This is a genomic window from Novilysobacter longmucuonensis, assembly GCF_046600735.1.
GTDB classification, from domain to species: Bacteria; Pseudomonadota; Gammaproteobacteria; order Xanthomonadales; family Xanthomonadaceae; genus Novilysobacter_A; species Novilysobacter_A longmucuonensis.
In genome coordinates, this window is record NZ_JBJMAW010000002.1 from 230,687 (window position 1) to 286,106 (window position 55,420).

54 protein-coding genes (2 of these 54 cut by a window edge) are annotated in these 55,420 nt (G+C 66.6%); 26 read left to right on the forward strand and 28 right to left on the reverse strand.

The genetic code is table 11. From position 1 onward, the window contains the following. The 4 genes from xth to ACJQWM_RS03060 form a co-directional block, all read left to right on the forward strand. Positions 1-202, forward strand: the 3' portion of a protein-coding gene (gene xth / locus ACJQWM_RS03045; RefSeq protein ID WP_332702046.1) for an exodeoxyribonuclease III. Its footprint begins 635 nt before the window's first position; only the last 202 of its 837 coding nucleotides appear in the window; its start codon lies beyond the left edge, outside the window; its stop codon occupies positions 200-202. Between the two features lie 533 nt (positions 203-735). Next, positions 736-1,401, forward strand: coding sequence for a hypothetical protein (locus ACJQWM_RS03050; RefSeq protein WP_332702044.1), 666 nt, complete (start codon positions 736-738; stop codon positions 1,399-1,401). Next, a complete protein-coding gene (locus tag ACJQWM_RS03055; RefSeq protein WP_332702042.1) occupies positions 1,401-1,889 on the forward strand; it encodes a phage holin family protein in 489 nt (162 codons plus the stop codon). The genes ACJQWM_RS03050 and ACJQWM_RS03055 overlap by 1 nt, the downstream gene beginning before the upstream one ends. Beyond that, complete coding sequence (locus tag ACJQWM_RS03060) at positions 1,886-2,662, forward strand: DUF3618 domain-containing protein (RefSeq protein WP_332702040.1); 777 nt, start codon at positions 1,886-1,888, stop codon at positions 2,660-2,662. Before ACJQWM_RS03055 ends, ACJQWM_RS03060 begins: the two co-directional genes overlap by 4 nt. 89 nt (positions 2,663-2,751) lie before the next feature. Here ACJQWM_RS03060 and ACJQWM_RS03065 read toward each other — a convergent pair whose 3' ends face one another. Continuing rightward, complete coding sequence (locus ACJQWM_RS03065) at positions 2,752-3,591, reverse strand: exopolysaccharide biosynthesis protein (RefSeq protein ID WP_411306663.1); 840 nt, start codon at positions 3,589-3,591, stop codon at positions 2,752-2,754. Between the two features lie 179 nt (positions 3,592-3,770). Here ACJQWM_RS03065 and ACJQWM_RS03070 point away from each other — a divergent pair, with 179 nt between their 5' ends. Continuing rightward, positions 3,771-5,057 (forward strand): DUF2254 domain-containing protein, encoded by a 1,287-nt coding sequence (locus ACJQWM_RS03070; RefSeq protein ID WP_332702036.1) that lies wholly within the window; start codon positions 3,771-3,773, stop codon positions 5,055-5,057. Between the two features lie 271 nt (positions 5,058-5,328). On the opposite strand, the gene ACJQWM_RS03075 is transcribed toward ACJQWM_RS03070, so the two are convergent. The 3 genes from ACJQWM_RS03075 to ACJQWM_RS03085 form a co-directional block, all read right to left on the reverse strand. Next, positions 5,329-6,186, reverse strand: a complete 858-nt coding sequence (locus tag ACJQWM_RS03075) for a PA4780 family RIO1-like protein kinase (protein WP_332702033.1) — start codon at positions 6,184-6,186, stop codon at positions 5,329-5,331. 109 nt (positions 6,187-6,295) lie between these two features. Then, complete coding sequence (locus ACJQWM_RS03080; protein ID WP_332702031.1) at positions 6,296-7,510, reverse strand: GGDEF domain-containing protein; 1,215 nt, start codon at positions 7,508-7,510, stop codon at positions 6,296-6,298. Between the two features lie 163 nt (positions 7,511-7,673). Continuing rightward, positions 7,674-7,817, reverse strand: a complete 144-nt coding sequence (locus ACJQWM_RS03085; RefSeq protein WP_332702029.1) for a hypothetical protein — start codon at positions 7,815-7,817, stop codon at positions 7,674-7,676. A 393-nt stretch (positions 7,818-8,210) separates the two neighbouring features. Here ACJQWM_RS03085 and ACJQWM_RS03090 point away from each other — a divergent pair, with 393 nt between their 5' ends. The 3 genes from ACJQWM_RS03090 (at position 8,211) to ACJQWM_RS03100 (ending at position 12,567) form a co-directional block, all read left to right on the forward strand. Further along, on the forward strand, positions 8,211-9,119 hold the full coding sequence (locus tag ACJQWM_RS03090) for a glutaminase (RefSeq protein WP_332702027.1): 909 nt from the start codon (positions 8,211-8,213) through the stop codon (positions 9,117-9,119). Between the two features lie 388 nt (positions 9,120-9,507). After that, entirely contained in the window at positions 9,508-10,404 is an 897-nt protein-coding gene (locus ACJQWM_RS03095) for an SDR family NAD(P)-dependent oxidoreductase (protein WP_332702025.1), read from the forward strand. Positions 10,405-10,689: 285 nt separating this feature from the next. Then, positions 10,690-12,567, forward strand: a complete 1,878-nt coding sequence (locus ACJQWM_RS03100; RefSeq protein ID WP_332702023.1) for a diguanylate cyclase — start codon at positions 10,690-10,692, stop codon at positions 12,565-12,567. A gap of 184 nt (positions 12,568-12,751) precedes the next feature. Here the strand turns inward: ACJQWM_RS03100 and ACJQWM_RS03105 are convergent, their stop codons facing one another. The 5 genes from ACJQWM_RS03105 to ACJQWM_RS03125 all read right to left on the reverse strand — a co-directional run bounded on the left by ACJQWM_RS03105 (position 12,752) and on the right by ACJQWM_RS03125 (position 18,936). Beyond that, on the reverse strand, positions 12,752-13,129 hold the full coding sequence (locus tag ACJQWM_RS03105; RefSeq protein WP_332702021.1) for a YajD family HNH nuclease: 378 nt from the start codon (positions 13,127-13,129) through the stop codon (positions 12,752-12,754). Positions 13,130-13,250: 121 nt separating this feature from the next. Further along, a complete protein-coding gene (locus ACJQWM_RS03110; RefSeq protein ID WP_332702019.1) occupies positions 13,251-14,321 on the reverse strand; it encodes a serine hydrolase domain-containing protein in 1,071 nt (356 codons plus the stop codon). Between the two features lie 415 nt (positions 14,322-14,736). Beyond that, on the reverse strand, positions 14,737-16,047 hold the full coding sequence (locus tag ACJQWM_RS03115; RefSeq protein WP_332702017.1) for a DUF4142 domain-containing protein: 1,311 nt from the start codon (positions 16,045-16,047) through the stop codon (positions 14,737-14,739). Positions 16,048-16,132: 85 nt separating this feature from the next. Next, positions 16,133-16,399, reverse strand: a complete 267-nt coding sequence (locus ACJQWM_RS03120) for a DksA/TraR family C4-type zinc finger protein (protein ID WP_330970453.1) — start codon at positions 16,397-16,399, stop codon at positions 16,133-16,135. A gap of 215 nt (positions 16,400-16,614) precedes the next feature. Then, the gene (locus ACJQWM_RS03125) at positions 16,615-18,936 is read right to left on the reverse strand and encodes an FdhF/YdeP family oxidoreductase (RefSeq protein WP_332702013.1); all 2,322 of its coding nucleotides are present in this window, start codon (positions 18,934-18,936) and stop codon (positions 16,615-16,617) included. A gap of 239 nt (positions 18,937-19,175) precedes the next feature. Between ACJQWM_RS03125 and ACJQWM_RS03130 the strand changes: the two genes are divergently transcribed. Beyond that, positions 19,176-21,239 (forward strand): TonB-dependent receptor plug domain-containing protein, encoded by a 2,064-nt coding sequence (locus tag ACJQWM_RS03130; protein WP_332702011.1) that lies wholly within the window; start codon positions 19,176-19,178, stop codon positions 21,237-21,239. A 223-nt stretch (positions 21,240-21,462) separates the two neighbouring features. Continuing rightward, positions 21,463-21,777 carry a hypothetical protein gene (locus ACJQWM_RS03135; protein ID WP_332702009.1) on the forward strand — a complete coding sequence of 105 codons (315 nt, stop codon included), beginning with the start codon at positions 21,463-21,465 and terminating at the stop codon, positions 21,775-21,777. Positions 21,778-22,042: 265 nt separating this feature from the next. Here ACJQWM_RS03135 and ACJQWM_RS03140 read toward each other — a convergent pair whose 3' ends face one another. After that, complete coding sequence (locus tag ACJQWM_RS03140; protein WP_332702007.1) at positions 22,043-23,359, reverse strand: aminotransferase class V-fold PLP-dependent enzyme; 1,317 nt, start codon at positions 23,357-23,359, stop codon at positions 22,043-22,045. Between the two features lie 756 nt (positions 23,360-24,115). On the opposite strand from ACJQWM_RS03140, the gene ACJQWM_RS03145 reads away from it, so the two are divergent. From ACJQWM_RS03145 to ACJQWM_RS03155, 3 genes are all read left to right on the forward strand, one after another. After that, positions 24,116-24,937, forward strand: coding sequence for an SgcJ/EcaC family oxidoreductase (locus tag ACJQWM_RS03145; protein ID WP_332702005.1), 822 nt, complete (start codon positions 24,116-24,118; stop codon positions 24,935-24,937). Positions 24,938-25,013: 76 nt separating this feature from the next. Continuing rightward, positions 25,014-25,538, forward strand: a complete 525-nt coding sequence (locus tag ACJQWM_RS03150; RefSeq protein ID WP_332702003.1) for a hemerythrin domain-containing protein — start codon at positions 25,014-25,016, stop codon at positions 25,536-25,538. A 61-nt stretch (positions 25,539-25,599) separates the two neighbouring features. Continuing rightward, entirely contained in the window at positions 25,600-25,872 is a 273-nt protein-coding gene (locus ACJQWM_RS03155; RefSeq protein WP_332702001.1) for a DUF4242 domain-containing protein, read from the forward strand. Between the two features lie 53 nt (positions 25,873-25,925). Here the strand turns inward: ACJQWM_RS03155 and ACJQWM_RS03160 are convergent, their stop codons facing one another. After that, positions 25,926-26,396: a YehS family protein gene (locus ACJQWM_RS03160; RefSeq protein ID WP_332701999.1), complete on the reverse strand. Its 471-nt coding sequence runs from the start codon at positions 26,394-26,396 to the stop codon at positions 25,926-25,928. Between the two features lie 741 nt (positions 26,397-27,137). Continuing rightward, the gene (locus ACJQWM_RS03165) at positions 27,138-27,605 is read right to left on the reverse strand and encodes a PA2169 family four-helix-bundle protein (RefSeq protein WP_332701998.1); all 468 of its coding nucleotides are present in this window, start codon (positions 27,603-27,605) and stop codon (positions 27,138-27,140) included. A 256-nt stretch (positions 27,606-27,861) separates the two neighbouring features. Here ACJQWM_RS03165 and ACJQWM_RS03170 point away from each other — a divergent pair, with 256 nt between their 5' ends. Continuing rightward, positions 27,862-29,001, forward strand: a complete 1,140-nt coding sequence (locus tag ACJQWM_RS03170; protein ID WP_332701996.1) for a serine hydrolase domain-containing protein — start codon at positions 27,862-27,864, stop codon at positions 28,999-29,001. A 125-nt stretch (positions 29,002-29,126) separates the two neighbouring features. Here the strand turns inward: ACJQWM_RS03170 and ACJQWM_RS03175 are convergent, their stop codons facing one another. Both ACJQWM_RS03175 and ACJQWM_RS03180 read right to left on the reverse strand, forming a co-directional pair. Further along, entirely contained in the window at positions 29,127-30,500 is a 1,374-nt protein-coding gene (locus ACJQWM_RS03175) for a S8 family peptidase (RefSeq protein WP_332701994.1), read from the reverse strand. A gap of 365 nt (positions 30,501-30,865) precedes the next feature. Further along, entirely contained in the window at positions 30,866-31,222 is a 357-nt protein-coding gene (locus tag ACJQWM_RS03180; protein ID WP_330970068.1) for an EF-hand domain-containing protein, read from the reverse strand. Positions 31,223-31,484: 262 nt separating this feature from the next. On the opposite strand from ACJQWM_RS03180, the gene ACJQWM_RS03185 reads away from it, so the two are divergent. Both ACJQWM_RS03185 and ACJQWM_RS03190 read left to right on the forward strand, forming a co-directional pair. Continuing rightward, the gene (locus ACJQWM_RS03185; protein WP_330970067.1) at positions 31,485-31,964 is read left to right on the forward strand and encodes a tellurite resistance TerB family protein; all 480 of its coding nucleotides are present in this window, start codon (positions 31,485-31,487) and stop codon (positions 31,962-31,964) included. Between the two features lie 139 nt (positions 31,965-32,103). Then, positions 32,104-32,301 carry a hypothetical protein gene (locus ACJQWM_RS03190; RefSeq protein WP_332701990.1) on the forward strand — a complete coding sequence of 66 codons (198 nt, stop codon included), beginning with the start codon at positions 32,104-32,106 and terminating at the stop codon, positions 32,299-32,301. 138 nt (positions 32,302-32,439) lie between these two features. On the opposite strand, the gene ACJQWM_RS03195 is transcribed toward ACJQWM_RS03190, so the two are convergent. The 3 genes from ACJQWM_RS03195 to msrB form a co-directional block, all read right to left on the reverse strand. Then, positions 32,440-33,963, reverse strand: a complete 1,524-nt coding sequence (locus ACJQWM_RS03195; RefSeq protein WP_332701988.1) for a DUF4331 domain-containing protein — start codon at positions 33,961-33,963, stop codon at positions 32,440-32,442. Between the two features lie 373 nt (positions 33,964-34,336). Beyond that, positions 34,337-35,269 carry a M14 family metallopeptidase gene (locus ACJQWM_RS03200; RefSeq protein ID WP_332701986.1) on the reverse strand — a complete coding sequence of 311 codons (933 nt, stop codon included), beginning with the start codon at positions 35,267-35,269 and terminating at the stop codon, positions 34,337-34,339. Positions 35,270-35,372: 103 nt separating this feature from the next. Next, positions 35,373-35,822, reverse strand: coding sequence for a peptide-methionine (R)-S-oxide reductase MsrB (gene msrB, locus ACJQWM_RS03205; RefSeq protein ID WP_332701984.1), 450 nt, complete (start codon positions 35,820-35,822; stop codon positions 35,373-35,375). A 218-nt stretch (positions 35,823-36,040) separates the two neighbouring features. On the opposite strand from msrB, the gene ACJQWM_RS03210 reads away from it, so the two are divergent. After that, the gene (locus ACJQWM_RS03210) at positions 36,041-36,637 is read left to right on the forward strand and encodes a DUF1579 domain-containing protein (protein WP_332701982.1); all 597 of its coding nucleotides are present in this window, start codon (positions 36,041-36,043) and stop codon (positions 36,635-36,637) included. Between the two features lie 80 nt (positions 36,638-36,717). Here ACJQWM_RS03210 and ACJQWM_RS03215 read toward each other — a convergent pair whose 3' ends face one another. Together ACJQWM_RS03215 and yedA are read right to left on the reverse strand one after the other, a co-directional pair. Beyond that, entirely contained in the window at positions 36,718-37,821 is a 1,104-nt protein-coding gene (locus tag ACJQWM_RS03215) for a DUF1615 domain-containing protein (protein ID WP_332702108.1), read from the reverse strand. 154 nt (positions 37,822-37,975) lie between these two features. Further along, positions 37,976-38,902, reverse strand: coding sequence for a drug/metabolite exporter YedA (gene yedA / locus ACJQWM_RS03220; protein ID WP_332701980.1), 927 nt, complete (start codon positions 38,900-38,902; stop codon positions 37,976-37,978). Between the two features lie 106 nt (positions 38,903-39,008). On the opposite strand from yedA, the gene ACJQWM_RS03225 reads away from it, so the two are divergent. Beyond that, complete coding sequence (locus ACJQWM_RS03225; RefSeq protein WP_332701978.1) at positions 39,009-39,278, forward strand: hypothetical protein; 270 nt, start codon at positions 39,009-39,011, stop codon at positions 39,276-39,278. 105 nt (positions 39,279-39,383) lie between these two features. Here ACJQWM_RS03225 and ACJQWM_RS03230 read toward each other — a convergent pair whose 3' ends face one another. Then, complete coding sequence (locus tag ACJQWM_RS03230) at positions 39,384-39,833, reverse strand: SRPBCC family protein (RefSeq protein ID WP_332701976.1); 450 nt, start codon at positions 39,831-39,833, stop codon at positions 39,384-39,386. Positions 39,834-40,090: 257 nt separating this feature from the next. Here ACJQWM_RS03230 and ACJQWM_RS03235 point away from each other — a divergent pair, with 257 nt between their 5' ends. The 4 genes from ACJQWM_RS03235 to ACJQWM_RS03250 all read left to right on the forward strand — a co-directional run bounded on the left by ACJQWM_RS03235 (position 40,091) and on the right by ACJQWM_RS03250 (position 47,251). After that, on the forward strand, positions 40,091-41,161 hold the full coding sequence (locus ACJQWM_RS03235; RefSeq protein ID WP_332701974.1) for an alpha/beta fold hydrolase: 1,071 nt from the start codon (positions 40,091-40,093) through the stop codon (positions 41,159-41,161). Between the two features lie 165 nt (positions 41,162-41,326). Continuing rightward, a complete protein-coding gene (mddA, locus tag ACJQWM_RS03240) occupies positions 41,327-42,064 on the forward strand; it encodes a methanethiol S-methyltransferase (RefSeq protein ID WP_332701972.1) in 738 nt (245 codons plus the stop codon). A gap of 113 nt (positions 42,065-42,177) precedes the next feature. Next, positions 42,178-43,887, forward strand: a complete 1,710-nt coding sequence (locus tag ACJQWM_RS03245) for a fibronectin type III domain-containing protein (protein WP_332701969.1) — start codon at positions 42,178-42,180, stop codon at positions 43,885-43,887. A gap of 100 nt (positions 43,888-43,987) precedes the next feature. Beyond that, entirely contained in the window at positions 43,988-47,251 is a 3,264-nt protein-coding gene (locus ACJQWM_RS03250) for a hypothetical protein (RefSeq protein WP_332701967.1), read from the forward strand. Between the two features lie 309 nt (positions 47,252-47,560). Here the strand turns inward: ACJQWM_RS03250 and ACJQWM_RS03255 are convergent, their stop codons facing one another. The 4 genes from ACJQWM_RS03255 to ACJQWM_RS03270 all read right to left on the reverse strand — a co-directional run bounded on the left by ACJQWM_RS03255 (position 47,561) and on the right by ACJQWM_RS03270 (position 49,468). After that, positions 47,561-47,734 (reverse strand): hypothetical protein, encoded by a 174-nt coding sequence (locus tag ACJQWM_RS03255; RefSeq protein ID WP_332701965.1) that lies wholly within the window; start codon positions 47,732-47,734, stop codon positions 47,561-47,563. Positions 47,735-47,916: 182 nt separating this feature from the next. After that, positions 47,917-48,234, reverse strand: coding sequence for a hypothetical protein (locus tag ACJQWM_RS03260; RefSeq protein WP_411306664.1), 318 nt, complete (start codon positions 48,232-48,234; stop codon positions 47,917-47,919). Between the two features lie 176 nt (positions 48,235-48,410). Next, entirely contained in the window at positions 48,411-48,875 is a 465-nt protein-coding gene (locus tag ACJQWM_RS03265; RefSeq protein ID WP_332701961.1) for a cupin domain-containing protein, read from the reverse strand. A gap of 104 nt (positions 48,876-48,979) precedes the next feature. Further along, the gene (locus ACJQWM_RS03270; protein WP_332701959.1) at positions 48,980-49,468 is read right to left on the reverse strand and encodes a hypothetical protein; all 489 of its coding nucleotides are present in this window, start codon (positions 49,466-49,468) and stop codon (positions 48,980-48,982) included. Positions 49,469-49,728: 260 nt separating this feature from the next. Here ACJQWM_RS03270 and ACJQWM_RS03275 point away from each other — a divergent pair, with 260 nt between their 5' ends. After that, the gene (locus ACJQWM_RS03275) at positions 49,729-50,829 is read left to right on the forward strand and encodes an NAD(P)/FAD-dependent oxidoreductase (protein WP_332701957.1); all 1,101 of its coding nucleotides are present in this window, start codon (positions 49,729-49,731) and stop codon (positions 50,827-50,829) included. A gap of 143 nt (positions 50,830-50,972) precedes the next feature. Further along, a complete protein-coding gene (locus tag ACJQWM_RS03280; RefSeq protein ID WP_332701955.1) occupies positions 50,973-51,479 on the forward strand; it encodes a hypothetical protein in 507 nt (168 codons plus the stop codon). 127 nt (positions 51,480-51,606) lie between these two features. On the opposite strand, the gene ACJQWM_RS03285 is transcribed toward ACJQWM_RS03280, so the two are convergent. From ACJQWM_RS03285 to ACJQWM_RS03295, 3 genes are all read right to left on the reverse strand, one after another. Continuing rightward, positions 51,607-52,239 (reverse strand): peroxiredoxin-like family protein, encoded by a 633-nt coding sequence (locus ACJQWM_RS03285; protein WP_332701953.1) that lies wholly within the window; start codon positions 52,237-52,239, stop codon positions 51,607-51,609. Positions 52,240-52,530: 291 nt separating this feature from the next. Continuing rightward, positions 52,531-52,710 (reverse strand): hypothetical protein, encoded by a 180-nt coding sequence (locus ACJQWM_RS03290; RefSeq protein WP_332701951.1) that lies wholly within the window; start codon positions 52,708-52,710, stop codon positions 52,531-52,533. Then, positions 52,694-53,224, reverse strand: a complete 531-nt coding sequence (locus ACJQWM_RS03295) for a hypothetical protein (RefSeq protein ID WP_332701949.1) — start codon at positions 53,222-53,224, stop codon at positions 52,694-52,696. The genes ACJQWM_RS03290 and ACJQWM_RS03295 overlap by 17 nt, the downstream gene beginning before the upstream one ends. Positions 53,225-53,275: 51 nt before the next feature. Here ACJQWM_RS03295 and ACJQWM_RS03300 point away from each other — a divergent pair, with 51 nt between their 5' ends. After that, positions 53,276-53,425 carry a hypothetical protein gene (locus ACJQWM_RS03300; protein ID WP_411306678.1) on the forward strand — a complete coding sequence of 50 codons (150 nt, stop codon included), beginning with the start codon at positions 53,276-53,278 and terminating at the stop codon, positions 53,423-53,425. Between the two features lie 325 nt (positions 53,426-53,750). Then, entirely contained in the window at positions 53,751-55,226 is a 1,476-nt protein-coding gene (locus ACJQWM_RS03305; RefSeq protein ID WP_411306665.1) for a tetratricopeptide repeat protein, read from the forward strand. 135 nt (positions 55,227-55,361) lie between these two features. Here ACJQWM_RS03305 and ACJQWM_RS03310 read toward each other — a convergent pair whose 3' ends face one another. Next, positions 55,362-55,420 carry the 3' end of a TonB-dependent receptor plug domain-containing protein gene (locus tag ACJQWM_RS03310; RefSeq protein WP_332701945.1) on the reverse strand. Its footprint extends 2,554 nt past the window's final position, so the window shows 59 of its 2,613 coding nt (coding positions 2,555-2,613); the start codon falls outside the window, past its right edge; its stop codon occupies positions 55,362-55,364.

Genomic DNA, 55,420 nt, shown 5'->3' on the forward strand with positions numbered 1-55,420 from the left:
TTGGGAGCGCGATGCCGGCCTGCGCATCGACCACCTGCTGCTGAGCGCCGAGCTCGCGCCGCGGCACAAGGACGCCGGCGTCGACCGCTGGGTACGCGCGAAGACCAAGCCGAGCGACCACGCGCCGACCTGGGTGACGCTGGACATGAGCGGCCGCAAGCGGCGCCCGGCGGGCAGGCGACCGGTGCGGCCGGCGCGATAGCCAGCGCTTCGCCGCGCGTCCCCCAGCCGCAGCGGAGCAAGCTCCGCTCTACGCGCGCCCGTAGTGCCGAGCTTGCTCGGCAGCCAGGCAGAGAACCAGCCGCGCGTGCACCGCCAACGCATCCCCGGTGCTGCTTAACCCGCCGCGAGGGTGCCCCCCTGCCGGAAATTGTTTCCGCCGATGGCAACAAATCACCACAGGCTTTTTACGGCCTTGTCACTGCGCTGCGTGGATCATCGGCGACGGATCGAACGAACTCGAGCAGGTCGGCCTCCCCAGGATCCAGGCACCCTGCCCCACCGCGGTCGCGAGGCATCAACACCTCTTCGTGACCGCTGCGACCAGCGCCCGCCCGCGCTGCTGTCCTGATCACGCGTAATTCGACCCGCGCGTATTCAACCCGTCGTATTGGATCACCCAGGACGGCCGCACATCCGCTCGAGCCTTTCGCTCCTTCCATCGACCCAGCGCGTCGGTTCGCCATGACCGTCACCGCTTGGCGGCACGCCCAACCCACCACGGAGAACGTATCCATGACTACACCTCCACAAAACCAGCCCGGACACGTCGAACCGGGTGGAGCCTCGCGCAGCGACGGTCGCGCCGACCGCAGCGAGCTCAGGGATTCCGCCCAAAATCTTGCCGGCCAGGCCAAAACCGAAGGCAAAGCCCGGATCGACGACATGCGCGGCACCGCCGCCGACAAGCTCGACAAGCTTGCCGACAGCGCCCAGGCGGCCGCCTCGGAGCTAAAACAGGACGATGTCGGACACCTGTCCGACTATGTATCGAGTTTCGCCGACGGCATGACCCGCTTCTCCCGCAGCATGCGCGAGAAAAGTGGCGACGAGATCGTGCAGGAAGTCGGCCAGCTCGCGCGCCAGCATCCGGCGATGTTCATCACCGGCAGCATCGCGATCGGTTTTGGCCTAGCCCGGTTCGCTCGCGCTTCGCAGCCATCCCCGGCCCAGTCCACCGCGATGCAGGACAGCACCGGCTTCTCCGCCTCGAGCGGCTACTCGTCCTCGAGCGCCTCGGCGAGCGGTAGCGGTGCCTCCGATTTTTCCGGCGGTTCAGCCAGCAGCTATCCCGGCTCCACCGGCCAGACCGGCACCGGCTCCAAAAGCGATGACGACCACCCCTACTCCGGCAGCGGCCCATCGGGCTCCTCGCCGGGCACCCCAGGAGGGATCCACTGATGAACGCGCAACCCGACATGAACAGACCGCAGGACCCGCAAGCCGGGGCCCGCGCGCAAGCCGGCAACGGCCACGCCCAGACCGGCAACGGCCACGGCCAGACCAGTGCCGGCGATCCCTCCTTCGGCGTCCTGCTCAGGGAACTGGCCCACGAAGTGCCGGCCCTGCTGACCAAGGAAGCCGCCCTGGCCAAGAGCGAAATGCGTGAAAACCTTCGCGCCACCAAGGAGGGCGTCGCTGCGGTATCCACCGGTGGAGCGGTGGTACTGGGCGGCTTCATCGTGCTGCTGATGGCGGCGGTGTACGCGTTGAGCAACGTGATGGCGCCGTGGCTGGCGGCGTTGCTGGTCGGCGCTGCGGTGACCGTGGTCGGCATGATCATGGTCTCGGCCGGCCGCAAGAAATTCCAGGCGGAGTCGCTCCGGCCCGACCACACCATGAGCTCCCTGCACAAAGACCGGGACGCCGTCCGCGGGAGGACCCAATGAACACTCGAGACAGTATTCGCACGCAATCGCAGAAAGACCCCGCCCAACTCGAACGCGAGCTCGACCGGCAGCGCGACCACATCGGCGAGCTGATCGAGGCGCTGGAGCACAAGATGTCGCCGGGCCAGATGTTCGAGCGGGCGCTGAGCTACGGCAAGGGCGGTGGCCGCGAGTTCGCCAGCAATCTCAGCGATACCGTCCGGGCCAATCCGGTACCGACCCTGCTGACCGCGGCCGGCCTGGCGTGGCTCTACGCCGGCCAGGGCAAGCGGCCGGCCGATCGTTACGGCACCACCGAGACCACCGGGCACGTCACCGGCAGCCAGCACAAGTCGCATGTCGGCGAGCGCGTGGGCGAGATGCGCGCGGGCATGTCCGAGAAGGTCGGCTCGGCCCGGCATCGCATCGGCGAATCCGCCCATGGCGCGATGGATTCGGCCCGACACCAGGCCCAGCGGGCGAGCGCCGGCTATCGGGACATGCTCGACAACAACCCGATGGCACTTGGAGCGATCGGCATCGCCGTGGGCGCGCTGATGGGCGCCATGCTGCCTTCCACCCGCAAGGAAGACCAGCTGATGGGCGAGGCCAGCGATCACCTCACCGAAGAAGCCAGGCACAAGGCCCGCAGCGGCATGGACCAAGCCGTCCAGGCGGGGCGCGAGGCGACCGACCCGGCCGCGCACGACGGCGGGCAGCATCGCGGCAGCCAGAGCGAAACCCAGCCGCCGGGCCTGGGCAATAGCCCGACCAGCGGCCTGAGCCAGCTCTAACCGCCTGCCTGTCAAGGCATGTCTGGTCGCGGCGTAGCGGCCAACCGGGACCCGCTCCATCTCCGGGCGGGACCCGGCGCTGGTCGGCCTCAGAACAGCGCCAGATAAGCGAAGACCAAAGCTGCGATCGATGCGGCCGAGGCCACCAGCACCACCACCCCGTCGCGCACCATCAGCCCGAGGCCCAGCAGCCCGATCGCGGCGAACGGTGCGCTGCTGGCAAAAGGCATCAGCTCCAGCGGCGGCACCGTCGCCGCCAGCAGGATGCACAGCAGTGCCGAAATGTGGATGAACGGCTCCCGGGCCGCCCAGCGCATCCGCGGGTGCACGCGCTTGTCCACCCAGCGCGCAGCCCGTAGAACATGTTTCATCGCCTTCTCGACCCGCTCGCCACTGGCAGAGCGCTGGTGCAGGAAGGCCGGCAGCCAGAAGTGCCGGCGGCCAAACAGCAGTTGCAGTGCACTCAGCACCACGATCAGCGCCAGCGAGGTCGGCAGGCCCGGGATCGCGCCGATCGGTGAGAGCTCGATGATCGCCGGCACCAGCAGGAAGGGGCCAAACCCGCGCTCGCCGAGCGCATGCTGGATATCCTGCACCGACACCTGCGCTTGCGACTGGCCCAGCTCGATCAGGCCGTGGACGACCTGCGTCAACCCGTTTTCTCCGGCGTCGTGGGGGCGGTCGTCGGCTTCAGCCATCGTGTCGTCTGCCTCGGAGTGAATAATCGCGTCGGTATCGGCACCGGGGTGCCGCTCGATCCGGCAACCGCCCGCACACAATGGCCGGATGCGGCTCCCGCGCGCGTGAAGCGCGTCTTCCGCAAGAACCGCTTTGTCTCGGCTGCAGCACGCGTACGGGGTTGCGCGGCGATTGTCGGCCCGCGGCGATTGCCAACCGATGGCGCTGCCTCGATGGATGCACGGCGCCATGACGGCCCATGGTGTGGAATGTAAGCGCCACCGCTGCCGGGCCGGCACCGCGCCGCTCCCACAGGCAGCGGCAAGCCTATTGGCGGACCTTCCAAAACCTTTCGCGGCACTTTTCGAAGAACAGGGGGAACTACATGCAAGCCAGGGTCGAACCGCCCGCTCCGCGAGGTTTTTCCTGAATGACCACCCGGCTGCAATGGCTGTCGCTGCAGATCGTGCGGCGGCTCTGGTTCCGCGCCACGGCGTTCTCGGTCATGGCCGTGGTGACGGCGCTGCTGGCGGCGTTCGTGACGCCCTACATCCCCGCCGATATTCCCGCCAAGATCGGCTCCGATGCCGTCGACGCGCTGCTGGGCATCATCGCCGCGAGCATGCTGTCGGTGACGATCTTCTCGCTGAGCACGCTGGTGTCGGCGTACGCCTCCGCCACCAGCCACGCCACCCCGCGCGCGACCCGGCTGCTGAGCGAGGACAACACCGCGCAGAACGCATTGGCGACCTTCGTCGGCTCGTTCCTGTTCAGCCTGGTCGGGATCATCGCCCTGCAGACCGGCCTCTACGGTGAACGCGGCCGGGTGGTGCTGTACGTGGTCACGCTGGTGGTGATCGCGCTGATCGTGGCCACGCTGTTGCGCTGGATCGACCACGTTTCCAAGCTCGGCCGCGTCGGTGAGACCACCGATCGCGTCGAAAAAGCGGCGGCACGCGCGCTGCGCCACCGCCACGAGCGCCCGTACCTGGGCGGGCAGCCGCTCACCGACCCGCGCAGCCGCCCGGACGACGCGGTCGCCATCTGCGCCGACCGCTACGGCTACGTCGCGCACATCGACATGTCCGCCCTGCACGAGATCGCCGGCGACGGCCCGGCGCGTATCTTCGTGGATGCTTTGCCGGGCAGCTATGTCGACACCTCGCGTGCATTGGCCTGGCTGCACGGCCGGCATACCGACGAGGCCGCCGCGGCGATCCGCGAGGCCTTCACCGTGGGGGAGGTGCGCTCGTTCGACCAGGACCCGCGGTTCGGCGCCGCGGTGCTGACCGAAATCGCCTCGCACGCGCTGTCACCCACGCTCAACGACGCCGGCACCGCGATCGACGTGCTCGGGCGCGCCACGCGGCTGCTGGCGATCTGGGCGGAGCCGCCACCGCAGGACGCCGGCGACATCCGCTATCCGCGCATCCATGTCCCGCCGATCCTGCTGGAGGACCTGTTCGACGACGTATTCACCCCGATCGCGCGCGATGGCGCCGGGAGCGTCGAGATCGGCATCCGCCTGCAGAAGATGCTGCGCGTGCTGGCGGGCCTCGGCCCGGTCTACCGCACGGCGGCACGACACCATTCAACACTGGCCCTGGCACGCGCCGAAGCGGCACTGAGCCTGGAGGACGACCGCCGACGCGTGCGCGAGGCCGCCGACCAGGTCCAGGCCGAACCCCGCGACCAGACCCGCGCCGGTCTGTCGTAGGCCGGGCTGAAGCCTGTAGGAGCGCCCCATGGGCGCGACCGCCATCCATCCGACCGGCGCGCCCGCTCCCCGCAGAGGCTCGCGGGCATGGCCCGCTCCTACAAAAGCCGGGTCCTGCATCACCCGTAGAGCCGAGCTTGCTCGGCTGCCCCCGATCGCCGCGGCAAAGCAGCCGAGGAAGCGCGGCTCTAGGCACGCCCCCTGTAGGAGCGCCCCATGGGCGCGACCGCCAACCTGGCCGCAGAAAAGCAGGACTTGCGACAGACCTGCGTCAATCCCGCTCGTCGGCTTCCTCGCGCCCCTGCTGGCGGATGATGGCTTCCTCGCGCGCGTCGCGGATCGACCACTCCACCGCCCTGACGTCGGCACGGCGCTCATCGAACACGAACCGCCCGGTCAAGGCGGTGTCCGGCTGCAGTTCGCCCTTCTCGTACAGCGCCCACATCTCCTCGCCGAAGTGGGTGGTGTCGAGTTCCGGCGCGAAGCGGGCGAGGCTGTCGCGCAGGTTGTGCACGTCGCGCAGCAGCATCGCGCGGGCGGCGTTGTTGCCCGCGGCGCTGACCACCTGCGGGAAGTCGATGATCACCGGGCCCTCCGGCGCGACCAGCACGTTGTACTCCGACAGGTCGCCGTGGATCAGCCCCAGGCACAGCATCCGCACCACGTCGCGCACCAGCCGCTCATGGAACGAACGCGCCAGCTCCGGGGTGAGGTCCACCTCGGCCAGCCGCACGGCGCTGTGGCCCTCGGCATCGGTGACCAGGTCCATCAGCAGCACGCCGTGGAAGTAACCATGCGGCCGCGGCACGCAGACCCCGGCGTCTGCCAGCTGGTAGAGCGCGTCGACCTCGGTGTTCTTCCAGGCGGTTTCCTGCTCGCGGCGGCCAAACTTGCTGGCCTTGCCGATCGCGCGCGCCTGGCGGCTGCCGCGCACCTTGCGGCCCTCCTGGTACTGCACCCGCGCCTGGAAGCTGCGCTGCCCCATGTCCTTGTAGACCTTGGCGCACAACACCTCCTCGCCGCGGCGCACCACGTACACCGAGGCCTCCTTGCCGCTCTTGAGCGGCCGCACGACGCCGTCGATCACGCCGTCCTCGACCAGCGGTTGCAGGTCCCTGGGGGTTTTCATCGATTCAACGGCACCGGCAGCGAAAGCTCATCGCGGCATTATGGGCCATGCACCGCGCCATGACAGGACGGCGCACCCGGTCGTTGCGGCGGCGACGTGTGTTGCCGGGCTATTGCCGCAGCGCCCGGTTCCGCCCCGCCTGCTTGGCCGCGTACATGGCGCGGTCGGCACGCGCCACCGTTTCGGTCACAGTCTCGCCCGGGCGATGCTCGGTCACCCCGGCCGAGAACGTCAGCGGGACGCCGTCCTCCAGCGGCAGCACGCGGATCTCTGCGAGCAGGCGTTCGACGCTTTCCTGGGCCTCCGGCGCCTGGGTGTCGGGCAGCAACAGCAGGAACTCCTCGCCACCCCAGCGCGCGATGACGTCGCCCGCGCGCAACGCCGCACTGGCCCCGCGCGCGAACTTGCGCAGCACCTCGTCGCCCCCGCCATGTCCGTGCCGGTCATTGACAAACTTGAAGTGGTCGAGATCGATCAACGCGATGCTGAACGGGTGCCCGAGGCGCTGGAAACGGCTCTGCTCCTGTGTCAGGCGCTCCTGCATGTGCCGGCGGTTGGCGAGCGCGGTCAGCTCGTCATGGGTCGCGAGCCGCTGCACCTCGGCGAGGGCCGCAGTCAACCGGGTGCGCTGCGAACGCAGCCGGCTGCGCAGCGACGACAGCCGAGCCGCCACCAGCGAGATCGCCGGCAGCAGGATCAAGATCATCATCACGTTGGTCAGGTCGATCCGCAGTTCGGCGTTGTCGAGCGACCAGGTGCCGGTGCCTGGTCGTGTCGCGTGCAGCGCCGCCGCCACCGCGATAAGGCTGGTCAGGGCGAATACCGTCAGCCACAGGATCCGGCGCCAGCTCAGCGAGAACGCCCCGAAGGTGAAGATCAGCAACAACGGCAGCAGCGTCACGCTGCGGGCCGGCCCGCAGATCACGTAACCCCACTCCACCGCGACCACGCCCAGCACGATCTGCGCGGCGGTGAGGGCCGGATCGTTCAGGCGCTCGCTCCATCCGCTGCGCAGCGCGACATAGACCGCCAGCTGCGCAACCACCAGGAACCCGCTCCAGGCGATGAAGCTGGCCGCGTAAACCCAGCCCTGGCGAGAGCCGACCCACAGCACGGCGGCGCTGCCGAGATACACCAGCACCGAGGTCAGCCACTGGGTGAGGCGGATCCGGCGCCGCGGATCGTCGCTCAGTACGGCATCGGCCAGATGGCGGGCGGCGGCATGGCGCGGCCGGTCCGCTGCGGCCCCGGGCCCGGTGTCGGCCTCGGGCAGCTCGACCGTATCACCCCGGGCCGCACCGCGCCCCGGCGGCAGCGGCATCATGTTTCCCAATCGGCCCCCTTCATTCTGCGGCAGCACATGTCCGGTCACGGTGCGCACGGCGTTCGATTCTATACGCTCTGGTTGCCGGCTCGGATGCCGACGGTCTGAATGCAGGCAGCCCGATCGGTTTAGCGGCGGGGACGGGCGATACTTGAGGGCTGCTCTACGTGGCCTGCCGGCCTTTGTAGGAGCGGCCCATGGCCGCGAGCTCTTCGCGCAGGTCGCGGAACCAACCGGTCCGATGCAGAAGGACCCCTGCGGCGCGATTGCGATTCGCCGGGCTCGGGGCGAAAAGCATCGTGGCCATGGGCCGCTCCTACGGGGGTCGGCGACGCTGTCCGTAGAGCCGAGCCTGCTCGGCTTCGTGCGGTGCAGCGGAGCAAGCTCCGCTCTACGCAGCCCACCGAGCCTTTCCTAGGAGCGGCCCATGGCCGCGAGCTCTTCGTTAGATCGCAAACAGCCCGGCCCGATGCAGCAGGACCCCAGCGGCGCGACTGCGGTTCGCCGGGCTCGGGTCGAAAGGCATCGCGGCCATGGCCGCTCCTACACGGGCGACGACGCGCGCCCGTAGAGCCGAGCTTGCTCGGCTTCTTGCGGTGCAGCGGAGCACGGCCGACGCCACGCGGTGGTGCGGCACGTTTGGAGCTGTCCGCGTCGGTATGTCACTGTCGCCAATCCCCCCCCTGTCCCGAGCCCCGCCGTGGACTACCAGCAGATCCTCGAACAGATCCACGCCGAGATCGTGCCCACGCTGCCGCAGGGGCGCATCGCCGACTACATCCCGCAGCTGGCGCATGTGAACCAGCGCAGCTTCGGCATGGCGGTGTGCGATACCCAGGGGCGCTTCGCCAGCGTCGGCGATGCCGACGAGCGGTTCTCCATCCAGAGCATTTCCAAGGTATTCACCCTAACCCTGGCGATGCAGCGCGAGGGCGAGCGGCTGTGGCAGCGCGTCGGCCGCGAGCCGTCGGGCACCTCGTTCAACTCGCTGGTGCAGCTGGAGTTCGAGCTCGGCATCCCGCGTAACCCGTTCATCAATGCCGGTGCGCTGGTGGTGACCGATGTCGTGCTCTCGCACCTGGGCGATGCCAAGGCCGCGCTGCGCGATTTCGCACGCCGGCTCAGCGGGGCCGCGGACGTGGACTACGACTATTCGGTGGCGGCCTCGGAGGCCCGGCTCGGCTATCGCAATTCCGCGCTGGCGAATTTCCTCAAGAGTTTCGGCAACCTGGAAAACCATCCCGAAGCCGTGCTCGATGCTTATTTCCACCACTGTGCACTGGCGATGAGTTGCGGCGAGCTGTCGCGCGCCTTCATGTACCTGGCGCGGCACGGCAGCAACTCCGACGGTGCGGTGATCACGCCGGGCCAGACCAAATACATCAACTCGCTGATGCTGACCTGCGGCACCTACGATGCGGTCGGCGACTTCGCCTATCGGGTCGGCCTGCCCGGCAAGAGCGGCGTCGGCGGTGGCATCGTCGCGGTCATGCCCGGCATGTTCAGCGTGTGCGTCTGGGCACCGGGGCTCAACGCCAGCGGCAATTCGCTTGCCGGCACCCGTGCGCTGGAGCGGTTCGCCACGTTGACCGGGCAGTCGATCTTCTGAACCCGGCTCTGACGTCGCGATGCTGAAGCCCCGCCAACGAAACACCCGGCCTTGTGCCTGAACGCGCGCGGCTTGACCGTCCTGTCACGCCGCCGGCAGTAGATTCCCATCGTCGGAGCAACAAGCTAGCGGGCTAAGGTCCGAGGCGAACCGCTTCGACACGGAAGGCTCAGCCGGCGAAGTGCTTCATTTTCGCCACTGGGCCTTCTCTATTTTTGCGCGCCTGTCGCGGCGGATGGCGCGCGTATCTCATCCCGCGTCACTCCCCGCATGTCTGATGTGTCTTCGGCACCCGGCCATGAGCTGGTGTTCGTGACCCTGCGCCGACATCGGTTTGCCCATGATCGCGGCATCGCCACGGCGCATCGCTGCAGCGGAGGACGCAACCATGAATTCCAGAACCGTCGTGATCACCGGTGCCTCCAGCGGCTTCGGCCGCGGCACCGCGCTGAGGCTCGTCGCGCAGGGCTACAACCTGGTGCTCTCCGCCCGCCGCGGCCACCTGCTGGAGCAACTGGCGCACGAGTGCGGCAACGCCATCGCGGTCACCACCGATGTCGCCGACCCCCACGACGTCGACAAACTGGCCAAGGCGGCGCTGGCGAAGTTCAACCGCATCGACGTGTGGATCAACAACGCCGGCGTGGCCGCGATTGGACGCTTCGAGGACATCCCGCTGCGCGACCACCAGCGCGTACTGCAGACCAACCTGGGCGGCACGATCAACGGCAGCCACGTCGCCATGCGGCACTTCCGGCGGAGGCAGTCGGGCACGCTGATCAACATCGCCTCGATGCTCGGCCGCACGCCGTCTCCGTACTACGCGACTTACTGCGCGACCAAGTACGGCGTACTGGGATTGTCCGAGTCGTTGCGCCAGGAGCTGCGTGCCAACGGCGCGCGCGACATCCACGTCTGCACCATCCTGCCGATGGCAGCCGACACGCCGTTCTACGAACACGCCGCCAACTACACCGGACACAGCCTGCGACCGTATCCGATCACCGATGCCGAACAGGTGATCGATGCCATCGTCGACACGGTGGAGATTCCGCGCGACGAAGTCACCGTCGGGCTGCCCGCCACTGCCGCGGTGCTGTCGGAGCGGCTGGCGCCGTGGCTTACCCGGAGCGTGACCGGGGTGATGGCGCACCAGTTGCAGATGCACGACGCGCCCGCCGCGTCGCACGCGAAGGGCAACCTGCACGCGCCACTGGAGATCGGCACCGGCGTGCATGGCATCATCCGCACGCGGATGGCGGCCGAGCAGCGCGCGCCGCGGTAAGGCGTAAGGTGTCTCGCGCTCCTGTGCAAGAGCCGCGTCGGGCGAGTCAGCCCGGAGCGCAGCAGCGAGACCGATTCACCGGCGCCCCATTTCGACCTCGGCGCGATGCGGCCCCCCGCGCAGGCCTCGATTTCCAGGTGTCGATCACAAAGCGAGAACCCGGTCGGGGCACGGTTCTTGCAAACAAGGGACAATTGCCATGGCAGCCCGCAGCGTCCGCGGGTCGCGCCGTGTCCGCACCACGCCCGTTTTCCGCGTCCGCTGCCATCGCCAGAGCCCATCCGAATGCCGCTCTCCCGCCTACTCCTCTTCCTGCTGCTGCTTGGCCCGGCCTGGCAGGGCGCCGCCACGCCGGCGCCTCGTCCCCACGGTGCGGGCGAGGCCGTGGACGACGGTTTTCCGGCACCGGCCGTGGACATCGCCACCCTGCTGACCGATTCCGACGACGACACCGTGCCGGACCAGCTCGGCGAGCGCGCGCGTGTCCGGGGCGTGGTGACCATCTCGCCGCGGACGCTGAGCAGCACCCATTTCAGCGCCTTGGTCCAGGACGACAGCGCCGGCATCGTGCTGTTCTCGCATGACCTGAGCATGCCGCTGTCGCAGGGCGACCGCGTCGAGGCCCGCGGTGTGGTCGGGCAGTTCCAGGGCGCGGTGCAGCTGCAGGAGGTCGAGGTCCACCGCGTCGGCCGCGCGCCGCTGCCCGAGCCGGTGCCCATCAGTGCCCGGCGCGCCTACGGCTGGAGCCACATGGGACAGCGGGTGCGCGTCGAAGGCCGCTCCGGCGGCGTCAGCCTGAACTCCTTTGGAACGATGCAGGTCACCGGTGACGATGGCATCGAGCTGACCCTGTATTTCCCCGAGAGCGCGGTGCGCGACTTCGACTGGGAGCATTACCCGCGCGGCACGCAGGTCGCAGCAACCGGCGTGGTCTCCATCTACAAGCGCACCTGGCCCTACGATGGCGGCTTCCAGTTGATCGTGACCGACCCCGGCGATCTTGCCGTGCTGGCGCCCCCGTCACCGCAATGGCACGGATGGGCGCTGTGGACGGCGCTTCCGGTCGCCGCCCTGCTGGCCCTCGCGCTGCTGATGTTCCTTCTGGCCCAGCGCCGCCAGAAGACGCGTCGGCACGAGCTGGCGACGTTGACCGCGCTGTCGACCGCCATCGGCGTGCCGGACCTGGACCGCGAGCAGCTGGCACGCCGCGCCTGCGACATCCTGACCGCCTACGGCATCGCCGAGGCGGCGCTGGTGCATGTCTTCGACGGGCGAGGGGGCCTTCAACGGCTCGCCGCGTCCTCGGCCGATCCGGCGCGCGCCATCAACTTCGACCTTGGCGCGCTGCTGCAGGCCAGCGACCCCGGCGCGGTCGCCAGTGCACCCAGCCTGGAGCACCGGCGCCTGATCGACCAGAGCCTGTCGACCCAGGGACTGACCCTGCTGGCGGTGCATCCGCTGCCGTCGCTGTCGGGCACCCAGGGGTTCTTTGCCGCGCTGTCCTCGCGCAATCGCCGGCCCAGCGCGATGCAGGACCGGACCCTGCTCTCGGCGGTGAAGCTGCTGGCGCTGGCGCTGGAGAACAGCGAGATCCGCCAGCGCGCCCGCGCCGAACAGCAGGAGCTGCACCAGCTGGCGATGACCGACGAACTCACCGAGCTCTACAACCGTCGCTTCCTCGACGAGTACCTGCGCGTGCAGCTGCCGTTGACCAAGCGTCGCGGCGGTCACATGGCGTTCCTGGCAATCGACATCGATTGCTTCAAGCCGGTCAACGACACCTGGGGCCACGAAGTCGGCGACCGCGTGCTGGCGCGGGTGGCGGCGGAGATCCGCCACTGCACTCGCAGCGGCGACCTGGCGGTGCGGATGGGTGGCGAAGAATTCCTCATCGTGCTGGCCGATGCCGACGTGGATGACGCCACGGTCTTTGCCGAGCGCCTGCGTGAGCTGATCCAGGAGAAGCGGTTCGAAGACGTGGTCCCCGGGACCGCATTGCAGGTCACCGTCTCCATCGGGGTCGCGGTATTCGGGGTGCACGGCGAGAGTGCCGCCGCCCTGTTGCGCGCCAGCGACGCCGCGATGTACCTGTCCAAGCGCAGCGGCCGCAACCGCACCACGCTTGCCGATGACAGCCGGCGGGACGCACCCGCCAGCGCGTGAGTCGCCGCGCCGGCCGGGCTCAACAGCGGTGCCGGCGGCGGATTCGTAGAGCGGAGCTTGCTCCGCTGCGATGTCCGCGGCGGAGGAGCGAGCCGAGCAAGCTCGGCTCGCGATTGCGGGAGCCAGCCGAGCAAGCTCGGCTCTACGCAGGCTTCAACACGAGCCGGCGCTGCGGGCTGCCCTCTTACTCGCGCTTGAGCAGCGACTTCAGGTTGGAGAACGGATTGCCGGTCGCCGCCGCGGGCCGGTCCTCGGCATCCAGCGCGCTGCCGCCGGTGTAGTCGCTATAGCGGGAGTGCTCGTTGTCGTGGCAGTACACGCACAGCAACTCCCAGTTGCTGCCGTCGGGCGGATTGAAGTCGTGGTCGTGATTGCGGTGGTGCACCGTCAGCTCCCGCAGGTTGGCGCGGGTGAACTCGCGCGCGCAGCGACCGCAGATCCACGGGTACATTTTGAGCGCGCGCTCGCGATAGCCCTTGTCGCGCTGCTCGGCGTCGCGCCGGGCCTGCGCGACGATGCGATCGAGCGCTTCGCTGCCCTGGGTGGGTTTGCCGCCCGACATGGGTGTATCCGCCGCTTTGATGTCCGGAGGCGACTTTATCGCACATCCCGCGGCGCTCGCCGATCAGCCCGCTGATGGCTCAGTCGCGACCGGCGCGATCCCGCGGGAGGGCGGTCGCGACTCACGTCGCTCCTACAAAAAAATGCGGGTCCAAAAGGACGGGGCAGGATGCTTGCGCGGTGGCGATGATTTCGGCCAGCAGGCGGTGCAGGTCGTCGCGGTGGCCGGACCGGGCCGAGGCGCTGTTTTCATCCGAGGTCATGGCGACGGTCAGGCCCAGCGACGGCACGATATAGAGCATCTGCCCGCCATAGCCCCAGGCATAGCGCACCGGGTGGCCGCCGATGCGCCGCGCGAACCAGCCGTAGCCATAGCCGTCGCCGGTGAACCGCGAGCGGGTGCGCGGCAGCCAGGACTGCTTGATCCATTGCGGTGAGACCAGTTGCGTCCCGTCGGCCGTCTTGCCGCCATTGCGGTACAACTCGCCGAAGGCCAGCAGCGATCGTGCGCTCATTGCCATCTGGTTGCCGCCGAAATGAATTCCCTGCGGGTCACGGTCCCAGGCCTCGATCGAGAAGTGCTCCAGCGGGCCCAGCCAGTCGCGCGCCAGTGCCAGCGTCGAGCGGCCGGTTTCACGCGCCAGGATCGCCGAGAGCAGGTGGGTCGAACCGGTGGAGTACAGCATCCGGCCGCCGGGCTGATCGACGAACGGACGGCCCAGCGCGTCCCGCACCCAGTTCGGGCTCGCCACCCAGCTGCCATAGTTGGGGCCGGAGGTGCGCTCCAGCCCGGCCTGCATCGACAGCAGGTGACCGATGGTGATGGCGTGCAACCGCGGATCGGGATCATCGGGCAGCTCACCCTGCAGCAACGGCGCGATCTTCTGTTCCGGCCCGTTCAGTACACCCTTGTCGATGGCGATGCCCACCAGCGCAGAGATGACCGACTTGGAGGCCGACTTGATGTTGTCCGCGCCGGTCACCGAGTGGCCGCGGTAGCCCCGCTCGGCGACGATCCGTCCATTGCGCGCGACGATCACGGCTTTGAGCGGTTCGATGCGTGCGGCGTCATCGAGAAGCTGCGCAATGGATGCGGCGGCCGGTGCCGGTGCCGTCGCCATTGCCTGCTGCGCAGGCGCAAGCGGCATGCCCAGCAGCAGCACGATGGCAACAGCGAACGAGCAGCCCGTCATGCCGGCAACGCTACGCCGCATGTGCGCAGCAGTCAGTGAAGCGGCGGCCCTCGCGGCATACGGCACCGTGCGCGACCGGTAGAGCGGAGCTTGCTCCGCTGCACCCGCACGATCAATGCGAGACCTGCCGGCGCAGCCGAGCAAACTCGGATCTATCAGAGCCGCGCGATACCGTAGGAGCACCCCATGGGCGCGATACGCACGCTGGCACGGTCACAATCGCGGGCATGGCCCGCTCCTACCGAGCAGAGTGGCGCAATGCCGTAGGAGCGCCCCATGGGCGCGATACGCGCGATGGCGCGGTCACGATCGCGGGCATGGCCCGCTCCTACAGAGCAGAGCCGCGGGATACCGTAGAGCGCACGCCGGAGAAGCCCGCGCCGGTGGCGGGCTTCCGGACCGATGCGGGCCTGGATCAACGCTGCCCTTGCAGCTCCTTCGCCTTGGCCAGGTGGTCGGCCACGACCTGGCGGGTCCTGGTCAGATGGCTCGTGACCGCCTCGTTGTCGGCCGCCTGCATCAGCTCGTTGTCGATCTTCGCCAGGGCATCGGTGTGGCCCTTAACCATGGCGTCGAGATAACCGCGTTCGAATGCCTCGCCTTCCAGTGCGGCCAACGGTGCCAGCATCTCGGCGCCCTTCTTGGACAGGGCACTCACCTCGGACGTGATCACCGGGGTGACCCCGGCCTGCTGGCCAGTTTGCAGGGTCTGGCTGATGTTCATGCCGTGCTCCTGGTGGAGCGTGTTCGCGTACTCCATCACCGGCGGGCTCAGATTCTTCTTCTTGGCCTGCATGGCCGCCTTGATTTCGTTGATGTCGATCATCGCGACGGCGGCCAGAGCCATCGCATCGCCCGACGCGTTGCCTTCCACTTCGGCGGCGCGCAGCGGCGAACCCGGCATCACCGGCTCGTCGCTGAACTTCGCCGCGTCCGGGCTGAGCGGGTCGAACTGCAGCTCCTGGGTATAGGCCGGACGCTCGCCCATCATCTCCTGCTTGACGATCTCACCGAAGGCCTGGCGCGCTTCGGCGACGGTCTTGGCGCCGGTCACGATGTCGTGGTCGAGATTGAGGGTCAGGATGTTGTGGTTTTCCAGGTCGCAGCGCGCCGACAACTCGCCGGTGGTGCGATTGATGGTGCTGCTGCCGTCGAACACCAGCAGGTCGCCTAGTTTGTCCTCCGGCACCATGTAGGAAATCGTGTGCTCCATGTAATCCACGTGCGGCAGCGGGAAGTCGTGCGGCGTCTCCAGGTTCATCACCTCGATCCGCTTGAACGGGCCGGCTTCATGCCAGACCAGCATCATTCCCGACGCCTCCTGCGGTGGGCCGTATTTCGCCATCATCTGCTGCGCCCCCAGCCGCGGATGCGCGGCCCAGCCGGCGATGATGCGATCGACCGTGCCACGCTCGATCGCACCGCGCGCGCCAGGCGCAGCGGCGGGCCGCTGGGCGGCGGGTTGTTGGGCGGCGGGCTTGGCGCTGGGCTGCTGGGCGGGAGGCTGCTGGGCGGGAGGCTGCTGGGCCTGGGCCGCGGCAAAGCCGCTGGCGGCAAGGCCCACGGCGGCCGCGATGCTCGCAGCCAGTACTGACAAACGGGTGGAGCTGTTCATGGGATTCTCCAGGGAAGGCGGGCGGGATTGGCAACGGCAGCCCCCCGCCCCGCTCGACCTGCTCCGGAGAACAACCCTGCGGTACTGCCGCGCCAGCACCGTAGCGCGCATGCGGTCAATGGCCGGTGAGCGCTGCCGCGGGCGGTCCCCCAGCACGCAGAGCTCGCACGCGGCTTGGCCGCGCCTGCGGCCGTGCTCAGCGCAGTTGACTGTCCTTGCTGCCGCGGCGGTTGTAGCCTTTGCCGGCGTCCTGTTCCCGGTCCTGCGCCTCCTGGCAGGCAACGCACATCCGTACGCCCGGCACGGCCTGGCGCCGCGCTTCCGGAATGGCCTCGTCGCATTCCTCGCAGTGGCTCAGCGCGGGACCCTGGCGCAGCTTGCTGCGCGCGCGCTCGATCGCGTCCTTGACGGTCGCGTCGATCTGGTCCTGTACGGCGCCATCGCCTGCCCAGCCGGTGGCCATGGGAGTCTCCGAATTGCGAGTCGCGACAAGGATACCGGGGTGCAAGTGAATGCCGCAGCTACGGAGTCGCTTCGCCCAGGCCGCAGGACTTCTCCCCTTCCAGGTCTCGATCAGCGCCTCGATCATGCTGATCTCGCGACGCTGCGGCCCAACCTGTCGTAAGACGCACCTGCCCACCACCGGGGACGTCCGCAGCGCGCCGGCTGATGCGCCCGCTAGGCTTCCGGCGCCGGCCCAGGTGGCGCCGGTGCGTGGGAGTTGCGCTGCACCCGCACCGGAATCGACTTGGCCGCCGGCACGTGGCTGTCGATCGCGTGGTGCGCGGCCGGCAGCAGCCGGTTGCACTCGGGGTAATAGGCGCCGACGCAGCCTTGCGGAATGTCGTAGGGCACCACGCGCAGGCCGCCGATCTCGCGGTGCACGTCGTCGTCCACGTCCGTCACCAGGCCGACCTGCTCGCCCGCCTGCAGCCCCAGCGCCTGGATGTCGGCGGTGTTCATCAGCACCACCCGCCGCGTGCCTTCCACGCCGCGGAAGCGGTCGCGGTAGCCGTACACGGTGGTGTTGAACTGATCGTTGCTGCGCAGGGTCATGAGCCGCAGCCGCCCTTCGGCATCGTCGAAGCCGGTAGCGGTCAGCACCTCGGGCACGTGGAACTCGGCCTTGCCGCTCTCGGTCTTCCAGCGCCGTCCCCGCGCCGCGTTCGGCCGGGGAAATCCACCGGGCTCGCACATCCGCTGGTTGAAGTCGGCGAACTGCTCCGGGTACGTCGCCTCGATCGCATCGCGCACGCGGCCGTAGTCGCCCACCCACTCCTGCCACGGCACCTGCGCGCGCGGCTCCAGGGTCGCCTGCGCGATGCCCGCCACGATCGCCGGCTCGGCCAGCTGCTGGGCGCTGTTGGGATCATGGGTGCCGAAGGAGGCATGGATGCAGGCGGTGCTGTCTTCCATGGTGACGTGCTGGTCGCCGCTGGCCTGGGTGTCGCGCTGCAGGCGTCCCAGGCACGGCAACAGCAACGCGACCTCGCCGCAGACCAGGTGGCTGCGGTTGAGCTTGGTCGCGACCTGCACGGTCAGGCGCAGCCGGCGCCAGCGCTGCTCCAGCAATTCGGTCTCCGGCGCGGCGCGCACGAAGTTGCCGCCCAGCCCGACAAAGCCGCGGACCGAGCCATCGATGACGCCCTCCACGGTGCCGACGGTATCCAGGCCCTTGTTGCGCGGCGGCTCGAAGTCGTACTGCTCGGCCAACCGGTCCAGCGGCACCAGCTCGGGCTTCTCGCTGATGCCGACGGTGCGCTGTCCCTGCACGTTGGAATGGCCGCGTATCGGGCACATGCCGGCGCCCTTGCGGCCGACATTGCCGCGCAGCAGCATCAGGTTGCAGGCCATGCGCACGTTGTCAACGCCGTGGCGGTGCTGGGTCAGGCCCATGCCGTAGATGAAGATCGTCGCCTTCGCCTGCGCGTAAACCGCAGCCGCGGCCTCCATCTGCAGCTGCGTCAGCCCGGACTGATGCTCCAGGCTGTCCCAGCCGCTGGCGCGCACCGACGCGGCGAACTCGTCGAAACCCTTGGTGTGCTGCTGGATGAAATCCACGTCGAGCACCCGCGGTTCGCCGGCCGCCTGCGCCGCGTCGTCGGCCTCCAGCAGCGCCTTGCACAGACCCTGCATCGCAGCCAGGTCACCACCGGCCTTCACCTGGTAATAGTGGGTGCTGATCCGGGTCGACTGCCCGGTCACCATCGCGACCGGCTCCTGCGGGTTGGTGAAGCGCTCCCAGCCGCGTTCGTGCAGCGGGTTGAAGGTCATAATCGGCGCGCCCCGGCGGCTGGCCTCCTGCAGCGGGTGCAGCATGCGCGGGCTGTTGCTGCCGACGTTCTGGCCGAATGACAGGATGCAGTCGGTGTGCTCGAAATCCTCCAGCAGCACCGTGCCCACCGATACGCCGATGCTGCGCGGCAGCCCGACCGAGGTGCTCTCGTGGCACATGTTGGAGCTGTCGGGCAGGTTGTTGTTGCCGTACAGGCGCGCCATCAGCGCGTACATGTAGGAGGTCTCCAGCGATGCGCGCCCGGAGGTGTAGAACACCACGCTTTCGGGCTCCAGTGCCTTGAGCTCGCGCCCGATCATCGCGAACGCCTCGTCCCAGGCGACCGGCACGTAGTGGTCGCTGCCGGCGTCGTAGCGCATCGGCTCGGTCAGCCGGCCGCGGCGCTCCAGGTCGTGATCGGCCCATTGCAGCAGCTCGCTCACCGTGTACCGCGCGAAGAAGTCGGCGCCCACGCAGCCCTGGTCCAGCTCCCACATCGTGGCCTTGGCGCCGTTCTCGCAGAACTCGAACACGTGCGGGTCGTCGGGCTTGGCCCAGGCGCAACTCACGCACATGAAACCGTCGGCCTTGTTCTGCCGTGTCAGCTGGCGCATGCCCTCGATCGTCGGCATGTGCTCGCCGGTGGTGTGCCGGAGCAACGAGTGCACCGATCCCCAGCCACCGGACGGATGGTTGTACGGCTCGAACGAGGGGGAGGTCGCCATGGCTGCCTGGCCGCAAGGCCTTGCGCGAGGGAGCCTCGTGTATAGGCGAGGGCAAGACAAGCCGGGGTGAAGCCGGTTCTGCCTCGCCTGCGGCCGCACCTGCTGTCTCGCCTGGTGGCGCATCGCGCCGCGCTTTAAACCCTCCGCCCCCGCGGAGCGTCCCAGTTGCCAGGTCCGCATGGACGGTCCTGTCCGCGCGGCCATCCAGCGCGGGCCCACGCCGCGATCAGGGGTCCTCCATGAGCCGTCTCACCCGCCGCCTGGCACTGTCGTTCGCGCTGCTGCCGCTCGCGCTGACAGCCGCCCTCGCCCAGGACACCACGCCGGTCGCGACCGTCGATGGTGCACGCACCTACACGCCGGCGGATTTCGCGCGCTACGCGCCGCGCAACGCGCTGGACATGCTGGAGCAGGTGCCCGGGTTCGTGATCCGCCAGGCGGTGCAGGAGCGCGGCCTGGGTCAGGCGACCGGCAACGTGCTGATCAATGGCCAGCGTCTGTCGGGCAAGTCCAACGATGTGCTTGGACAGCTGGGCCGCATTCCGGCCGACAACGTCACCCGCATCGAGATCGTCGACGGCGCGACGCTCGACATCCCCGGCCTCTCGGGCCAGGTCGCCAACGTGATCGCCGAGGCCGGCGGCATCAGCGGGCAGTGGGCGTGGCGCCCTGAGTTCCGCGCCTACTACACCGATCCGCTGCTCACCCGCGGCGAGGTTTCGGTCAGCGCCGCCCACGGGGCGATCGATTACACGTTCGGGCTCGAAAACGGCGCCGGCCACAGCGGCGCCGGTGGCGGCACCCGCATCTTCGATGCCGAGCGCAACTTCACCGAATACCGCGAGGACGCTTGGACCGGCGAGTTCAACGCGCCCAAGCTCAGCGCCCGCCTGGGCTACGAAGGGCCGGCGGGGTCGGTCGGTAACCTCAACCTGTCCTACCAGCGGGTCTTTTACGATTACCTCGAGAATGGCACCCGCACCGGTCCGGGCCTGCCCGAGCGCACGCGCCGCGTCGAGGTGGAGGAAGGCGGCTACAACCACGAGATCGCCGGCGATTACGAGTTCGCCCTGGGCGTCGGCCGGCTCAAGCTCATCGGACTGGACCGCTTCGCCCATATCCCGTTTTCGCAGACCGTGGTCACCCGATTTCTCGACGGGTCATCGCCCGCGCTCGGCAGCCGCTTCGCCCGCGAAGGCGACGAGCACGAGCGCATCGCCCGTGCCGAATACCGCTGGAAGGACGGGGCCGCGGACTGGCAGCTGTCGGCCGAGGGCGCCTTCAACCGCCTCGACAATGTGGCCGGCTTGTTCCTGCTCGGCCCCGATGGCGCGTTTGAACCGGTCCCGCTGCCCGGCGGCACCGCGACGGTGGAAGAGGACCGCTTCGAAATGATGGCCAGCTACGGCCGCCCGGTCACGTCCAAGGCCACGATCCAGCTGTCGGCGGGCGGCGAATACTCCAACATCCAGCAAGCCGGTGGCGGTGGGCTGAGCCGCACCTTCCTGCGCCCCAAGGGGTCGGTCTCGATGGCCTGGGAGGCGAGCGCGCAGCTGGACGTCAACGCCAAGCTGCAGCGCCGCGTCGGCCAGCTCAACTTCTACGATTTCCTCGCGTCGGTGAACCTGGCCGACGAGCGCAAGAATGCCGGCAACCCCGACCTGGTGCCGCAGCAAAGCTGGGAACTGGACATCGAGGCCACCCGCGAGCTCGGCCGCCACGGCAACGCCAGCCTCCGGCTCTACGGCCATTTGATCGACGACATCGTCGATACCATCCCGATCGGCGCCACCGGAGAAAGTCCGGGCAATCTCGACCGCGCCACGGTGTACGGGCTGGAGGGCAAGGGCACTTTCAACCTCGATCCACTCGGCTGGCGCGGCGCCAAGCTCGACGCGCGCTTCCAGGTGCAGGGCAGCCGCGTGGACGACCCGCTCACCGGCGAGCCGCGGCACATCAGCAACAGCCTGCTGCGCCTCGGGGAACTGGGCTTGCGCCACGACGTGCCGGACACCGCGTGGGCCTATGGCGCCAATGTCAGCTACGCCTACCGTGCGCAGAACTACCGCCTGACCGAGGTCGGCCGGCAGTGGGAGGGCCCGGTCTGGGGCAGTCTCTTCATCGAGCACAAGGACATCAAGGGCCTGACCATGCGCGCGACGATCGGCAACCTGTTCGGCGCGATGAGCATGTGGGACCGCACCGTCTATCTCGGCCGCCGCACCGGGCCGGTCGCCTATTACGAGCGTCGCGACCGCCGGATCGGCCCGGTCTTCTCGTTCTCGGTGTCGGGCAAGTTCTGAGGACCGCACTGCCGAGCGCACGTGGCAGCCGACGCAGCCCGCCCGGCCCTGTAGGAGCGGCTTCAGCCGCGATTCGTAAACCGTCCGCTCCACCAGGCATCCGGCTCCGATCCGTCCTGTGACAGCAGCATGCGCAGGCACGGCCGGCAGGCTTCACCGAATCGCCACCCGGCGCGGGACATCATCGCCGGGCATCGGATCTCCCGGCCACAGGTAACCGAACATGCGCGAGCACATCGAGGAAGGATTCATGGTCTTCGTTGCCGACGGCGAAATGGGCGTGGCGGCGGTGCGCGAGGTGCGCGAGGACCCGTCGGAGCTGCTGATCAACATCCAGAACGCCGGCGACTTCGTGATACCGCTCACGGCGGTGCGGGACGTCCATTCCAAGAAGGTGATCCTGGACGTGGACCGGCTCGAAGCACCGGTGCGCGAGGCACTCGAGCACGTGCACGACAGCGAGTACCCGCACTACGCCGTGGCCGATATGGACGCCGGCACGGCCACCGACAGCGACACGCCGGCACAGCGCCACTGAGGCGGTCCGGTCGGAAGACCGCGCCTGGGGACCAGAGCGTGTGCCTCCTCCGCTGCGCGCAGCGACGTAGGCTGGGCTGGCAAGCCCAGCGCTTTATCCCGCCGTCCCACGCTGGGCTTTGCAGCCCAGCCTACGGTTTTTTCCAATCGCGGTGCGCTCATGGGCGTCAGGGCCGTAGGCTTGGCCGACAAGCCAAGCGCTAGGTGCCGGGGCCGGGCGGTGCGGATTGGATCGCTGCTGAAGCCGCCCCTACGGTCGGTCGGCTTCAGCCCGAGATCTCGCGCACGGCGCGTACCGCGTGCTCGACCTGCTCCGGGGTGTTGACCAGGCTCGGCGCGAGCCGCACGTAGGTGATCGCGTACGGGCTGGTGCTGGCGATAATCCGCTTGTCCAGCAACTGCCGGACGACATCGGTCGGCGCGACGCCGTCGACCTCGAACGACACCAGCCCCGCCGACAGCTCGCCCGAACGCGGAGTGTGCACTTTCACCTTCGGGTTCTCGGCCAGCCCCGCCTTGAGCTGGTCGTTGAGGCTGCGGATGCGCGCGGCGACGCGGGCGCGGCCCATCTGCCGGTGCATGCCGAACGCGGCGGCGGTGCCCCACTGGTGCTCGTAGGCGTGGAAGCCGCCCGGCGTCATCCGGTTGGCGTTGTTGGGCGTGGTCGGCGCGCGATCCTGCTCCCAGGCCTGGTACTGATCCCAGTCGCTGAAGCTCGGCACCATCGGGCGCAGTCGTGCCCAGTTGTCGGCATTGGCCCAGACCAGGCCGGTCCCGCGCGGGCCGAACATCCACTTGTGGGTGCCGGCGCAGAAGTAGTCGCAGCCCATGTCGGCGACGTTCTCGTCGGTCGAACCCAGGCCGTGCACGCCGTCCACCACCAGCGCCAGCGGCGGGCCGCTGCGCGCGCGCAATGCAGCCGCGATCTCGCGGATCGGCAGGCGGATGCCGCTGGCCGAATGCACCCAGGTCAGCCCGACCACGCGCGTCTGCGGCCCGATGCCCTTGAGCAGCGCGTCGATGATCGATTCGGTGCTGGCGCTGGACGCGTCCTCGAACAGCGCGACCTTGCGGATGCCCGCGCCGGCGCGCTCGGTCGCCAGCCGGATCGATTCGTGGTGCGAGTAGTGGTCGTGGGTGGTCGTCAGCACCTCCTCGCCCGGCCGCAGCGGCAGGCCGTGGTAGACCAACGCCAGCCCGGTGGTGGTGTTGCCGGTCAGGCAGACATCCTGCGGGCGCGCGCCGAGGTATTCGCCCATCTGCGTCTGCACCCGCAGCGGCAGGTTGTGCTCGGGACCCATGAACAGCGCCTGCTCGACCACGTGGAGTGGATCGCGGTCGATGGCGCGGCGGTAGCCCTCGATCGCCGCGCGCACCGGCGCTGGGTGGCTGGCGATGAAGAAACTCGCGAATTGCGCGGTGGACGGGTTCAGGTCGAACTGCGCGCGGACGCTGTCCCAGTCGGACAGGTCCGGCAGCGGCGGGGTTTCGGCCTCGACCGCGGCGAGCAGGCTGCCCGGCAGGAGGGCGGTGGCGGCGAGTGCGGCCGGGGCTTTCAGGAACGCGCGCCGAGACAGTGCCATTGCCATGCTCCAGGCCGGCCCGGATTGGGCCTCAGCGGTGGGGAACGCAATGTGGGGCGCTGACAGGACAAGCTCGTTGGGCGAGGTGCGAAGCCGCTCGGCTCTACAAACGCGCACTGCACCCCTGTAGGAGCGGCCCATGGCCGCGATGCTCTTCGCCCCGTGCCGGCGAAAACGACGCGGTCGCGCCTTGGACAGTTCCGCATCCGGGTGATGCCTGTCGCGGTCTGGACGAAAAGCTCGCGGCCATGGGCCGCTCCTACGAAAAGCCGGCGGCGCGCGCCGGCGCTGTAGAGCGGAGCTTGCTCCGCTGCACCGTCGCGGGCGGCAACGGATGTTTCGTGCGGGCGCGAAGCCGAGCAAGCTCGGCTCTACCAAGGCGCACTGCACCCCTGTAGGGGCGGCCCATGGCCGCGATGCTCTTCGCCCCGTGCCGGCGAAAACGACGCGGTCGCGCCTTGGGCAGTTCCGCATCCGGGTGATGCCTGTCGAGGTCTGGACGAAAAGCTCGCGGCCATGGGCCGCTCCTACGAAAAGCCGGCGGCGCGCGCCGGCGCTGTAGAGCGGAGCTTGCTCCGCTGCACCGCCGCGGGCGGCAACGGATGTTTTGTGCGGGCGCGAAGCCGAGCAAGCTCGGCTCTACGGCCGAGGCGCGCCTGCCCTGACTGTCTCTGGAGCCGCGGGGGCCTTGACGAGGCCTTCACATCGCGGCTCCTACAACGGCGCTTCACATCCAATTCAGGATCGGTCGCCGCCATGAGACTCCCTCTATTTCTGCTCCTCCTCGCCGCATCGCCGCTGGTCCTGGCGCATGACGACCGCGCCGCCGACGCCGGCGTAGACGCCCGCGCCGCGATCGAGGACACCAACCGCAGCTTCGAGGCCACTTTCGCCGACGCCGACGCCGAGGGCATGGCGGGCCTCTACAGCCGCGACGGGCAGGTTCTGCCGAGCGGGAGCGACGCCATCTCCGGCCATCAGGCCATCGCCGCATACTGGCGGGCGGCATTCGACGCCGGCCTCGAGGGGGTCGACCTGGAAACGCTCGAGCTGGACACCCATGGCGACCGCGCCACCGAGGTCGGCCGCTACACGTTGCATGGCGCTGGCGAGCAGGTGATCGATCGTGGCAAGTACGTGATCATCTGGACGCGCGAGAACGGCGAATGGAAGCTTCACCGCGACATCTTCAACAGCAACACACCCGCGGCCGCGCCCTCGGGCGATGCGGCGATGCTCACCCGCCGCGACCTGGAGTGGACGCAGATGATACCGGGGGTGGCATTCGCCCCGGCCTACGGCGACTGGCAGAGCGGGCGCCACGGCAAGTTCGTGCGCTTCGACCCGGGGGCGTCCGCGCCGATGCATACCCATTCCAATCCGTACAACGGCATCGTCCTGGAAGGCCGGCTGACCAACCCCTACGCCGGCGAGGTTGAGCCGGCGGAGATGGAGGCGGGCACCCACTGGTACGTCCCCGCCGCCGCCGAACACAGCAATACCTGCGTCTCCGAGCAGCCCTGCCTGTTCTACACCTACGGCGATGCGGCCTGGGACATCGCCCTGGTCGAGGAGTGAGGCGCTGGCGCGTTTCACGGCCGAACGACAGCACCGGGCGTGCAATGTCGGTCCGCCCCCGCGAAAGGACCGGACCATGCGCGACATCCTGACCACGCTGAAGCAAGAGCACGACGAGCTACGCCGCCTGTTCAAGCAGATCAACGCCACCTCCGATGACGACACCGACACGCGCGAGGACCTGCTGCACAAGATCGAGGCGGCGCTGATCCCGCACGCGAAGTGGGAGGAAAAGGTCTTCTATCCGGCCTTCGCCGATCGCGCCGACCACGAGCAACTGCTGCTGCACGCCGAAGCGATGCAGGAACACCGCGCGGTCGAGCTCACGGTGCTGCCCGACATCCACGCCGCGGACGTCGACTCGCGCCAGTTCGCCGGGTCGGTCAAGGTGTTCGGCGAGATGATCGAGCACCATGCCAAGGAAGAGGAGACCGCGATGTTCGACGCCATCCGCCAGTCGTTCAGTGCCGCCGAACTGGCGCAACTGGACGATGACTACGAACAATGGAAGGACTCCTCGGCCGCGGATGCGATCAGCATGCACGCCAAGGTCAAGACCGCGGCTGCATCGATGCTGCGCTCGCCCTCCTCGCCCGGCTAGCGGTCCACCACCTCCGGCGCGGCTGAGGCACGTGCGGATGCAGCCCCACCGGAGCCACGCCATGCCACAGTTCGTCATCGAAAGAAATATCCCCGGCGCGTCCGAGATGACGCCGCAGGATCTTCGGCAAGCGACGCAGAAGTCCAACGCGGTGCTGGAAACCCTCGGCCCAGAGATCCAGTGGCGACACAGCTATGTCGCCGGCGACCGGATCTACTGCATCTACGACGCACCGAGCGAGCAGTTGATCCAGCAGCATGCGCAGCAGTCGGGTTTTCCCGCCAACCGGATCACGCCGGTGGCGGCGATCATCGGGCCCGGCTATTCGGCCTGAGCCGGTGACCGGGTTTAGTGGATGCCATCGCATCCGAAACCGGGCCCAGGTGCCTATCCGCCGCGCACGCGCAGCGTCAGCCCCTTGAGGAAATTGCGCAGCAACTGGTCGCCGCACAGGCGGAAGTTCTTGTGCCCGGGCTGGCGGAACAGCGCGGTCAACTCCGGCTTGGAGATCGGGAAGCCGGCGTCCGCAAAGGCCTGGTGCATGTCGACATCCTTGAGTTCGAACGCGACCCGCAGCTTCTTCAGCACCACGTTGTTGGTGACGCGCTTTTCCAACGGCCGCGTTGGCCGGCTGTCGTCCCGGCCGCGGCAGTGGATCACCAGTCCGTCGAGGAAGTGCGCAAGCACGCGGTCGCTGCACTCGAGGTAGTCGGCCTCGTCGTCCTTCTTGAGGAAGCCCTGCACGTCGGCCTTCCCGACCGGGAAATCCGCATCGGCCAGCTGGATGATCTCCACCACCCTGCCGTCGCTCAGATCGAGCATGTAGCGGATGCTGCGCAGTACGTCGTTGTTGATCATGACCCTGTCTCGTTGCGCCGCGTTGGTCGGCCGTCCAGTGCGCGATGCACCATGCGCGGAGCGCGCACATTGCCACAGTGGGGCCCGGACCCGCGCCTTCGCCGGGCGATTGACCGGAAGTCGAGGGCCAGCGGACCGCCCGGCAAGAGCCGCACGACGTCCATCTGGTCTGGCTGCAGGACGACACCGACATGGCCGCGCTGGCGACATGGATGGACTGGACCCAGCCGACCGGCCTGGAGGCGCCTGCGCCGGCGGAGTTCCTGGGAGGCGCGTCAACGACATGCCCGCCGGAAGCACCAGCTACATGAGCGTGCTGCTCACTCCCGGCCGTTACGCCTGAATCGCCGAAGTGCCCGCTCCAGCTGGCAAGAACATGCTCAAGACCTTCACCGTGCCGTTTTTGGAGGCCACACCGGGCATTGACCACACCGGCCCGAAGGCGCCGCGGACCGGCCCCATCAGGCGCAGCCGAGCGCGAGGGCCAATCAGCACTGGGGAGGTACCGGCATCGTGTCCTGTCGCGGTGTCGCCGAGCCCCCGGACGGCCGGACGGTTCTACGCTCTCGGGCTAGTCCTCGAGAGCGCGAATCCGACGCGAGCGGTGCTCGCGTCGGGAGCGTGCCACATTCAATACGCACCCCACCGTGCGAAACGGATGCGTCGACGGAACGCCGGCGGGCACCGCCCGTGACACAGCGCGCGACCGGCACGCACCAACCTGCCCGCATCTTGGCCAGCTCAGTGCTTGGTGGCGTCCATCGCCCACTTGCGATCACGCATGGTGTCGTGCTGCTGCTTGACCGTCGGCAGGAACGAGCGCACCGCGTCCTTGACCGCCACTGGCGCGTCCTTGTCCTCCAGCACTTCGTTGAAGGCGTGCAGCATGCGGTCCTCGGATTCCTCCAGCTGCGCCACGTAACCGTAGTCGTCGCTTCCCATCTTGCCGCGGACATCGCCGTACATCCGGTGCAACGTGCCGCGGAAGGTGCCGTCGGTGTCGGGGGTTGCGCCCTCGGCCTTGACTTCGCTCGACATCGCGCCGACCAGGCTGTTCTTGGATTGGGCCATGTCCTTGAACAGTGATTGCAACTGCGGGTTGCGGGCCTTGGTGGAGGCATCCTCGTAGAACTCGGCACTGTCGCGGGTCACGGCAAGCAGCTCGTTAATGGTCTCGATTTTTTCGTCGCGGATATTCTGGGTGCTCATGGCTTCTCCTGGGGTAAGGCCGGCCCTGCCTCGCTCACTCCGAGCGGAAGCGCGCAGGCACCGGTTAGACGTTCATTGGAACGACACCAGCTTTGCAGGATCGCCGTTATGCGGGCGTGTATCGCCTTGATTTAGTGAATGTCTGATGTACCTCGCCAGGCGTCGCGCGGCACGAAAACCGAAGCCGGCTACGCCTCTGCGGCGTCCATCGCAGCACTCCGGCTATGCTGCGCACAACCAGACCGGAGACCATTCGATGCTTCGCTTCCTGCATGCCGCCCTTGCCGCCTCGGCCCTGCTGCTGTGCACCCCGGCGCTGGCCGCCGACTATGTCCCGCCACCGCATGAGTGGGAGCGACAGGCACCTGCCGCGGCGGGCTTCGACGCGGCCGCGCTGGCCGCGGCGGTCGAGTACGCGAAGAGCAAGGCCAAGGTGGAACCGGCCGACCTGCGCGAGGTGCTGCAGCAGTCCTTCGGCCGCAGCGAGCCGGACTACCGGATCCTCGGCCCGGTCATCCCGCGCGCGCAGGCCAGCGGCATGATCGTCCGCGGCGGGCGCATCGTGGCCGAATGGGGCGACACCGATCGCGTCGACATGACCTTCAGCGTGGTCAAGAGCTACCTGTCGACCGTTGCGGGGCTGGCGGTGCAGGACGGGCTGATCGACTCGGTCGACGATCCGGTGGCGGGTTACGTGCCCGGGGCGTGGTTCGAAGGCGAGCACAACGCCGAGATCACCTGGACGCACCTGCTGCACCAGACATCCGACTGGAGCGGCGAACTGTGGGAGGTGCACGACTGGGCCGACCGGCCCGAGGGCGACGACCCGTCCAACCGTCCGCTGCACGCACCGGGCACGCGCTACAAGTACAACGACGTGCGCATCAACCTGCTGGCCTTCGGCCTGCTGGAGGTACTGCGCGAACCGCTGCCGCGCGTGCTGAAGACCCGCATCATGGACCCGATCGGCGCGTCGACCACGTGGCGCTGGCACGGCTACGAGAATTCCTGGGTCACCCTGGACGGCCTGCAGATGCAGTCGGTGTCCGGCGGCGGGCACTTCGGCGGCGGCATGTTCATCAGCACCGCCGACCACGCGCGCTTCGGCCTGCTGATGCTGCGCAACGGCCAATGGGGCGAGCGGCGGCTGCTGTCGGCGGACTGGATCGAAAAGGCCACGCAGCCCTCACCGGTGAAACCCGACTACGGCTATCTGTGGTGGCTCAACACCGGGCGCGAGGCGATCCCCGCCGCGCCCGAGTCGGCGTTCTGGGGCGCCGGCTTCGGCGGCAACTACGTCTACATCGACCGCGAGCATGACCTCGTCGTGGTGATGCGCTGGACCCCCGACCTGGAGGGCGTGGTGACACGCGTGCTTGCAGCGCTCGAGCCATGACCGAACTGGCACTTGGCGAGACCTGCCGAACCAGTTGCCGTACGCCCCGCCGGTGAGCGGGCAGTGGCAGCCGGCAATGGGAGAAAGGCCCGGTGCCACCCGGACCTTTCTCCCGCGCTTGTCGATCAGAACCCGCTGGCGTTTAGACGGCCGTTGCTGACCACCTTGCCGTCGCACGACGCGGTCGTCGTCGCGCTGCCCAGGATGCCCGCTTTCACGTCCGCCGCCGACGCGCCGGGGAACGAGGACTTGTACAACGCCGCCGCGCCCGACACGTGCGGCGTCGCCATCGACGTGCCGCTGTAGCTGGCATAGCCGGAGCCGACCCCGCCGCGGGCTTTCACCGGTACGGTCGACATGATCGCCGAACCCGGCGCGCAGATGTCCACGGTCGTGGCACCGAAGCTGGAGAACGAGCTCATGGTGCCGTCCTTCACGAGCGACGCCACCGCGATCACGTTGTCGTTCGGGTATTCGGCCGGATAGCACGACGAGCCGCTGTCGCAGTCGTCGCCGGCATTGCCCGCCGCCGCGATGAACAGGATGTCGGCTGCATTGGCACGCTCGATCGCATCGCCCAGTGCCTGCGAAAAGCCACCGCCCCCCCAGGAGTTGCTGGTCGCCACCATGTTGAGGTTGTGGCGCGTCTTCAGGTCGGTCATGTAATCGACCGCCTTGACCGCGTTGGCCGTGGTGCCGCCCCTGCGACCCAGGAACTTGGCATTGAACAGCTTGACCGACCAGCACATGCCGGCCACGCCCTTGCCGTTGCCGCCTGCGGCACCGATGGTGCCGGCCACGTGGGTGCCGTGGTCGTCGGTATCGCCGTCGAACACGCTGTTGTCGCCGCCGTCGAAATCCCAGCCGTAGACGTCGTCGACATAGCCGTTACCGTCATTGTCGATGCCATCGCCCGGCACCTCGCCCGGATTGGTGCCGGCGTTCGCGGCCAGGTCCTCATGGGCGTACATGTAGCCCTCGTCGATGACGCCCACCCACACCGTGCCGCAGGACGTATGGCCGGCGTTCCACGCCTCCCCCGCCTGTGAACCGAACTGGTTGGCCGGGCTGGTGGCATCGCCGTACATGCCCCACAGGGTGCCGTCGGTGTAGAAGGGGTCGTTGGACGCGTCGGAGTGCGTGTAGGTCCAGTTCGGCTCGGCGTATTCGACGGCCGGGTGGTTCCCCACGGCCTGGATGGCCGACGCGACCCCGGTGCCCGCAGGCATGCGCAGCAGTGCGGTTTCCCCGCGCCGGCCGCTGCCTGCCCGCAGCGTGTCCACTTGCGTGGCGCGCAGGCCCTGGCGCACTGCCCTTTGCTCCGCGGCGCTGGAACCGTCGCGGAACTTGACGATGATCTCGGCGGGTTGATGCGGAGTGCCGGCGTTCAACCCGGCCAGCACGAGGTCGGCTCGGCCCCCGGCGGTCGCGGTCGAATACACGGCGAGCATGGCAATGACAGCGCCGGCCAGCGTGCCGGTGCGGATAGGAAGCTTCATCTGGATATACCCCTTCGAAACGGTCGCGTGCCGGAGTTGGCACGCGCAGATTTATGGCACGCCTCTTGCTGCGGCCGACTCACGCCGCCACGACGATCCACGTCACACAACCCGGGCGAGCACGCTGTATCAGTGCGGAAGTGTGCGATCCGAGCGTGTGCCGCTTTCGTGGGACGACAGGCGCGCAAAATCGGCCGACCGGCGGTCATGCCCTGGCGCCATTTTTCTATTGCGTTGCACAACGCCTGAAGGGCCACACCTGCCCACTCCGGCATGAAAAAGGGCCGGGTTGCCCGGCCCTTGACGTGGCGATGGTGACCACGCCAGGCGCAGCCACACGCAACCGGTCAGCAGTTCCCTCGCACCTACATGCCCATGTCGGCCCGATGCTTGTCGACCTCGGCCTCGCTCAACACGCCATCGCCATCGGCGTCCGCCACCGAAAAGTGTTGATGCAGCATCTGGTCATCGGACAGCTCGTCCATGGCGATACCGCCGTCCTGATTGGTGTCCATCTCGGCGAAGGCCCACGCGTCCGTGTCCGAATCGATCGCTTCCGGTGGCGTGGCTGCCTCAGGTCGCGTGGTCGCCACGACCGGCGCCGTGTCGGCTGCTGCGGGGGCTGCGTAGTCGCCCTCGGCGGCCTCGCGGTCGCACGCGGCAAGCATGGCGAGGGCCGGAACCGTCAACGCGAACAGCAGGTTATGCATGGTTCTGTTCATGGGAAACTCTCCTTAAGTAAGCGCGCGGTGCGCCTGCGGGCAAGCGCCTGACGATGCCGACACCCAGGCGTGCTGGCAGCGAGAGTTCCAGCGTGGCTGTCACTGCGGAGTGATGAAAGCGCGGCGATGTCGCCTGGGCGCCTGGATCCCCCACGTGTGCAACCAACGGCCGCGACCCCTCCGAGTGCCCGCCAACCAGGTTGAGACTGTGCGCTGCGCCCCCAGCTTTCCGGTACCGCCCATCTGCGCCGGATACCAGAACGTGACCGACTGGTTCGAGAACCTCAAAGGCATCGTCAACCGCTACGAGCCTCCCGCCGATCCGCATGCCCTGCCCCGCGCCGCCGCCGCGCTGCTGCTTGAAATGGCGGTGACCGATGACGGCGGCGAACGGATCGAACTGGACGTCGTCCACCAGGCGATGCGCGCCGCCTTCGGGATCAATCCGGCCGAGCTCCAGGCGCTGCTGGACCAGGCCCACGACGCGAGGAAGCAATCGGTGTCGATGTACGACTTCACCCGCGAGCTGCGGGTCGGGCTGGCGCCGGAGCAACGTGCGGAACTGGTCGAATGGTTATGGCGGGTGGCGTTTGCCGATGCGCGCCTGGCCACGGACGAGGAGCACATGGTCCGGCGCGTGGCCGACCTGCTCGGCGTATCGCACAGTGAGTTCATCCGCCGGAAGCTGGTGGTGAAGGCAGGCAGACAGGGGACGGAGGCGACCGGCGCGGGCGATCGTTAGCGGCATGGCGGCCCCGCCCGGTAGCCGCCTGAGAAAAATTTTGATGCGGCCTTAATCGCGCTTGCGCTCCAATTGGGCCGCAGCCCGCTGGCGACCACCCACCGTTCCGGGCGCGACCACCCCGCACAGGAGCAAGCGCATGACCACCAACAAAGACAGCAACCCGCCTGGCCGCACTCACCAGCCCAGCCGGCCCGACCGGCACCCCCAGGCGCACGAGCGCCTGCGGGCGCAGGGCTACAAGGACGGCGAAGAGCGCAACCCGCGCAACGACCGGGGCCAGGGCAGCGAGCGCAAACAGCAGCAGGGCCGCGGGAACGACCCGGACCGCGGCTGAACAAAAATAGATCGTAGAGCCGAGCTTGCTCGGCTGATTTTTCGATGACCTCTTGGTGAGCCTCTCGACACACATGGGCCGGCGGCAATCGATGCCGCCGGCCCGTGTCGTGGCCTGAGCCAAGGCTCAGCCGCGCTGTTACTCGCCCGTCGGGTTCTCGCTGCCCGGGAGCGGCGACGCGAGGTACGGAAACCTGTTGGCGAAATCGGTGGAATCGTTCATCGTGCCATCGGTGAAGGGCAGCTGGCCGGAGGGGGCTTGTTCCTCGGTCAGCAGCGCGCCCATCAAGACTCGCAGCTCGATGTCCACCACGTCGTCACCGGGGCGACGGCCATTCGGGAAGCCGGCGTTATCACCACCCAGCACGCCCAGGTTGTTCTGCTCACCCCGGGGCATGGGCTCGATCGAGGTGTTCAGGCGCATCATCTCCGAGGCGGTGACGCCGGCCGGCTGGTTCAACCCGTCCACGCCGGTCAGGAACACAGCAACCAGATCCTCGCGCGGGAACACGTTGGGCGCCTGGACCGACGGGAACAGGATCTCGAGCAGTTCCGGCAGGGTCGGGTTGGTCACGTAGGTCGCGAACTGGGCGTCATCGCTCGGGCGCGATTGGTTGAAAGCGTCCTTGTCGCTGACACCGATGACCACTTCGTTGACCAGGGGATTGGACAACCGTGAGATCTGCTCCAGGTCGTCACCGGCGCGCGCCGTGGTCCAGGCACCGATGATCGGTTCCGATCCGTTGGTCACGCATTCAATCGGCAGTTCCAACGCAATGGTCGTGATGTTCTTGTCCGCCAGAGTGTTGACCGCGCCGTCGCGTGGGCCGAGCGGGTCGAGGTTGACCAGGTCGAACAGCCCGCCGAGGTTGACGGCGAATCCTTCCTTGCGCTGGCCGACGAACACGCGGCCGTCGCTGGCGCAGCCGGGCACGCCGATGCTGGCGATGTGCGCCTTTGCATACCGCTCATACTCGTCAATGGACTTGTTGCCGATGTTGTCGAAAGGCTTGGTGAAGTTGGTCTGGCCGCCGCCCACGGTGAGGTTTTCCACGCGGCCGTCTTCAGTGGTGATGTAGTAGCTCTCGATGACGTTGAGGTTTTCGCGGCCGGCTGCGGAGAACGGCCCGATGTTCTGGAGCGGGACTTCAACGCTGGTGCCGTCGACCGGAATGGCCAGTTCGCGCTCGGTGTTGTTGAAGCGGAACTGGAAAATCTGGTCGGCCATGCCGTCATGGGTGTTGTCGATGTGGATCGAGTAAACCGCTTCTTCTTCCATCATGTAGAAGTTCGGGCCGCCGGCCGGAGACTGGTCGGGTTGATAGTTGGCGATCAAGGTCACAAACCCCTCACGGCCCGGCTCATAGCTGCGGAACATGTAGAAGTCGGTGCTGTCGACCTTGGGGTGTGCGGTGATACCCGGGGCTTCGCGGTGGCTGGAGGCCATTGCGGTACTGCCGGCGAACATCGTCAGGACTGCGATTGCTAAGGCTGTGCGTTTCATGTGAACTCCTTGGTTTTTTTGGGCAAGGGCCGCAAAAGCCCAGGCAGGTTTTAAAGGGATTGCGGCCCCTTGCCCGATACCGGCCCCATCGCCGCAATCACCTTGCTTACGGTAGTCCCGGCGATATGGATGCAGCGTGTAGACGATGGGGCGATGCACGACCGCGGGCGAGCCACCCGCGTCGCCTCGTCATGCAGCTATGTACTTGCTGTTGGCGGCACGGAGATCGCGTGTGCGATTCGCGTCAGATGAGGGGGCGCCCCGTCCTAGGGCAAAGAACGATTGCGCAGTTGTGCAGTTCTCGCGCGTACCGGCGTGGGTCGCCACACGCACGTCCAGGCGTGCGCACACCAGATGTCCAAGGCGGCTTGTTCGACCAAACGCAGGGACTCTCCCAAGCCCGGTTCTGGCGGCCGCTGTCGTGTACTGGCGGACGCTGGTTTGGTTCGGCTTCTTTCGGGTGGCGATGCGCCGCCGGCAGGAGAAGCTCGCGGCTGAAGCCGCCCCTACAGGGGTGTCACGCGGCGGAGTGTCAGCGTGGCGGGGTGGTGCGCGTCAGGGCGAAATCGATCGCCGCGCATACTGCGGCCGCCTGGGCGGCGTTGCATTGCTCGGCAGTGGCCCGTGGGCTGTCGGGGTAGACCTCGGTGGTCGTCCGGTATGGCGCATCGGTGATGCTCGCGCAGAGGGAAAGCTGCTGGAGCGGGTAGTTGATGACGCCGGGCGCGACGACGGGCGAGCCGATGATCTCGCCGTTGGCATCGGCCGGGGCGATGTGGGTGACCTGCGCCACCGCCGCGACAACCGCCTGCTGGAATTCGGGTTGCGGATTTTCGCTGTCGCCGACCAGATAGAAGCCGTCGGGGATCTCGCCGCGCTCGTATGGTTTGCCGTCGCGGGCCGCCAGCGCCGGGCGGAACTCGGACTCGTCGCTGTCGGTGGTTTCGTGCAGGTCGACATGCACCAGCACGCGATCGCGGAACGGCGCGACCAGCGCCATCAGCGCCGCTGACTCGGCCGCCGGGCTGTCGGCGCGGAACGAGCGGTTCGGATCGACCGCCTGCATGTTCCATCGATGGATCCGCTCAAAGGCCCAGGGGCTGACACATGGCGCGACCAGCAGGTTGACGCGGCCCTGGTAATCGGCGGCATGCCGCTCGACGAATTGCAGGGCGCCATGCACCCCGCTGGTCTCATAACCATGCACCCCGCCGGTCACAAGCACGACCGGCAGGTCATCGCGCCAGTCGCGGCTCCTGATTGCCAGAAGCGGGTAGCTGTCCGGGCCATAGTCCAATTGCCCGTACTGCACCACGTCGAAGCTCGAGCGCAGCGGCTCGATCGCGCTCATCACGTCCGCCTCATAGCTGCGCTGGCGAGTTTGGCGCGACAGCCAGTCGGCGCGTTCCGCGTCGCCCCACGGCATTCCGGGCGTGCCGATCGGATAGGGGGAGTGGCTGGTCATGGCGATCGCTCCGCAGTGATACAAGAATCCGATGATGCAGCCCGCCGGCGGCCATGCCAACCGTGCCGCAACGCTTCAGGCCGGCCGGCGCCGCGTTCGCTCGTCATCGCACGTCCTCCACCTGGCCGAGGTAGGCGCTGTAGCCCTGCGCCTCCATATCGTCGCGGTGAATGAACCGCAGCGACGCCGAGTTGATGCAGTAGCGCAAGCCGCCGCGGTCGGCCGGGCCATCCGGAAACACGTGACCCAGGTGGCTGTCGCCGCTCGCCGAACGCACCTCGATGCGCTCCATGCCGTAGCTGGAGTCGTGCAGTTCACTGACGTGGGCAGGCTCGATCGGCTTGGTGAAGCTCGGCCAGCCGCAGCCCGACTCGAACTTGTCGGACGAGGCGAACAGCGGCTCGCCCGACACCACGTCGACGTAGATGCCCGGCGCCTTGTTGTTCAAATACTCGCCAGTGCCGGGCGCTTCGGTGCCGCTTTCCTGCGTGACCCGGTACTGCTCCGGGGAGAGCTTGCCGATCGCATCGGGATCTTTGCGGTACTGGCTCATTGCGGATTCCTGCTGGGGCGAAGGAACCTAAAGGGTTGGGGCCGCGCGGGCGAAGTCAACAATCGAGTCGAATCGGAACAAGCCGCTGGCCGCTTTCTCAAGAAGATTACGTCAGGGCAATTGCTGCCGCGCTTATCATCCGGCTTGTCCGACGCATCGATGCCGGAGCCCTACCCTGCCGACGTCGCTCGACCTGCCATTTCCCACCGGAGACCGCCATGCATCGCACGCTCGCATTCACACTGCTGCCCTTGTCCCTGCTCGTTGCCCTGCCCGTCGCCGCGCAGGACGCCCCACCGCAGATGTCGCCGGAAGAAGCCGCGATGATGCAGGCCTACCAGCAGGCCGGCACGCCCGGCCCGGAGCACGCAGCGCTCGCGAAGATGGCCGGCGAGTACGACCTGTCGATCCGCAGCTGGCATACCCCCGGCGCGCCGCCCACCGTCGACACCGGCACCGCCACCCGCTCGATGATCCTGGGCGGCCGGGTGATGACCGAGGAAGTCCAGTCGCAGATGCACGGCCAGCCGTTCACCGGCTACGGCATGCACGGTTACGACAACGTCAGCGGCAAGCACTGGGCGACGTGGAACGACAGCATGTCGACCGGGCTCATGGTCAGCGAGGGCGAGTGCACCGCCGACGGCGCCTGCACGTTCAACGGCAGCTGGAACGACCCGGTGACGAAGGCGCCGATCAACGCCCGCATGACCACGAAGTGGACCAGTCCCGACGTGGAGCTGTTCGAGATGTACGCGCCGGGCCCGGACGGCAAGGAATCCAAGATGATGGAGATCACCTACACCAAACGCTGAGGCCAGCGCCCGCACCCATTCGGAAACCTCAGGGTCAGGTTGGTTTTCACGGGCGTCCAGCCGTTCGACCAGCGTGCTGATCAGCGCGTCATGCAGTCCCGGTAACGCGAGTACACGCGGTTGGCGAACCAGGCGGTGGTCAGCTCGCGGGTGATCTTCGGGCTTTCCAGGGTGATGCCGGGGGTCATCGCCCGCGGCAGCGGCTGGCCGGCGCGGGCCTCGGCCAGGGCGAACACGCGCTGGGATAGCGGCGAGTCGTTGAAGTCGAGCCGGTCGCCCTGCTCCAACCCCTCGCGGATCTGCTCCGTATCCATGCCGAGTTCGCCGGCAAGCGAGCGGACCGCGCGCTCGGTCTCGCCTGGACGGTCCAGCGGCGCACCGGGCAGCAGCAGGTCGCCATCCAACGCCAGCGCGCGGCCGCTGGCGGTCACCACCGCATTCTGGAAGGCGGCATTGCGGCTGGCGTACCAGCCGGCGTTGAAGTCGGCGAAGCGATGCACCTTGCGCGTGTACGGCGTGGTGTAACCCAGCAAGTGGGCGATACCGAAGTACAGGCCGCCGCGGCGGGTGAAGACCTCCTCGCGGATGCTGCCCCTGACCGGATAGGGGTAGTCGCCGGCGTTGGCTTCGGCGAAAGGGATGGACACCTGCATCGGCCCCCCGGTCTGCACCGGGTTGTAGCCGTCGAACAGGCGCCCGCCCAGTGGCACCCTGCCGATCAGGTCCGCGTACAGCTCGCTCAACTGGCGCTCGGTACGCACTGCCGACAGCCGCTGCTCGTAGCTGCGGCCGTCGCCGGAACGCAGCTCCAGTGCCGCATCCACCATGAACTCCGGGACGCGCACCGCGGCCGCGCGGCGCACGATCTCCGCGCGTGCGACCGCGGCCAGGTCGGGCACCGCAGGGTCGGCGTCGTAGCCGGTTTCCTGCTCGACCACCGCCAGCACGGCGCAGATGTTCTCCTCCATCGGGTCGAGGCCCTGCACCGCGAAAGAGATCTGGATGTCGGCGGCCCAACCGGCACGATCGTCTACCGATGCCGGGATGCGACGGGCGATCTCCGCGCGCACCGCCTCCGGCGCTGGGCCGGCGGGTCGCGGTGCGCTCGCGCAGCCGGCCAACAGCAGCAACAGACCGGACACCCACCAGCAGTGCTTCGTGCGGGGCGCGTGCGTGTTCCTCATTGAGCTTGGGTGCAGGCAGTCGGCCATGAGCACTTCCCCGGGATGGACGACGGGCAGGGTTTTCATGATTTCACTCGGGGCGCCTTGTGCGCGCGCGGACCCGGATCAAGAGCGACGGGTGCCGAAGGCTAGCATTGCGCCTGCAGCGAGGCGGTCACGCGGCACGCCGCGTCCGGGCCAGGGTAATTACGGCCACGCCGGCCAGGATGATCGCCATTCCGGCGAGGTCGTACGGGCCGACGGTTTCGCCCACCAGCAGCACACCCAGCAGCACCGCCACCGGCGGGTTGACGTACGCGTAGCTGGTGGCGACTGCCGGCCGCGCGTACTTGAGCACGTACAGGTAGGCACTGAAGGCGACGATCGAGCCGAACACCGCCAGGTAGACCAGCGCCAGCGTCGCGCGGGTGGTCGGCTCGACCGGCAGGGTCTCGCCACTGGCAAAACCCACCCCAAGCAGCGCGACGCTGCCACACAGCATCTGCGCCGCGGTGTTCATCGGACCGGCAGGCATGTCCTGCCGACGGCTCCAGACCGAGCCGAAGGCCCAGCACATCGCCGCGGTCAGCAAGGCGATCGCCCCCAGGCGCTCGCCCGACAGGCCGCTGCCGGTGTTGAGCACGATCACGCCGGCAAAGCCGACCAACAAGCCGACGGTTTCCCGCCGCGTCGGCCACTGTCCGTACATGCCGGAGAACGCCGCCGCGAACAGCGGCATGCTCGACACGGCCACCGCCGCGATGCCCGAACTCACCCGCTCTTCGGCAAAGCACACCAGGCCGTTGCCGAAGCCGAGCAGCAACACGCCGGTGATCGCCGCGTTGCGCCATTGCAGCCGGCTCGGCGCGGCATGCCCGCGCCAGCGCAGGAACGCGTACATCGCCACGCCGGCGCCGAGGAACCGCACGCCCGCCAGCAGGAATGGCGGATAGCTTTCCAACGCGAAGCGGATGCCGAGATAGGTCGACCCCCAGACCAGGTAGAGCGTGAGCAGCGCGAGTGGGATCAGCACGCGCGGCTCGAGCCAGGGAGACGACGAGGCAGGCAGCGGCGTCGTGGAGGTCGTGGAGTGGTCGGACATCGGCGTGCCGTCGTGGGTAGCGGATTATCGGCGAGCCACGGCGCAGGCGTAACCTGCCGGTAGCGGGATTCAATGTTCCGTCGGACGCGGCAGTCGAAAGTCCGGAATGACCCAGGCACAGGTCGACCTGTCCGCGCTGGACACGGACATGGCCGGCCCGCGAGCGCAGGTGCTGGTACTGGACAGCGTGCTTTTGTCCGAGATGCCGGAGAGCTTCAAGCCGAAAATCGCTGGACCAGTGCTGGCACGGCTGGCCGCCTTCAAGCCGGATGTCATCGCCATCGAGGCGATCTCCAGCGAAAGCTGCGAGCTGATGGCGCGCCACCCCTCGGTCTACGCCCCGGTAGAAGTATCGCATTACTGCAGCGGCACCTAGCCTCCCACAATCCGTGATTCGACAGCCTGCTGGGGCAGATGCAGGGCATGGACGTGGTCGAAGTGGAGACGGTACTGCGGGCACCGCCCCACTGACCTTGCCGGATCAGTTCGGAATTTCCGGCTCGACGAGCTTACCCAACAACACCAGCGATTCCTGCCAGCCCAAGTAGCACGCTTCGATAGGAATAGCCTTGGGCAGGTTTTCCTGCACCACCTGCAGTTCGGTGCCGCAGGACACCGCTCTCAGCGTGATGGTGGTGGTCATCTCGCCGGCCAGGTTGGGGTCCTCGAAGCGATCGCTATAGCGGATGCGCTCGCCAGGCACGAGCTCCTGGTAGGTGCCGCCGAAACTATGGCCATTCCCGGTGGAGAAGTTGGTGAAGGACATGCGGTAACTGCCCCCGACCTGTGCGTCGAGCTGGTAGACCTTGCAGGTGAAGCCGTTCGGCGGCAGCCACTTGGCGATGGCATCGGCGTCGAGGAAGGCGCGATAGACACGTTCCGGCGGGGCGTTCAGGACGCGGTGGAGGCGAATCGTGTTGGCAGTGGCCATGGCGGTTTCCGTTGTGGAGGAGAAGCCCTCACCTGACATAACGAACGGGAGGCCCGGAAATCGACACCCCCGCTCAGCACGCTCGCTGGTGCGGCGCCGGACCGTGCCTTGGGAAGGCATGGCGCGATGCCTGGGCCGCGGCAGAGCGCATTCGGCCGACCCGCCCCGCACGGCCATCGTCCCGGACCGAGTATGGTTGGCGCCGCACAGCGCGCTATTTTGAATCGGCCCATCACTGGACCGCACCCGAGACCGCGATGAAGCAATGCATCCGTTACGCCACCACTTCCGACCAGGCCAACCTGGCGTGGGCCGAGATTGGGCAGGGTATGCCGTTGGTCAAGGCGGCGAACTGGCTCACGCACCTACAGTACGACTTGGAGAGTCCGGTCTGGGCGCACTGGATCCGATTCTTCGGCGAGCACTTCCGCTACATCCGCCATGACGAACGCGGTTGCGGCCTGTCCGACACCCGGGTCGAGGGCCTGACATTACCGCGCTGGGTGGATGACCTGGAAAGCGTGGTCGAAGCCGCCGGCATCGAGCGGCCTTTTGTCCTGCTCGGCATCAGCCAAGGCGCGGCCACGGCGATCATGTATGCCTTGCGCCATCCGCAGCGGGTGTCGCACCTGATCCTCTACGGCGGCTATGCCGTCGGCGGCAACAAGGGCGATGCGGACCGGGTCGAGATGTACAAGGCGGTGCAGGAGGTGGTGCGCTTGGGCTGGGCCAGCGACAACCCGGCCTTCCGCCAGTTGTTCACGTCGCGCTTCATCCCGCAGGGCAGTCAGGCCCAGTTCGACTGGTTCAACGACCTGTGCCGGCGCACCACGTCAGCGGCCAACGCGGGCACGCTGCTGGCCGCGCGCGGCAACGTCGACGTGCGCGACTACCTGCACCTGGTCCGCACGCCCACCCTGGTGCTGCACGCCGACAACGACCACATCGCGCCGACATCGCAGGGCGCGTTGCTGGCGAGCCAGATCCCGGGCGCCACCTTCGTCCAGTTGGAGTCGCACAACCATGTGCTGCTCGAGCACGAACCGGCTTGGCAGGCTTTCCAGCAGGCGGTACTGGAGTTCATCGGGCAACGCGCTGCGGTCGATCCCGTCGAAGATGCGATCGCGCGGAACTTGACCACGCGCGAACGCGAGTCGCTGCGGCTGCTGTGCGAAGGCCGCAGCAACGCGCAGATCGGCTGGTATCTCGGAATTGCCGAGAAGACCGTGCGCAATCACATCACCGGCCTGTATCGGAAGCTGGGCGTGCGCAGCCGCGCTCAGGCGATGGTGCTGGCCCATCGGCATCCGGCGGTACTCGCCGATTGACCGCCGCACCCGGGACATTTGCCCCGGGTACGGCCGGAACGCGATCACAACCGGGACAAGGTTCCCATGGTGGCAGCAGGGCGGCCCGCCCAGACTTGCTTTCAAGTTTGATCGCAGGCCGCTGCTGCGATTCTCCCGTAGCCACGGTCCTTGGAGGTCAAGATCATGTCCCGCCCGCTTGCGCTGCTGTATGGCGCCATCTCCTACTCGTTGTTCCTGGCGACGTTCCTGTACGCCATCGCCTTCGTTGCCGGGTTCGGCGTGCCCAAGCACATCGACAACGGTCCCGACGCGCCCTTCTTGATGGCGCTGGCCATCAACCTCGGCCTGCTCAGCCTGTTCGCCGTGCAGCACAGCGGCATGGCGCGGCCCGCGTTCAAGCGCTGGTGGACGGGGCTCGTCCCGGTGCCGATCGAGCGCAGCACCTACGTGCTGGCCAGCAGCCTGGTGCTGGTCCTGCTGTACTGGCAATGGCGGCCGTTGCCGCAACTGGTCTGGAGTATCGACTACGAGGTCGCGCGCTGGGCGTTGTACGGCTTGTCCGCGCTGGGCTGGCTGCTGGTGCTGGTGTCGACCTTCCTGATCAGCCACTTCGACCTGTTCGGCCTGCGCCAGGTGTGGTCCTACGCCCGCCAGCGGCAATCCGTCGACGGGCCGTTCATCACCCGCGCCTTCTACCGCATGGTGCGCCACCCGTTGATGCTGGGGTTTCTGATCGCGTTCTGGGCCACGCCGACGATGAGCGCCGGGCACCTGCTGTTCGCGCTGGTCACCACCGGTTACATCATCGTCGCGGTGAAGTTCCTCGAGGAACGCGACCTGGTCGCGCAGCATGGCGATACCTATCGCGAGTACCAGCGCCAGGTGCCGATGCTGGTGCCGTGGCCGAAGCGCCGCGCGTAAAGACGCGCCTTCCTCCGAAACAGGACGAGACGAGAATGCTTACCAATCTCTGGGATTTGTTCGCGGCCCTCTTCTTCTCGTCCTGACCTCGTTGCGATACAAGGGGTGAGAACATGCAAAGGCTGCCTTGGATATCCATCACGCTGTTGCTTGCAGTCGTCGGCCCGGCATCGGCCGCAGGTTGGTTGCACTCCACTCTCGCGCAGGATAGCGCACCCGCGACCCACGGCTTGAGCTTCGACATAAAAGGAGACACGAGTTGCGCTTGGGGAAGCAAGGCGTGCAACCGCTGCGTCAACGATGTCAAAACCAACTTTAATGCGATAGAAACGCAATACAAGGGTGCGCGAGGAAGCAAGATTGGCGTGCGTAGTTACGCTTACCCGACAAATAGTTATCTATTACATCGCATCAACGCCTTAGGAGCTGAGCATATTCAGGGCGTCGGCCGCATCGCGGGCTTGGGCAACGACGAGTATCTCGTGTTCACCCATAGCACCAAATCCTCGGAGCCTGGCAAGAGCGGCGCGTTGGCTGTCATCAGGATGGGCGCGAACCAAGCATCACATGGTTATGCGCTTGGTAATCTGCGCGACGGCGACGGCAAGAACCAGAACATTCATAACCGCACGGTCGCCAGGACCTTTTCGGACAGCAATCACCCGGGAGGACTGGCCACTCTGGGGCACTACGTATTCGTCGCCGACTGGTGCCAGCCGCACGGCGCGTGGAAGTGGTGCAACCTCCGCTCACAGTTCGCTTTTGAAGTCTACGACGTATCGAACGTTGATCGGAACACCGAGGTGATCAATTCCCACCCGCCCCTCAAGATCATAGATCGAAGCGTGAGGGTCGATGGCGACAAGGTACGGGAAGCAAGCACCGCAACCGTCGCCGCGACAAGGCTCAAGGATGGCCGTTATCTGGTGGGTCTCGGCCGTTCGGGCGGACAGAATTACGAGTACTTCGTGAGCGATACGACCAAGCTGCTGCCGGATACGGCCTGGACATCGATTGGCGATCCGGAGCCCATCGGGAAGTGGGGAGAGGGAGCGGCAATGGTTAACGAATGCGGTTCCGGAGATGTGTACCTGATTCAGATCGAGAAATCGGCGGACAAGTTCTACGACACCAAGCAGAGCAAGGATCAGCTGCATCTGTTCAAACTTGCCCGGGCATCGAGCGCCGGACCGATCTCGCATGAATACATCAATAGCCGAACCTTCAGGTGCAGCGATGGCACTGCATGGTGCGATTTCGACAAGGGTGGCGGCATCTATATTTCACCAGCGGGCAACCTGTATCTGTATGCAACGGATGCGCAGCAGGCAGAGAGTACAGAGCGATTCCGCATGGTCGAGTTCGGGAACTACCTGGAGCCGGATCGTCGTAACGAAGTCGCTCCTTCAAAACGAGGCCGACCCAACGTTGTCGATCACCGCACAACAAGCACCGCACCGCCGCGCCGGAACGAAACAGTGCCGGCCAGGAGGGGTGTCCTGCCTGCCCCTTCCGATGTCACGGTTTCGGAGGTGGCGCGCACATCACTCCGCCTGAACTGGATGGATAATTCGACCGCGGAATATGGCATCGCTGTCGATCGTGGCGTGCCCGTTGGGGACAAAGGCGGCATCAACTATCAGTGGAAACATGTCTTCAATGTGGAAGAGCGTGTAATGAGCCGCGTACAGGGCAAGGGCTGGCGCACCGATTCCGACGACCGGCTCGATCCCGATACGGAATATTGCTATCGCTTGCGTGCGTATCGCAAGGGCCAATACTCCGCTTATTCACCATTGGCGTGCGCCCGCACTAGCCGCTAAATACTTTCGAACGGGCTAATGCATCCTTGCGCTATCCCTTTTGTCCATGGTTATTTTGCACCAAATTAAACTTTTCAAGCAATCTTGAGGAGCGACCCAAATGACCCGACACCCGCGCGCCATGGCAGGACCAGTCTTGCTTGTGCTAATGCTTATTTTGCCACTCTCGTCTTTTTCCTCGGTTGATTCCGCTGGAGAAGATCTGGTCATCGATGCGCCATGGCGGACGGTGCGTGACTACTTACCCGTTCTCTTCTTTACGCCAGATTTTGAAGAAAATGCAGATAGAAAAATAATCAGTTTCAGCCTTCATAATTACGACCCTGACTCCCAGCAATCAACGCTGATTTTCGAGGATTCCAGAAATATTGACCTTGGGTTGGAGGAACCGCTTGACGACGACTTTCCTTGTGCTGTCACGTTCCTCGATCCAGACGGAAGGATCCGCAGCCCAATAACCAAAGGCGAGCAAATACGTAGTTTTTGGCATTATATAGCGCGTGTTCCAGTCGCATGCATAGGAATGGGTTCGCAGCGTGGCAAGCCTGGCGTACATTACCTATGGGGAACCATTATCTGGGGAGATACTACCATCAACACGCAGCTAGTCGAACTGGCTGGAATCAAATCTCTCGCCGACCTGAATGAAATCAACCCTGGAGGAATCAAATCTGACACCAAGGTCTTGCGGGTGGTTGTCACAACCGACGGATTCGCAAAATTCAGCCCTGTCGATCACCAGTACGATGTCCATGTCCACACCATTGCCGAGCAGACCAAGTGGCATGGCATAACCAATCCGGATGCAGCCAGGAAGGCATTCGGGGGTCCCGTCGCGATGCTTTTCGAATCTGCGTACGCACTGGGTCTGGTGGATGTGCAGCTCGACAATGCCAACTGGTCTGCCTACAAGAACAAGATCATCACCACGGACCATAATGTCTTCTTTTCGGGCCCTCCTTATGATGCCGGGACCCATCCCGGTCACGACGGCCCGACGAGCAAAACCGACGGCAAGGGTGGTGAGTTTCAATGGTATCGAACTCATTTGGGGGTGCTCGGCGGCGAGGAAATCACAATCCAAGGAGCGAACGGAGTTCCGCACGATAAACTACACACGGACCATCTCGCGTTTGGCAGCCATCTATTGGCTTACGGCGCTCCGCACTTCGAAGGGCCATGGCACGGCGGGAAAATTGATCTGAACCCAACCAAGGAAGGAGCCGATAACAAAATATCGGTCAGCCATGCAATAGCCCGCATGGGGTCATCCGACGGCTTCGGCTATGCGTCTCATCCCGAAAGCAGTTCGATTGGATGGTCCCAAGACTACTACGAAAGAGCGATTGGGCTGGGGTCATTCAACCGATCGGGAGGCGACAGCCCCATCTTGCAGCGAAACGGCACTGAGTTCGTGTTCAAGGGTTTGCAAATATGGAACGAACATGACGACATGAAATCGCGGGACAGCGGCGATCTCGAGGTCAGCGAAAGCCACCATTTCAACCCCTTCACCGTTGCCGATACCGGACAAAGATTCGAGAAGGCACCTTCAGGCAAAGACTGGCGCCGCGGTCACGATAAAACCTATGAAGCTTACAAACGCCTAGTCAGCCGAGGGCTGGGTTATTCGCTCAGCGAACGAAGGGAGCATGTCTTTATTCGCAAGCTCTACCTGAGTGCCGGCACCGATGCGCATGGTGATTTCAATTACAGCATGTCGATCCCGTCTACCGTACTAACCGGAACCGCCGAGGCTATCAATCCTTATTCCAAATCGCTCTCGGCTAACACGAATGCATTTGGAAGGCTGCGAACCTATACGCTGACCTCTCAACGCTACACCCGGGCCGGCGATGAAATACCGCCCAACTGCCCCGAGTACCCGTTCTGCGGCGGCGTTCACCCCGCCCCCGGCTACTATCCATTGGAGGACTACAAGGAAGGCAATACGGTCGTTACCGACGGCCCCGTCGGCAGGTTCTCTGCCGACGCCAATTGTCGCTTCAACTCGGACATGCACAAGCTGATTTGGCATGACGACCTCTGTCGGTGGGAAAACCACGATGGATTGATCGGCGGACGGGGCGATTTTGATGGTGGGAATACCTTGCTGGCACCCATCGGAAACGAAGGCGTTTATGTCTATGCACAATGGATTGGAAAGAACGACTACTTGTCCGATCATCTTGCGCAAAGCGGCCCGATGGCGCTCAGGTACGTCAGAATCAAGGCTCGTCGTCCAAATTATACTGACATCGGCCCTTCAATCAACGCCGGCCCGCCAAAATCGTTACATATCAACGCACTCACTGATGTTTTGGGTAGCCCCGCAGTAGTTGAGTTTCCTCGAAAGACAGCGCTCCTCCTGGAGGGGCAATTGGGGCACAGACCGGATGAGACGAAGTTCATCACCAACCCAATGTGGATAGCGCCCTACAAAATAACCATCGATGGCCCAACTGCGTGCCCGATACAGCCCGGCGCGCTGACTGTGACAGTGGAGTTCGGGCTTTCCATGGATACCACTTTGCCGGCCGCTCCAGCGCGTCCGGACGCAGCGCAGGTGGTCGGGGCAATGAAAGCCGCGCCGGCTCGGCAGGTACTTTCACAATCTCTCAACGCCACTAATAAAATCGGTCCGGGAAATGGCCCACAGAGCCCCCGAGGCTCGGCGCCTGTGGTAGACGAAATGGCGCCCAAAGACCGCAGCTTCTATGAAGGTATCCGGGTTTCTGTGAAGCCTTTGAATTCGATCGGGAACAGCGAAGAGCTTAGTTTCCTCGTGTCACATAACAATGCTCATTGGGAACCGGTGGTATATGGTGAATTCGGTTCTAACCGCATTCAGGATGCCAAGTACGTCACCAGCAATCGCAAGGCGATCCCATGCGGTGGCGACTGGAATACCGAGCTGCATCGCCCGGGCCGCGGTTTATCCGCATATGCCGTGATCGTGGATCAGATTCGTGACATGAACCAAAATTATATGAACCCCATTGGTACGACTTTTATGCTCCAGGACAACTCAGGCCCAGGCCATCTTGATCCTAGGGACCACTTTGATCCGAGCCCACGTCGAGTGAAGGAGCGCCCGACTGAAGTCCAGCTTGATTGCAGTGCAGGCGATGCAAAATTGTGCGGCCGGCACGGTGCGGATTGCGAGGTGCTGGGTTCTGGCAATGATCCAAAAGCTGGCCTGTGCCGCTGGAACTCCGCGACCAGTGCCGAACAATGCAAGCGAACGGCCGGAATTTGGACAGCGGTGAACTCCCGTTATGCAAAAAACCACCCCGCGGTCCTGCTCGGCACGACCGGGGCTTGCATCACCGAAGCGCGGAATCTCTTGGGTGAAATTCAGTGAGCCGCAACGTCGATCGATGATGCAGGAGGGCGGGAATAAGGGACGGAGTGGACTGCCCCGCATTTCACGGCCAGTTGAATGTCGTTCTCGCCACGAAGTCGCCGCCCCGGTGCCGACCGCAGGTTTCGCCAGCCTGGCGTAACGCCTGCCATATCCGGTCCGAGCGATGAGCTTCTCGGGTTTGTCCGTGCAGATGCTCGATGCGCTGAAGCAGCCGGGCATCCTCCAACGCACGCGCACTGGGCAGACGAGACCCTGCCAGGCGTAGAAGCCGCTGGGGCGAGACGCCCAGCACCTGGCATAGTCGCTTCACCAGTTGCCCGGTCTGCGCACGGATCCATGCGTACTGCCCGGCAGCTGCCAAGCGAAGTACGCCGTCGCTTTTTCTAGAATTTCGTTCTCCTCCTGTAGCCGGGCGTTCTCGCGCTTGAGCACGGACAATTCATTGCTGCCAGCTTTGGGGCGACCGCTGATCGCGGCCATTGCCTCGGACGAGGCGTGTGCCGGATCACGCAACAGACGAACAGACCTGCATGGGCCAACCAGCACGCCCAGATCGAAGCCGGAACCGCTGCGCGACGGACGCGGCACCGGCAGCGGCGCAGGTCGCCGACCGGCTCGACGCCCGCCCCGGATACTGTTCGCCTCGAAGCCTTGGGTGCGACCTACCGGTCGGCCGGATCTGTCGCTGCGGACGTATGGAAGCCGGCCGCCTTCTTGGCGGCGTTGCGCGCAGCGAAGTGCGCCAGGGGCTTGGCTAGCACGCGCTGGACCTCTCGCCGCTCGGCTTCGTCCGCGCCGAGCCCCGCAGCCTCGGCCAGCGCAAGCAGCGTCACTCCCAGGCCACCGAGCTCCTGAGCCAGCTCACCCACCGGCTTGGCATATATGTGGTCGATGAGCCGGTGCAGCATGGCGGGATCGCAGCCGCACGCCTGCGCGGTTTCGATGGCCTCCTCGGCCAGCCGGATGCCACGTTGTTGCACCGACCGCGCATCGTGGTCGCCAAAAGCCGCCACGCACCAGGCATGCGTTTGTGCTTGCCGGCGATCGCGTTCGCATTCCGCGCCTCCTCGGTCAGGCGCGGCTGGTGGCTTTTCGTCTAGCGTGTTCATTGCAGCTCCTCCGGCGATGGCCGGAAGAGTACAACGGCAATGCCCGCTTACTCGACAGGCTCCTCCACCTCCACTGCGATTGCGTCCACCGGCGACTCGAAAGCGATGAACAGTACGCACGCACGGCCCTTGGCGCAGCGCCCCGTGTGCGGCAGCTTCGCCGGCCCGTACGCGTACGAACCGGGCCGGAGCACCGCAGTGTCGTGGCCGTCATAGGTCACGTGCAGCTCGCCCGAAACCAGCACCATCCGTTCGGCCGAGGTGTGCCAGTGGGCGGGAATACTGGAATCCGGTGGCAGCTTGAGGAACACGTCGGCGTTGTCGCTGGCCGGATCGCCGTGCAGGACCGCGATCGCGCATCCGGACGGCAGGAAATCCGGGCAGGGGCCCCACTGCAGCGCCGGGTCCTGCGCGGTCCACACGAGCGCCGGTTCGGGTTGGGGGGACTGGGCGGAGGCGGCCGCGCTGCCGAGCAGCGCCAGGACGGCGGTCGAAATCAAGGATGTGCGCATGGCTCGGCTCCGCTCCGGCGTTGAATCGGCGCGACCCTGCCGTCCGGCGGGCCGCCCTTCATCCGTGGCAACGCGGACGCCCCGCGGAACCGGCCACCCCTCGATCAACCTACCGGGCTGCGCCCACCAGAGCCCTGCTCCCGCGCCGCAATCCGGAACAGCTGGGCCGATGCGAGCCACGGCACGGCGAAGAACGCGGCCAGCAGCACGGTCCCGCCGAAGCCGGCGATCAGTGCGATTACGGCGATCAGCGCCTGGGCAAGCGCAGTCGCCTCCAGCGCACGGGCCATTGCGCCTGCCCGGAAGCGCGCAACCAGTGCACCGATCGCGCCGACAGCGAGCACGCCACCGAACATCAGGTTGGCCGGGTTGTCCTCGCTCCCGAAGATGCCGACGGCCAGGTTGATCCAGACCAGGACGAAGGCGGTCACGACCGCAACGCCCGCGGCGGCTCGGTAGGCGGTGCTGCCGGTCAGCCGCGCCGCGAGTTCGTAGGTGCCGCAGGCGGCCAGCAGCATGGCACCGGCGACGATGAAGTCGGTCTCGTCCCAGTTCACTTCGTCGGTGAACTGCATCGCCACCAGAGGCAGCAACAGCAGGCATGCCGCGGTGCCCCATATGGCTTTACTCCAGCGATTTCCGCGCCGTCCCCTGCCGTTCCCGATATGTCCTGTCACTGCCGTGTCTCCGCGAAAGGTAGGTCGACGCAAGCTTTCCTCGCGCGGGTGAACGCGTGATGGGCTCGATGTGAAGCGAACAAGAAGCCGGCGACTTCAACCCCGCTTCACCTTCACCCCATCGCAGCCTCGCACGGCGCAGGCATCGTCATCGGCAATCCACTCGCCCGGGCGCCATGGACAACGCAACGACATCCTTCGCCGCCGACGTCGTCATCGTCGGTGCCAGTTTCGCCGGCGCGGCTTGCGCCATCGCCGCCGCGCAGCGCGGACTGCGCGTGGTCGTGCTCGAGCGCAAGCACGACCCCGGCGACAAACTGCGCACCACCGGCATCATCGTGAAGGAAGCCGCCGAGCAGACCCTGCTCGGCCATATCCCCGCCGCGATGACACGGCGCATCGAGGAGGTGCGCCTGTACGCGCCGAGCCTGAAACAGATCGCGCTGGCCGCACCGGGCTACTACTTCCTCACCACCGACACGCCCGCCGTCATGCGCTGGCTGGCCGACCAGATGCGCGTGCACGGGGTCGACCTGCGCCTTGGCTGCTCGTTCACCAGCGCCGAGCGCGCGGCCGGTGGCTGGCAGGTCGACGGCGTGGGCACCACGCGCTATCTCGTAGGTGCCGACGGGGCGCGCTCGCGCGTGGCACGTCGCTGCGGGCTCGGGGAGGTGCGCCAGTTCCTGTACGGCATCGAGTACGAATTTCCGGGCGCGAGCCTCGCCGAGTCCGGTGCGCTGCACTGTTTCATCAGCAAGCGCTACGCGCCCGGCTACATCGGCTGGATCGCGCAGAGCCCCACCGGCGTGCAGGCCGGCCTCGCGCTGCGCCACGACCCGGCCCACGCACGCGTGCCCGACATCGACGGCTTCCTGTTGCGCGTCGGCCAGGCGGGCGGACTGCGGCGCCATCTCAAACCCGGCCACACCCGCGCCGGCCTGATCCCGTGCAGCGGACCGGTGTTCGACATGGCCCGCGACCGCGCCATCCTCATCGGCGACGCCGCCGGCATCGTCTCGCCGGTCACCGCCGGCGGCATCCACTCCGCGTGGGAACACGGCTGGGCCGTGGGCCGCGGCATCGCCGCGTATCTGCGCGACGACGGTGGCGCTCCGGAACAGGTCGCCATCGAGGCCGCCCCACGCTTCCGAACCAAGCGAGCCCTGCGCTGGGCTTTCGATCGCCTGCAGTTCGACTGGCCCTTCGACCTGCTGCTGTATTCGCCGCCGCTGCGCTGGGCGGCGAAGCAGGTGTATTTCCATAAGCGCCGGGAGTGAGGCAGGCGGTTAGCGAGGTAGTGCAATGCCCTGTGGTTATTGCGCTCTACGACATGCCTCTTTCTCAGCGCTGCGCTTTTTCGCCGGTCAGAAAATGGCCAGTTGCTATATTCCCTGCGGGGAACCAATCCAGGGGAAAACTCATGAAATCGATCGTCCACATCGCGCTAATCGCGTCCGCATTCGTGCTCGGCGGATGTTCCACAAGCCAGAACGTGCTCTTGGCCAAGCAGGCTCCTCCACGTGTCGTCACGGTCGCCCAGGCTCCAGACGCCGGAAACTCGCCCGAAATGGACACGGCACTGCGCTCTGCCTTGGTCACGGCGGGCTACACAGTGCGTGCACCGTTGGCAGAGGGTGTCCGCAAGTCCGATGAGGTCGATGCCATCGTCAGCTATGTCGACGTCTGGCGTTGGGACATCGTGATGTACCTCCAGTCGATCGCGATCAAGATGTTCGATGCACAAACGGGTGACCTGCTGGTGACCGGCGACTGGAGGAACTCCGCGCTTCATGGTTTTCAGGACGAGGAGGTCGTCGTCGGACGGCTGATCGAGGAAATGTCCGGAAAGCTCAAATCGGCAACGGTGGACACCGCCCAGTTGGATGAGGTCGATGCGTCCCATCTTGCTGGAGACCAGATCCCGTAGGCTGCAATAAGCGAGCTGCCGCCCGACGATGCCGACTTGCCGCTGGCGTACTGCGCCAGACTCCCATGGCGTCCGGACACTCATGCGGCGCAATCTCATTGCGTCGGACCGACCTCCGGACGCCCCGTCAGGCCTTGCCCGCGTACTGGTCGACCGCGCCGGCCATCTCTTTGAGCGTCTGCTCCATCCACTTCATGCCATAGGGATAGAAATCCGACTTGTCGCCGGCGTTCCAGCGCTTCTTCAGCTCGGGATCGGAGAGGTCCCAGTCCCGGCGGATGTCGCGGGTCAGTTGGCGCAGTTCGGCGTGCAGCTCGGCGGTGGAGGGGCGGCCCCAGTAGTAGTAGCCGTTCCACACCTTGCGGATCTCCAGCCCCGAACCCAGCAGGAACGTGTGCGGGATCATCGGGTAGTGCTGGGTGTCGGTGTACTCGCAGATGTCCAGGTCGTCGCGTACGTGGTGCTCCTCGTCATAGAGGAACGTGTAGGACGCGCCGAGCTGTTGCCGCAGGTTGTTGGTGGTGTGCCAGTCGTCGGTGGTGATCACCACCGGGGTGCAGCTGCCCACGACCAGTTGCGAATGGAAGCGCGTCAGCTCCCTGAGCTGCTCGCGGTCCTTCGGGCAGAAGAAGCCGCGGATGAGTACCACCACCATCGGGTCGGCCTCGCTCTGCAGGGCCGAGAGGCGGCGCGGCGTCTTGGTGTGGTCCGGGAGGACGTAATCGGGGAACGTCTGCCCCACGTCGATCTTCGGGTTCATGGGCGGCTCCGCGACAGTGAAGGTCGACAGTGCGCCCGGCCGGTTTAACGCGGCGTCAATTCAAGCACAGGGGCGCCACCTCTTTCCCGCGTGGACCGGATGACGAGTGCAAGCGCTGCACCGGAGGCACCCGCTCAAAGCCGGACATCCAACCTCCGGTCAATCAGGTCGAGCAGCTTCACAAAGGGCCTGCGGCAAGTGGTTCGAGCGTAGACCGACGATGCGCCGGTTATCCCGTCCCACCGTCACCCGCACGCGCCCGCTGGGCGCCACCCCGGTTACCCGGGCCGCCTACAGCAGGAACCTGCCCGTGGTACGACGCGGTGGGCGTGGCCGGCCTTTCGGCCGCAGCGCCTCCACCACCTCCATGAGTTCGATCCATGTCTGGATCGGGTCACGCGGTGTGGGCAGCGTGCGAACACCGCCTTCCCCGACCAGCACCACGCCACCGCGGTCAGTCGCCGGTTTCACTGATGAGCTCTTCAAAAAGGTCCTCCCGCTCGAATAACTGGAAGTATTCCCTCACCTCCTCCAGATCAAGTCTTGCGTAGTTGGCCCGCAGCAACTCGCGGATATCGTCGAGATCGCGCGCCCGCGCCGGATCATTGACGTACCCCTGGAGCTTGAACGCGACCAGCCCCTCGGCACCGATGACACGCAGCCGCCCCATTGGCGTGTCCCGCTCATCGGCTTCGGCCAACAAGCGGCGGGCAATCGGGCGGGACGCGTACAGCAGGTCGAGGCCTTCCTCACCGCGCAGGTAGTTGGCCGCGTCCGCGCTACGGTGGATGCAGCGGTAACCCAGGCCGAGGAGGAGATCGTGCAGGTGCTCGGCATCTTCCGCATCGACGAGGAAGTCCACGTCCCGTGTGGCGCGCACCACGTTGTGGGCGGCAAGTGCGAGCCCGCCGATCAGCGCCGGCGGGGTACGTAGCCGGGAGAACGCGGCGAGCGACTCCCTTATCTGGTCAAGCAGGCTGGCCATGGGGCATGTTAGCGCCCCGCCGCCTCGATCTTCGCAACGTCCAGTTTCTTCATCGGCAGGAAGGCTTGGGTCACCCGGTCAACGAAGAAGACCTTTCACAGCCTGGACCGCCTCGGCGCGACGCGAATCACGTTGGGTAAAACGATGCTGTTCGCCTCGCAGTGCGTCGTGTTGATCCACTACGAGCTGGATCAGCGATAAAAGCCTCGAGAAGAAAACACAGCGGCTCTCCAGCCGACGTGGCGCATACTGGCACGCGGGCGCTTCCTCATCGCACAAGTGAAACCGCCCTCAGCTGACAGCCTGCTGGTCGGTATGGTCAGCATTCGTCCCAGGAACTACGGAGGATCAAACCATGTCTACTTCCAACCGACTTGCGGCCGCCGTCACCGCTGCGCTCCTTGCCGCCACGCTCGGCTTCAGCCCGCCCGGCCACGCCCAGCAAACCCACATGCATGACCAGCAGGCGGTTGATCAGGACGCCCCGATCGGTGCAGTCGATTTCCGCGTCTCCTGCGACGAGGCCGTGCGCGCCGACTTCGACCGAGCGCTGGGTTTGATGCATCACATGATGTACGAGCAGGCCCGCTCCGAATTCGAGCAGGTCGCCGCGGCCGACCCCGATTGCGCGATGGCCAACTGGGGTGTCGCAACCACCCTGTTCCAGCCGCTCTGGGGCACCCGGCCGAGCAGCGAAGAGATCCGACACGGCCGGGATAACGTCCGCAAGGCAATGGCGGCGGACCACGGAACCGAACGCGAACGGCTGCTGATGCAGGCTACCGGGGCGTTTTTCAGCGAGCCCGATGACGCCACAGTGCGAAGCCGCATCGAGCGCTGGGCCGAGGAGATGCAGCTTGCCTATCAGGCGAACCCGGAAGACGCCGATACCGCGGCTTTGTACGCCCTGTCGCGCCTGGCCCTGGCGCAGTGGGCCTCCGAGCCCGACCAACTTCGTGATCAAGCCGAGACGATCCTCCGCACGGTGTGGCAGCGCAACCCGACCCATCCTGGCGCCGTCCACTACGCGATCCACGCCACCGATGCCAACGGCCATGCCGAAAATGCGCTGGACATGGTCGAGGCCTACGCCGACATCGCTCCCCGGGTGCCGCACGCACTGCATATGCCCTCGCACATCTACGTGCGGCTGGGCGACTGGCCGTCGGTGATCGAGTGGAACCGCCGGTCCGCCGAGGCCGCGCTGCGGCACCCGGTCGGCGATGCGGTGTCGCACCACTACATCCATGCCATCGACTACCTGGCGTACGCCCACCTGCAGCGCGGCGAGGACGCCCGGGCAGAGGCATTGCACGACCAGGTCAAGGGCCGGGGTCCGTACCAGGCCTCGTTCGTCAGCGCGTACCACGTTGCCGCACTGCCGGCGCGGCTGGCGGTGGAGCGGCAAAGGTGGGAAGACGCCGCTGCGCTACAGCCGCGCTCTCCGGACTACCTGCCCTGGGACCAGGCGCGATGGCCCGAAGCCCTGACCTGGTTCGCGCGTGGGCTCGGCGCCCTGCACACAGGCGACCTGGAGGACGCTCGCGAGGCCGAGCAGCGGCTGCAAACCCTGCGCGACCATGCCCGCGACGAGGGCGACGAAAACTTCGCCAACTACATCGAAGTCGACCGGCGGATATTGGCCGGCACACTGGCACAGCAGGAAGGAAGCCCCGAAGAAGCCGTCCGCCTGATGCGTTCGGCAGCCGAGCTTGAATCCACTACAGATAAGCATCCAGTCACGCCCGGCGCGTTGCTGCCGCCCAACGAAGCCCTCGGCGATCTGCTGCTTGAACTGGAACGCCCGGAAGAGGCGATGGCGGCGTACCGGACGTCCGACGGGATCTGGCCGGGCCGCTTCAACACGCTGCTGGGCGGTGCCCGGGCTGCCAAGGCGGCCGGCGATGAAGCCGCGAACCGCGAGTTCAATGCCCGCTTGTTGGAAGTGGCTGGCGGTTCGGAGCGGGATGCAGTGATCCACCACGAGTTGGATCAGCGATAACGGCTTTAGGAAGCAAACGCCAAGGCCGCTGATGACAGAAAGCCCCGCTTCGGCGGGGTTTTTGTTTGGCGGACTGTCTGGAAAGGAGGCAGCCAAGACGGCTTGACTGCCTCCGTGCCTCCACGATCCCAAAGGTCAGAACTTGAACCCCACCCTCGCGTAGTAGAAGCCGCCGTTGAAGCCGTACGGCGCGT

Excerpts from the sequence above, each read along its gene's own strand:
- ACJQWM_RS03215 (WP_332702108.1), bottom strand. The coding sequence starts at position 37,821 with ATGAGGAACACGCACGCGCCCCGCACGAAGCACTGCTGGTGGGTGTCC.
- ACJQWM_RS03110 (WP_332702019.1), bottom strand. The coding sequence starts at position 14,321 with ATGACGGGCTGCTCGTTCGCTGTTGCCATCGTGCTGCTGCTGGGCATG.
- ACJQWM_RS03085 (WP_332702029.1), bottom strand. The coding sequence starts at position 7,817 with ATGGCCACGATGCTTTTCGCCCCGAGCCCGGCGAATCGCAATCGCGCC.
- ACJQWM_RS03175 (WP_332701994.1), bottom strand. The coding sequence starts at position 30,500 with ATGAAGCTTCCTATCCGCACCGGCACGCTGGCCGGCGCTGTCATTGCC.
- ACJQWM_RS03150 (WP_332702003.1), top strand. The coding sequence starts at position 25,014 with ATGCGCGACATCCTGACCACGCTGAAGCAAGAGCACGACGAGCTACGC.
- ACJQWM_RS03190 (WP_332701990.1), top strand. The coding sequence starts at position 32,104 with ATGACCACCAACAAAGACAGCAACCCGCCTGGCCGCACTCACCAGCCC.
- ACJQWM_RS03250 (WP_332701967.1), top strand. The coding sequence starts at position 43,988 with ATGACCCGACACCCGCGCGCCATGGCAGGACCAGTCTTGCTTGTGCTA.
- ACJQWM_RS03135 (WP_332702009.1), top strand. The coding sequence starts at position 21,463 with ATGCGCGAGCACATCGAGGAAGGATTCATGGTCTTCGTTGCCGACGGC.
- ACJQWM_RS03230 (WP_332701976.1), bottom strand. The coding sequence starts at position 39,833 with ATGGCCACTGCCAACACGATTCGCCTCCACCGCGTCCTGAACGCCCCG.
- mddA (WP_332701972.1), top strand. The coding sequence starts at position 41,327 with ATGTCCCGCCCGCTTGCGCTGCTGTATGGCGCCATCTCCTACTCGTTG.
- ACJQWM_RS03060 (WP_332702040.1), top strand. The coding sequence starts at position 1,886 with ATGAACACTCGAGACAGTATTCGCACGCAATCGCAGAAAGACCCCGCC.
- ACJQWM_RS03095 (WP_332702025.1), top strand. The coding sequence starts at position 9,508 with ATGAATTCCAGAACCGTCGTGATCACCGGTGCCTCCAGCGGCTTCGGC.
- yedA (WP_332701980.1), bottom strand. The coding sequence starts at position 38,902 with ATGTCCGACCACTCCACGACCTCCACGACGCCGCTGCCTGCCTCGTCG.
- ACJQWM_RS03170 (WP_332701996.1), top strand. The coding sequence starts at position 27,862 with ATGCTTCGCTTCCTGCATGCCGCCCTTGCCGCCTCGGCCCTGCTGCTG.
- ACJQWM_RS03255 (WP_332701965.1), bottom strand. The coding sequence starts at position 47,734 with ATGGCCGCGATCAGCGGTCGCCCCAAAGCTGGCAGCAATGAATTGTCC.
- ACJQWM_RS03070 (WP_332702036.1), top strand. The coding sequence starts at position 3,771 with ATGACCACCCGGCTGCAATGGCTGTCGCTGCAGATCGTGCGGCGGCTC.
- ACJQWM_RS03225 (WP_332701978.1), top strand. The coding sequence starts at position 39,009 with ATGACCCAGGCACAGGTCGACCTGTCCGCGCTGGACACGGACATGGCC.
- ACJQWM_RS03200 (WP_332701986.1), bottom strand. The coding sequence starts at position 35,269 with ATGACCAGCCACTCCCCCTATCCGATCGGCACGCCCGGAATGCCGTGG.
- ACJQWM_RS03165 (WP_332701998.1), bottom strand. The coding sequence starts at position 27,605 with ATGAGCACCCAGAATATCCGCGACGAAAAAATCGAGACCATTAACGAG.
- ACJQWM_RS03180 (WP_330970068.1), bottom strand. The coding sequence starts at position 31,222 with ATGAACAGAACCATGCATAACCTGCTGTTCGCGTTGACGGTTCCGGCC.
- ACJQWM_RS03115 (WP_332702017.1), bottom strand. The coding sequence starts at position 16,047 with ATGCGCGCTACGGTGCTGGCGCGGCAGTACCGCAGGGTTGTTCTCCGG.
- ACJQWM_RS03075 (WP_332702033.1), bottom strand. The coding sequence starts at position 6,186 with ATGAAAACCCCCAGGGACCTGCAACCGCTGGTCGAGGACGGCGTGATC.
- ACJQWM_RS03155 (WP_332702001.1), top strand. The coding sequence starts at position 25,600 with ATGCCACAGTTCGTCATCGAAAGAAATATCCCCGGCGCGTCCGAGATG.
- ACJQWM_RS03055 (WP_332702042.1), top strand. The coding sequence starts at position 1,401 with ATGAACGCGCAACCCGACATGAACAGACCGCAGGACCCGCAAGCCGGG.
- ACJQWM_RS03295 (WP_332701949.1), bottom strand. The coding sequence starts at position 53,224 with ATGGCCAGCCTGCTTGACCAGATAAGGGAGTCGCTCGCCGCGTTCTCC.
- ACJQWM_RS03050 (WP_332702044.1), top strand. The coding sequence starts at position 736 with ATGACTACACCTCCACAAAACCAGCCCGGACACGTCGAACCGGGTGGA.
- ACJQWM_RS03275 (WP_332701957.1), top strand. The coding sequence starts at position 49,729 with ATGGACAACGCAACGACATCCTTCGCCGCCGACGTCGTCATCGTCGGT.
- ACJQWM_RS03105 (WP_332702021.1), bottom strand. The coding sequence starts at position 13,129 with ATGTCGGGCGGCAAACCCACCCAGGGCAGCGAAGCGCTCGATCGCATC.
- ACJQWM_RS03140 (WP_332702007.1), bottom strand. The coding sequence starts at position 23,359 with ATGGCACTGTCTCGGCGCGCGTTCCTGAAAGCCCCGGCCGCACTCGCC.
- ACJQWM_RS03120 (WP_330970453.1), bottom strand. The coding sequence starts at position 16,399 with ATGGCCACCGGCTGGGCAGGCGATGGCGCCGTACAGGACCAGATCGAC.
- ACJQWM_RS03210 (WP_332701982.1), top strand. The coding sequence starts at position 36,041 with ATGCATCGCACGCTCGCATTCACACTGCTGCCCTTGTCCCTGCTCGTT.
- ACJQWM_RS03080 (WP_332702031.1), bottom strand. The coding sequence starts at position 7,510 with ATGATGCCGCTGCCGCCGGGGCGCGGTGCGGCCCGGGGTGATACGGTC.
- ACJQWM_RS03125 (WP_332702013.1), bottom strand. The coding sequence starts at position 18,936 with ATGGCGACCTCCCCCTCGTTCGAGCCGTACAACCATCCGTCCGGTGGC.
- ACJQWM_RS03265 (WP_332701961.1), bottom strand. The coding sequence starts at position 48,875 with ATGCGCACATCCTTGATTTCGACCGCCGTCCTGGCGCTGCTCGGCAGC.
- ACJQWM_RS03145 (WP_332702005.1), top strand. The coding sequence starts at position 24,116 with ATGAGACTCCCTCTATTTCTGCTCCTCCTCGCCGCATCGCCGCTGGTC.
- ACJQWM_RS03285 (WP_332701953.1), bottom strand. The coding sequence starts at position 52,239 with ATGAACCCGAAGATCGACGTGGGGCAGACGTTCCCCGATTACGTCCTC.
- ACJQWM_RS03245 (WP_332701969.1), top strand. The coding sequence starts at position 42,178 with ATGCAAAGGCTGCCTTGGATATCCATCACGCTGTTGCTTGCAGTCGTC.
- ACJQWM_RS03130 (WP_332702011.1), top strand. The coding sequence starts at position 19,176 with ATGAGCCGTCTCACCCGCCGCCTGGCACTGTCGTTCGCGCTGCTGCCG.
- msrB (WP_332701984.1), bottom strand. The coding sequence starts at position 35,822 with ATGAGCCAGTACCGCAAAGATCCCGATGCGATCGGCAAGCTCTCCCCG.
- ACJQWM_RS03065 (WP_411306663.1), bottom strand. The coding sequence starts at position 3,591 with ATGGCGCCGTGCATCCATCGAGGCAGCGCCATCGGTTGGCAATCGCCG.
- ACJQWM_RS03160 (WP_332701999.1), bottom strand. The coding sequence starts at position 26,396 with ATGATCAACAACGACGTACTGCGCAGCATCCGCTACATGCTCGATCTG.
- ACJQWM_RS03100 (WP_332702023.1), top strand. The coding sequence starts at position 10,690 with ATGCCGCTCTCCCGCCTACTCCTCTTCCTGCTGCTGCTTGGCCCGGCC.
- ACJQWM_RS03280 (WP_332701955.1), top strand. The coding sequence starts at position 50,973 with ATGAAATCGATCGTCCACATCGCGCTAATCGCGTCCGCATTCGTGCTC.
- ACJQWM_RS03235 (WP_332701974.1), top strand. The coding sequence starts at position 40,091 with ATGAAGCAATGCATCCGTTACGCCACCACTTCCGACCAGGCCAACCTG.